The organism is Vibrio glycogenivorans (genome assembly GCF_051660965.1).
Classification (GTDB): domain Bacteria; phylum Pseudomonadota; class Gammaproteobacteria; order Enterobacterales; family Vibrionaceae; genus Vibrio.
Genome location: NZ_JBPVIS010000012.1, coordinates 1 through 57,671 on the forward strand (window position 1 = coordinate 1; position 57,671 = coordinate 57,671).

45 protein-coding genes (1 of these 45 running past the window's edge) are annotated in these 57,671 nt (G+C 47.9%); 18 read left to right on the forward strand and 27 right to left on the reverse strand.

Going from position 1 to position 57,671, the window contains the following annotated elements; all coding sequences use genetic code 11:
* Nucleotides 1-61: 61 nt before the first annotated feature.
* Nucleotides 62-598: an HAD family hydrolase gene (locus ACSTTG_RS19300; RefSeq protein ID WP_438475857.1), complete on the reverse strand. Its 537-nt coding sequence runs from the start codon at nt 596-598 to the stop codon at nt 62-64.
* Nucleotides 599-967: 369 nt separating this feature from the next.
* Here ACSTTG_RS19300 and ACSTTG_RS19305 point away from each other — a divergent pair, with 369 nt between their 5' ends.
* The 5 genes from ACSTTG_RS19305 to ACSTTG_RS19325 all read left to right on the forward strand — a co-directional run bounded on the left by ACSTTG_RS19305 (nt 968) and on the right by ACSTTG_RS19325 (nt 6,411).
* A complete protein-coding gene (locus ACSTTG_RS19305; RefSeq protein WP_438475858.1) occupies nt 968-1,927 on the forward strand; it encodes an ABC transporter substrate-binding protein in 960 nt (319 codons plus the stop codon).
* Between the two features lie 96 nt (nt 1,928-2,023).
* Nucleotides 2,024-3,553, forward strand: coding sequence for a sugar ABC transporter ATP-binding protein (locus ACSTTG_RS19310; RefSeq protein WP_438475859.1), 1,530 nt, complete (start codon nt 2,024-2,026; stop codon nt 3,551-3,553).
* Nucleotides 3,554-3,563: 10 nt separating this feature from the next.
* Nucleotides 3,564-4,559, forward strand: a complete 996-nt coding sequence (locus tag ACSTTG_RS19315; RefSeq protein ID WP_438457300.1) for an ABC transporter permease — start codon at nt 3,564-3,566, stop codon at nt 4,557-4,559.
* Between the two features lie 9 nt (nt 4,560-4,568).
* Nucleotides 4,569-5,561 carry an ABC transporter permease gene (locus ACSTTG_RS19320; protein ID WP_438457299.1) on the forward strand — a complete coding sequence of 331 codons (993 nt, stop codon included), beginning with the start codon at nt 4,569-4,571 and terminating at the stop codon, nt 5,559-5,561.
* 250 nt (nt 5,562-5,811) lie between these two features.
* A complete protein-coding gene (locus ACSTTG_RS19325) occupies nt 5,812-6,411 on the forward strand; it encodes a CAP domain-containing protein (RefSeq protein WP_438457298.1) in 600 nt (199 codons plus the stop codon).
* Nucleotides 6,412-6,513: 102 nt separating this feature from the next.
* Here the strand turns inward: ACSTTG_RS19325 and ACSTTG_RS19330 are convergent, their stop codons facing one another.
* The 7 genes from ACSTTG_RS19330 to ACSTTG_RS19360 form a co-directional block, all read right to left on the reverse strand.
* Entirely contained in the window at nt 6,514-6,780 is a 267-nt protein-coding gene (locus tag ACSTTG_RS19330) for an EF-hand domain-containing protein (RefSeq protein WP_438457297.1), read from the reverse strand.
* Nucleotides 6,781-6,923: 143 nt separating this feature from the next.
* Entirely contained in the window at nt 6,924-7,841 is a 918-nt protein-coding gene (locus tag ACSTTG_RS19335; protein WP_438457296.1) for a phospholipase A, read from the reverse strand.
* 522 nt (nt 7,842-8,363) lie between these two features.
* The gene (locus ACSTTG_RS19340; RefSeq protein WP_438475860.1) at nt 8,364-9,743 is read right to left on the reverse strand and encodes a serine hydrolase domain-containing protein; all 1,380 of its coding nucleotides are present in this window, start codon (nt 9,741-9,743) and stop codon (nt 8,364-8,366) included.
* 191 nt (nt 9,744-9,934) lie between these two features.
* Nucleotides 9,935-10,159 carry a hypothetical protein gene (locus tag ACSTTG_RS19345; protein WP_438475861.1) on the reverse strand — a complete coding sequence of 75 codons (225 nt, stop codon included), beginning with the start codon at nt 10,157-10,159 and terminating at the stop codon, nt 9,935-9,937.
* A gap of 222 nt (nt 10,160-10,381) precedes the next feature.
* A complete protein-coding gene (locus tag ACSTTG_RS19350; protein WP_438457293.1) occupies nt 10,382-10,900 on the reverse strand; it encodes a lactoylglutathione lyase family protein in 519 nt (172 codons plus the stop codon).
* Between the two features lie 125 nt (nt 10,901-11,025).
* The gene (modA, locus tag ACSTTG_RS19355) at nt 11,026-11,799 is read right to left on the reverse strand and encodes a molybdate ABC transporter substrate-binding protein (RefSeq protein ID WP_438475980.1); all 774 of its coding nucleotides are present in this window, start codon (nt 11,797-11,799) and stop codon (nt 11,026-11,028) included.
* Between the two features lie 127 nt (nt 11,800-11,926).
* Nucleotides 11,927-13,861 (reverse strand): PhoX family protein, encoded by a 1,935-nt coding sequence (locus tag ACSTTG_RS19360; protein ID WP_438475862.1) that lies wholly within the window; start codon nt 13,859-13,861, stop codon nt 11,927-11,929.
* 579 nt (nt 13,862-14,440) lie between these two features.
* Here ACSTTG_RS19360 and ACSTTG_RS19365 point away from each other — a divergent pair.
* From ACSTTG_RS19365 to ACSTTG_RS19395, 7 genes are all read left to right on the forward strand, one after another.
* Nucleotides 14,441-14,722 carry a hypothetical protein gene (locus tag ACSTTG_RS19365; RefSeq protein ID WP_438475863.1) on the forward strand — a complete coding sequence of 94 codons (282 nt, stop codon included), beginning with the start codon at nt 14,441-14,443 and terminating at the stop codon, nt 14,720-14,722.
* 8 nt (nt 14,723-14,730) lie between these two features.
* Nucleotides 14,731-15,906 carry a hypothetical protein gene (locus tag ACSTTG_RS19370; protein ID WP_438475864.1) on the forward strand — a complete coding sequence of 392 codons (1,176 nt, stop codon included), beginning with the start codon at nt 14,731-14,733 and terminating at the stop codon, nt 15,904-15,906.
* A gap of 66 nt (nt 15,907-15,972) precedes the next feature.
* Complete coding sequence (locus ACSTTG_RS19375) at nt 15,973-16,161, forward strand: hypothetical protein (RefSeq protein WP_438475865.1); 189 nt, start codon at nt 15,973-15,975, stop codon at nt 16,159-16,161.
* 8 nt (nt 16,162-16,169) lie between these two features.
* Nucleotides 16,170-17,345, forward strand: coding sequence for a TolB-like translocation protein (locus ACSTTG_RS19380; protein ID WP_438475866.1), 1,176 nt, complete (start codon nt 16,170-16,172; stop codon nt 17,343-17,345).
* A 168-nt stretch (nt 17,346-17,513) separates the two neighbouring features.
* A complete protein-coding gene (locus tag ACSTTG_RS19385; RefSeq protein WP_438475867.1) occupies nt 17,514-17,741 on the forward strand; it encodes a hypothetical protein in 228 nt (75 codons plus the stop codon).
* Nucleotides 17,742-17,749: 8 nt separating this feature from the next.
* Nucleotides 17,750-18,925, forward strand: coding sequence for a TolB-like translocation protein (locus tag ACSTTG_RS19390; RefSeq protein ID WP_438475868.1), 1,176 nt, complete (start codon nt 17,750-17,752; stop codon nt 18,923-18,925).
* Nucleotides 18,922-24,204, forward strand: coding sequence for an OmpA family protein (locus ACSTTG_RS19395; protein ID WP_438475869.1), 5,283 nt, complete (start codon nt 18,922-18,924; stop codon nt 24,202-24,204). The genes ACSTTG_RS19390 and ACSTTG_RS19395 overlap by 4 nt, the downstream gene beginning before the upstream one ends.
* Nucleotides 24,205-24,324: 120 nt before the next feature.
* Here the strand turns inward: ACSTTG_RS19395 and ACSTTG_RS19400 are convergent, their stop codons facing one another.
* On the reverse strand, nt 24,325-24,879 hold the full coding sequence (locus ACSTTG_RS19400) for a helix-turn-helix domain-containing protein (protein WP_438475870.1): 555 nt from the start codon (nt 24,877-24,879) through the stop codon (nt 24,325-24,327).
* A 198-nt stretch (nt 24,880-25,077) separates the two neighbouring features.
* On the opposite strand from ACSTTG_RS19400, the gene ACSTTG_RS19405 reads away from it, so the two are divergent.
* A complete protein-coding gene (locus ACSTTG_RS19405; RefSeq protein ID WP_438475871.1) occupies nt 25,078-26,259 on the forward strand; it encodes a benzoate/H(+) symporter BenE family transporter in 1,182 nt (393 codons plus the stop codon).
* Here ACSTTG_RS19405 and arsB read toward each other — a convergent pair.
* From arsB to ACSTTG_RS19420, 3 genes are all read right to left on the reverse strand, one after another.
* Nucleotides 26,256-27,314, reverse strand: a complete 1,059-nt coding sequence (arsB, locus tag ACSTTG_RS19410) for an ACR3 family arsenite efflux transporter (protein WP_438475872.1) — start codon at nt 27,312-27,314, stop codon at nt 26,256-26,258. The two genes, ACSTTG_RS19405 and arsB, sit on opposite strands and share 4 nt — an antisense overlap.
* 209 nt (nt 27,315-27,523) lie before the next feature.
* Complete coding sequence (locus tag ACSTTG_RS19415) at nt 27,524-28,933, reverse strand: family 43 glycosylhydrolase (protein WP_438475873.1); 1,410 nt, start codon at nt 28,931-28,933, stop codon at nt 27,524-27,526.
* Nucleotides 28,934-29,249: 316 nt separating this feature from the next.
* On the reverse strand, nt 29,250-32,000 hold the full coding sequence (locus ACSTTG_RS19420) for a beta propeller repeat protein (protein ID WP_438475874.1): 2,751 nt from the start codon (nt 31,998-32,000) through the stop codon (nt 29,250-29,252).
* Between the two features lie 428 nt (nt 32,001-32,428).
* On the opposite strand from ACSTTG_RS19420, the gene ACSTTG_RS19425 reads away from it, so the two are divergent.
* A complete protein-coding gene (locus ACSTTG_RS19425) occupies nt 32,429-33,892 on the forward strand; it encodes a helix-turn-helix transcriptional regulator (protein WP_438475875.1) in 1,464 nt (487 codons plus the stop codon).
* Between the two features lie 155 nt (nt 33,893-34,047).
* Here ACSTTG_RS19425 and ACSTTG_RS19430 read toward each other — a convergent pair whose 3' ends face one another.
* The gene (locus tag ACSTTG_RS19430) at nt 34,048-36,831 is read right to left on the reverse strand and encodes a sialidase family protein (RefSeq protein ID WP_438475876.1); all 2,784 of its coding nucleotides are present in this window, start codon (nt 36,829-36,831) and stop codon (nt 34,048-34,050) included.
* A 523-nt stretch (nt 36,832-37,354) separates the two neighbouring features.
* Between ACSTTG_RS19430 and ACSTTG_RS19435 the strand changes: the two genes are divergently transcribed.
* Nucleotides 37,355-38,782, forward strand: a complete 1,428-nt coding sequence (locus tag ACSTTG_RS19435) for a sulfatase (protein WP_438475877.1) — start codon at nt 37,355-37,357, stop codon at nt 38,780-38,782.
* Between the two features lie 289 nt (nt 38,783-39,071).
* On the opposite strand, the gene ACSTTG_RS19440 is transcribed toward ACSTTG_RS19435, so the two are convergent.
* Nucleotides 39,072-39,686 (reverse strand): hypothetical protein, encoded by a 615-nt coding sequence (locus ACSTTG_RS19440; RefSeq protein WP_438475878.1) that lies wholly within the window; start codon nt 39,684-39,686, stop codon nt 39,072-39,074.
* Between the two features lie 656 nt (nt 39,687-40,342).
* Between ACSTTG_RS19440 and ACSTTG_RS19445 the strand changes: the two genes are divergently transcribed.
* Nucleotides 40,343-40,942 (forward strand): acyl carrier protein phosphodiesterase, encoded by a 600-nt coding sequence (locus tag ACSTTG_RS19445; protein WP_438457275.1) that lies wholly within the window; start codon nt 40,343-40,345, stop codon nt 40,940-40,942.
* A gap of 107 nt (nt 40,943-41,049) precedes the next feature.
* Nucleotides 41,050-41,307 carry a hypothetical protein gene (locus ACSTTG_RS19450; RefSeq protein ID WP_438457274.1) on the forward strand — a complete coding sequence of 86 codons (258 nt, stop codon included), beginning with the start codon at nt 41,050-41,052 and terminating at the stop codon, nt 41,305-41,307.
* Nucleotides 41,308-41,423: 116 nt separating this feature from the next.
* On the opposite strand, the gene ACSTTG_RS19455 is transcribed toward ACSTTG_RS19450, so the two are convergent.
* The 7 genes from ACSTTG_RS19455 to ACSTTG_RS19485 all read right to left on the reverse strand — a co-directional run bounded on the left by ACSTTG_RS19455 (nt 41,424) and on the right by ACSTTG_RS19485 (nt 49,500).
* Complete coding sequence (locus ACSTTG_RS19455) at nt 41,424-42,236, reverse strand: crotonase/enoyl-CoA hydratase family protein (RefSeq protein ID WP_438475879.1); 813 nt, start codon at nt 42,234-42,236, stop codon at nt 41,424-41,426.
* A gap of 87 nt (nt 42,237-42,323) precedes the next feature.
* The gene (locus ACSTTG_RS19460) at nt 42,324-44,189 is read right to left on the reverse strand and encodes a HAMP domain-containing hybrid sensor histidine kinase/response regulator (protein WP_438475880.1); all 1,866 of its coding nucleotides are present in this window, start codon (nt 44,187-44,189) and stop codon (nt 42,324-42,326) included.
* Between the two features lie 19 nt (nt 44,190-44,208).
* Nucleotides 44,209-45,024 (reverse strand): phosphate/phosphite/phosphonate ABC transporter substrate-binding protein, encoded by an 816-nt coding sequence (locus ACSTTG_RS19465; protein WP_438475881.1) that lies wholly within the window; start codon nt 45,022-45,024, stop codon nt 44,209-44,211.
* Between the two features lie 183 nt (nt 45,025-45,207).
* On the reverse strand, nt 45,208-46,596 hold the full coding sequence (locus tag ACSTTG_RS19470) for an aldehyde dehydrogenase family protein (protein ID WP_438475882.1): 1,389 nt from the start codon (nt 46,594-46,596) through the stop codon (nt 45,208-45,210).
* A complete protein-coding gene (locus tag ACSTTG_RS19475) occupies nt 46,584-48,236 on the reverse strand; it encodes an acetolactate synthase large subunit (RefSeq protein ID WP_438475883.1) in 1,653 nt (550 codons plus the stop codon). Before ACSTTG_RS19475 ends, ACSTTG_RS19470 begins: the two co-directional genes overlap by 13 nt.
* A 211-nt stretch (nt 48,237-48,447) precedes the next feature.
* The gene (locus ACSTTG_RS19480; protein WP_438475884.1) at nt 48,448-48,720 is read right to left on the reverse strand and encodes a hypothetical protein; all 273 of its coding nucleotides are present in this window, start codon (nt 48,718-48,720) and stop codon (nt 48,448-48,450) included.
* Nucleotides 48,721-48,969: 249 nt separating this feature from the next.
* Nucleotides 48,970-49,500: a peptide-methionine (S)-S-oxide reductase gene (locus ACSTTG_RS19485; protein ID WP_438475885.1), complete on the reverse strand. Its 531-nt coding sequence runs from the start codon at nt 49,498-49,500 to the stop codon at nt 48,970-48,972.
* A 205-nt stretch (nt 49,501-49,705) separates the two neighbouring features.
* Here ACSTTG_RS19485 and ACSTTG_RS19490 point away from each other — a divergent pair, with 205 nt between their 5' ends.
* Entirely contained in the window at nt 49,706-50,497 is a 792-nt protein-coding gene (locus tag ACSTTG_RS19490) for an HAD family hydrolase (protein ID WP_438475886.1), read from the forward strand.
* A 43-nt stretch (nt 50,498-50,540) separates the two neighbouring features.
* Here ACSTTG_RS19490 and ACSTTG_RS19495 read toward each other — a convergent pair whose 3' ends face one another.
* The 6 genes from ACSTTG_RS19495 to ACSTTG_RS19520 all read right to left on the reverse strand — a co-directional run.
* Nucleotides 50,541-51,215 carry a GNAT family N-acetyltransferase gene (locus ACSTTG_RS19495; protein WP_438457238.1) on the reverse strand — a complete coding sequence of 225 codons (675 nt, stop codon included), beginning with the start codon at nt 51,213-51,215 and terminating at the stop codon, nt 50,541-50,543.
* A gap of 199 nt (nt 51,216-51,414) precedes the next feature.
* Nucleotides 51,415-51,780 carry an SHOCT domain-containing protein gene (locus ACSTTG_RS19500; RefSeq protein WP_438457237.1) on the reverse strand — a complete coding sequence of 122 codons (366 nt, stop codon included), beginning with the start codon at nt 51,778-51,780 and terminating at the stop codon, nt 51,415-51,417.
* A gap of 46 nt (nt 51,781-51,826) precedes the next feature.
* A complete protein-coding gene (locus tag ACSTTG_RS19505) occupies nt 51,827-52,588 on the reverse strand; it encodes a hypothetical protein (RefSeq protein ID WP_438475887.1) in 762 nt (253 codons plus the stop codon).
* 389 nt (nt 52,589-52,977) lie between these two features.
* Nucleotides 52,978-53,406, reverse strand: coding sequence for a hypothetical protein (locus ACSTTG_RS19510; RefSeq protein ID WP_438457235.1), 429 nt, complete (start codon nt 53,404-53,406; stop codon nt 52,978-52,980).
* Nucleotides 53,407-53,581: 175 nt separating this feature from the next.
* Nucleotides 53,582-56,698 (reverse strand): FG-GAP-like repeat-containing protein, encoded by a 3,117-nt coding sequence (locus ACSTTG_RS19515; RefSeq protein WP_438475888.1) that lies wholly within the window; start codon nt 56,696-56,698, stop codon nt 53,582-53,584.
* A 303-nt stretch (nt 56,699-57,001) separates the two neighbouring features.
* On the reverse strand, nt 57,002-57,671 hold the 3' portion of the coding sequence (locus tag ACSTTG_RS19520; protein ID WP_438475889.1) for an FG-GAP-like repeat-containing protein. It continues 2,441 nt past the right edge of the window; the window shows 670 of its 3,111 coding nt (coding positions 2,442-3,111); the start codon falls outside the window, past its right edge — the gene reads right to left on this strand; the stop codon is at nt 57,002-57,004.

Here is a 57,671-nt window from a genome sequence, read left to right on the forward strand (position 1 = left end):
GTTACCAACATCCCAATATCCCTTAAACAGGTTTACACAAGAATGAGGCTAGTTGTAGAACCTAAAAAAGAGACATTTTAACTTTGCTATAAAGTGACATTACAACTTTGGCCCTACACAACCTATGCGTCTCTAATAGACTTTGGTAAATCTCCGGTTCAGGTTTGAGTAACCCTAGCTCTGCAGAGACGGTCGCCCCGTCAAATAACGGCCAAAAATCATAATGTACCTGCAAATAGTCCACGATTTCATGCACGTTATCGGTCAGCGCATACACGCCGTATCCGGCTTGTTTGACCCGTCTGAGTAACTCTTGCGAACCATAAAGCGGAATCAGGCTTTGCTTAACGTAATAAAACAGTTTCTCACTCTCAAGTTGTGACAGGCCATGTTGCTGCTGATACCTGAGCTTAGCCTGCTCTTCGGTCATCAAGCCTCGATTAAGATCGAGCCAAATGTCGCCGTGAAATAACGTCTTAGCGAGCGCGTCGGCTTGCTTTGAATCAGCAAACGTCAAGCGGACAATTTCTTCAGGTGCCCAGCGTACCAACACATTACCGATATCAAACACGACATTTTTGATTTTTTCTGGCTGCATCAACTTCAGTTCCTTTGAGGTTATTTAGGTTTAATTTATATCATGAATATTAATATTTAATTTAAATATATCATTAACCAGTCCAGATTAACGCTGGTTAAGTTGTGCTATTTATTTCACCGTTTGGTTTAATATATTTTGGTGATATGTATAACAGTTAATGGTAGTGGTCAACCTATGACCAATTCTTGAGACGATACTCACAAACCAATCGATACACACCTGTTACTAATATACCCAAGCAACCTCCCTGCCAATTGAATGTTGTGACCCATTGTTAAGTTAGAAAGTGAACCGTTTATCAAGACCAAAAGCTGATTGGCTTAAAAACACTAAGACACCTATCAAACGAACAAAAGGAGAAGCAATATGAAGATAAAACTCACCAGTTTGTGTGTAGCCTACCTGCTCTCTACCGCCGCTATTGCTGCGCCACCACCGCTTGCCGAAAAAGAGGTCTACAAAGTCGGCTTTGCCCAGTCAGAAAACAATAATCCATGGCGAATTGCCGAAACCAATAGCTTTAAGGACGTTGCGGAAGAGTGTGGTTGGCAGTTAGTCATCTCTGACGCTGCTAGCTCTGCATCAAAACAGGTATCGGACGTCGATTCGATGATAGCGCAAGGGGTGGATGTTATCTTCCTCCCACCACGTGAAGAAAAACCACTGGTCCCTGCCGTGATGAAAGCCAAAGCGCGCGGCATCCCGGTCTTCTTGGTCGACCGAAAGGTCGATGAGACCGTGGTTAAACCGGGCAAAGACTACGTCACTTTCCTTGGTTCTGACTTTATCAAGCAAGGCGAACGAGCTGCTGAGCAGCTAGCGAAGATTTCTGGTGGTAAAGGTAAGGTGATTCAACTTGAGGGCACAACTGGAGCGACCTCATCACGTGACCATATTATTGGCTTTAACCGAGTGATCGCTAAATACCCTGACATGGAAATCGTTGCCTCGCAAACCGGTGACTACGCCCGCGACAAGGGCCGCCGCGTGATGGAGACCCTGCTTCAAGCGCACCCTGACGTCGACCTAGTCTGGGCGCATAACGATGAAATGGCGCTTGGCGCAATCCGCGCGATTGAAGCGGCAGGCCTCGAGCCCGGCAAAGATATCATTATCGGGGGTAAAGATGGTACCCGCGATGGTTTCCAAGCGATCATGGATGGCAAGTTGGCGTTTATTGTTGAGTCGACACCAAAGTTTGGCCCATTGGCGTGTAAAACCATGCAGCGTTATGCACGTGGTGAGCAAGTCGAGACCTGGGTCAAGACAGAGGATCGCTTATTTGATGCCAGCAATGCGGCAGAGTTCTTCGATGAAGCCTTCTAATTGATGGTACCTCCCTGGGTCACTGTGATATCGGTGGCCCAGAACGTGGTTCCCAGAACGTGGTTGCCAAAATCTAGGTTGTTTAAGGAGCGAACTATGAACGCTGAGTCTCCGATTTTGAAAGTTGTCGGCATTTCCAAATCATTTAATCACATTCCCGCCCTCAAAAACGTCGCTTTATCGCTTGAGCGCGGTGAAGTCAGAGCGTTGATTGGTCAAAATGGCGCCGGTAAATCGACTCTGATCAAGATATTGAATGGCGCATACTCGCTCGAGCAAGGCAGCATTTATTTCGCTGGTCGCCAAGTAGAATACAAGTCGCCCAATCAAGCCCAGCTTGACGGTATGAGTACCATTTTTCAGGAAGTGAATCTGCTTGGCTACCGCACGGTCACCGAAAACATCATGCTCGGCAGAGAGATCCGCAAATTTGGCATGATTGATTGGCCCGCCTGCCATCAATTTGCCACCCAGGCGGTGGAGGTGCTGGGCTTGAATATTGACGTGACCAAGCCGCTTGATACCTATAATGTCGCGGTGCAGCAGTTGATCGCTATTGCGCGCTCCATCGCGTTTAATGCCAAGCTGCTGATCATGGATGAGCCCACGGCCTCGCTCGATGAAGCGGAGAAGAAGACCCTGTTTAAGGTGGTCAATGAGCTTAAAGCTAAGGGTGTCGCCATCCTGTATGTCAGCCACCACCTTGAAGAGTTGTTTGAGATCTGTGATTCAGTCTCTGTGATGCGCGACGGTTGTCTGGTGGAGACCTGCCCTATTGCTGACATGCCCAAAATGCATATGGTGGCGAAGATGCTGGGTAAACGCATCGAGGACGTCGAGGCCGATGAAAGCGCTCGCCCACCTGAGTGCCCTAGCACGGAGGCCGTGATTACCGCCCAGGCGATCTCTGGTTCAGGCTCGCTTAAAAACGTCAGCCTCAGCGTCAATCAAGGTGAGATCTTGGGCCTAGCTGGACTACTTGGCTCTGGTCGCAGTGAGGTGGCACGGCGAATATTTGGTGCTGACAGCCATGTGCATTTCAAGGGGCAAATCACCATTGACTCCACTCCACTTACTCTACATACCCCAAAACAAGCGATTGCGCATGGCGTCGCCTTTTGCTCTGAGGATCGCAAACGCGAAGGGCTGATCCCTCACCTTTCAGTGCGGGAAAACCTGTCTTTGGTGGTGCTGGGCTCACTCTCAAACAATGGCTTTATTGATAAAGAGCGCGAAAAACAGCTGGTCGAAGATTACATCAAGCGCCTTGGCATCAAGGTGTCTGATATGGAGCAGCCTATTTCAGAACTTTCTGGAGGTAATCAGCAGAAAGTCCTACTCGCACGCTGGATGGCGAATCATCCTCAGTTGCTGATTTTAGACGAGCCGACTCGCGGTATTGATGTGGGGGCGAAATCCGAAATCAAAGATTTGATTCTGTCTCTCGCCGAGCAAGGCGTGGCGGTGCTGTTTATCTCTTCTGAATATGAGGAGATATCGGCAACCTGTCATCGCGTTTTAATGATGCAAGAGGGGGTTTCTGGTAGCGAGTTACTCCACCATCAGATCTCTGAGAGCGCAATCCTCGATGCCCTTGGCAGGGATCAGCAGCCCATGACCCATTAGGATGACGATTATGGAACTTGTCAGTTATCACAAACACTCCCATCTTAAAGTGCTCAATATCTTCAAAAGCAATGGCGCATTGGTCGCGTTGTTTTTACTGTTAACCATTAACGCGATTTTTACCCCCAACTTCTTTGCGATCCAAACGCTATACATCAACCTTAGCCAAGTCGCGCCCATCGCTATAGTGGCTATCGGTATGTGTCTGGTGATCGCCTCTGGGGGCGGTGGAATTGATATCTCAGTAGGCGCGGTCATGGCACTGGCCGGTGCATTGGCACCGCTGATTTTTTTGTCTGATTTTGGGGTTGCCAACCCCTTACTAGGGATCGCTTTAGCGATTATTCTTCCCCTGTGTGTGGCGTTTTGCTGCGGAATGTTCAACGGTTTTTTGATTGGGCACTATAAAATTCAGCCGATGATCGCCACTCTGATCTTGTTCATCTCCGGCCGAGGTATCGCACAAGTCCTGACCAATGGTGATATCCAAACCTTTACCAACCCAGCATTCCAATACCTTGGCTCAGGGAAACTGCTAGGTATTCCGGTGCAAGCCGTGATCCTGATTGTGATTGCTCTGCTGGTGTCATGGATCATAAGAACCACCAAGCTCGGGCGTTATCTACTCGCGGTCGGCGGCAATGATAAGGCCGCACAGCTGTGTGGCCTGCCCGCCTTTCAAGTCAAGTTAGTGGTGTATGGGTTTTGCGGTTTTTGCGCAGGTCTTGCAGGCCTATTTACCACCGCGATCAATGCCGCCTCGGATGCCAATACTGCCGGGCTTTTGATGGAGCTTGATGCCATCGCGGCAGCAGTCGTCGGTGGCACTGTGATGACTGGCGGTCGAGCGCCCGTTATCGGTGCGGTGATTGGCGCTCTGGTAATCCAGCTGATGACCTATACCCTCTTGGCCAATGGTATCTCAGACTCTGCGGCTATGGTGGCCAAGGCAGTGATTATTATCTGCGCCATTTACTTACAACTAAGAAATCAGCGCACAAGCTAGGAGGTGATCATGAAACTCAATAAGTTGTTTAAGCGAAATCAACACCCACTGCTTAGAACCGAGGCGGTTTGGATTGCGTTGGCCGTGATGATCGTGTTTGCCAGTCTGCGCTACGATAATTTCCTGTCTGGTTATAATATCTCGAGCTTTTTCACTTATAACTCGATGTTTATCCTGCTCGCAATAGGTATGTGCTTTGTCATCATGACGGGCGGTATCGACTTGTCTGTGGGTGGCGTTGTAGCACTTTCGAGTGTGTTGGTCGCCTATGTCAGTGCTTATGGTATTTGGGTGGCGCTGCTGGTCGGAACTCTAACTGGCTTAGCGTGCGGCGCGATCAATGCAGCCGTGGTCGTGCGGTTAAGAATCGCGCCTTTCATCGCGACGTTGGCGATGATGTTGGCTTCGCGCGGTGTGGCGCTGATTGCCTCCGATCGCCACTCTGTCCCCATCTCTTGGGAGGGAAATTTCACTGTTTACGGCATGGGCGCCATGTTTGATGTGATCCCTTGGCCTGTGGTGGTGTGTCTGCTTGTCGCAATTGCCGCTTGGATTTTACTTGAGAAAATGCCTTTCGGCCGTTCGGTGCTAGCCGTGGGTGAGGATCAAGAAGCCGCCAAACTGATGGGACTGAATGTCAATCGCACGCTGGTCAGCGTCTATCTAATTTCCGGCGCGATGTCTGGCCTTGCTGGTGTCACCTTGGCCGCCAGCTTTGGCGCGGGGCAACCTTTGGAAGGCATTGGCTGGGAGCTGGTTGCTATCGCCTCTGTCGTGGTCGGTGGCACCCTACTCACCGGAGGGCTTGGTTCGATCAGTGCCTCGGTTGCTGGGGTTATCTTGATGGGGCTGATCTTCAATATCCTTAACTTTGAAAACGGTAAAGGCATCATTACCATCAGCACCTACTGGCAATCTGTTATTCGCGGTGTGTTCCTCCTCGCTGTACTGGTCATTCAAGCGGAAGTACTCAAGAAAATGAAGAGAGGCAAACTAAACTAAGCTCATCCCAGCATAGCTTTTGTCACAGATGGGTAGAAATCACTACCCATCAAATCCACCATTTCTTCCATCATTCCAATCCACACGGCAGTTAATACTGTCAATCTTTTGTCATTTACAGCATCTGCCCATTGGTTGCATATTGAACAACCTTGCTGTGACTTCGTATAGTGACACCGCTTAAGCTATCGGCTTCTCACTTTGATGCCAAGCCTAGCGTTGTTATCACAGTATAAATCTAAGGTGTATGATGAAACTTGTTCCTCTACTGTTATTGCCGACCTTGGTACTCATCGGCTGTGGGTCTGGCGGCTCTGGTACATCGGATTCAGGTCAAATTCCTGACGATGGCAACACACCGGGTGACGGAACTAATCCAGATGACGATACCAATCCTGGCGATGACAATAACCCAGCACCAGACCCTGATGAGGATTTTGCTCAGCAAATGCTGTTTGCGGTCAACCAAGCGCGCCAACAAGCCCGTGACTGCGGGGATAAAAGCATGCCTGCCGCACCTGCACTGACCTGGAGTTACGACCTAGAATCTGCAGCGGTAAGACACTCTAGCGACATGGCAAATGGCAATTTTCTCAGCCATACCGGCTCAGATAACAGCTCAGTAGGTGATAGAATCTCTGATACGGGATATCGAGCGTCGGCGTGGGCAGAAAATGTCGCCGCCGGACAAAAAGATATTGATGCCGTGATGGCCTCGTGGCTTAGCAGCCCTGGTCATTGTGAAAATATCATGCGCACCAGCGTTACGGAGTTAGGTGCGGCGTTTGTTGAAAACCCTGATACGACTTACGGTATTTATTGGACGCAAGTATTTGCTGCGCCTTTATAACGCTTGATTCTATTACCCTTGACTGTCAAAAAGGTTGTTGGCCAGCGGGGAAAGACCACACATCTAGTTAAAGTGGTCACCCTCTCCCCGCAAAGCTATTGCTTAGTATTCTTTTTTCATATCACCTTTGCCCATCCCTCTCGGCTCTGGTAACTCGTCTTGAGATAAAAACCCATCACCATTGGCATCTAGGCTATCAAAATGCTCAGCCAGCGGTCCCTTGACCTCGTCTCGACTCAGTTGCCCGTCACCATTGGCGTCGAGCTCATCGAATGAGGGGGGCTGACGTGGTGGTTGGTTAGCAAGCGCGACCGGACTGAGTACGGCCCCTAGGTAGGCGATAGCCAAAAGGGTAGAAACTTTGTTCATAACGTGATCCTCAATGCTTAATTACAGCTCTATCAGTTAAGCAACGAAAGCTCATTTTAGCGACTCAATAAAGAAAGTTTCCTGTTAAAACTATTCACCCACCAACTGAGTAAAGTCCTCATCTGTTGGATAGAAGTCATCAACTACAACAAGTCAAACAACGAGATACCTAAGCTAAAGCGATTCACTCTGTGGTCGTAATCAATCAAACTCTCGCCATATCCATAGAAGTACTGTGCGTAGATTTTCACTTTATCAAACAATGGATAAGCAACGTTAAGCTCAACCGCTCCCTGGCCATCACTGGTCAAATTATTGCGCAAAAGCAGGCTATATAGCGCCCCATTGTTACGATATCCAAACACAATTTCACCATAGCCCATGTAGTCTTCGATATCGGGGTTGTCATCTCGAAGCTCAGGGTCAGGAATGCGATACCAAGGCTTGAAGGCAATAACGTATTTGTCGCGGGTGAACTCTAGGTTGGTATAGAGCCGGTTCCAACTGCGAGAAAAAGGCCCATCTTCACCATTAGAATGATGGACAAACGCAAAGTCTGCCTGAACTAAATCAAACCCGAGCAGCGAGACATTGGGGTACGTGCTGAGGATCAGCTCAGGGCTGTAATTGGTTTCTCGAATTGGCGCTGAGTTCTCACCATTATAGATTTGCCACCAAGATGTTTGGGTATATGCCAGCCAGAGATCCCAATCGCTGTAGATATCTTTCCATATTTTCAGCTTACCGCTAATTTGAAATTTTGCTTCAAAATCATCCAGCTCAGAGTTACGCCAATAAAGTGACCAATCCTCTTGATTGGGTGATGAGTTATAGGAGAAAGGCAAAATATAATTCGCACGATGCGGAGTGAGTTTAAACACATCCCTGTCGTTGTAATAATCTACAACCTGGTTAAATGACATATCACCGAAACGTGTATCATCCATCGGCTCGGCAGTGCCTTTATTGTGATGAGTTTGGTCATAACACGCTAGTCGCTGTGCATCATCATCAATTAAATGACACTGCGACTGCGCCATCACATGGGGCGAAATAACCATTATTATTAGCAATACCCATTTCACAGCAATACCTCGTATTGTAGTTATTTTCGTGATTCCCTGCGTTCACGTAGGGCGGATTTAGCTTTGTTATGATTTACCTGACGTCAGTTATATTTTTGATAATATTGTATTTAGACCTTATATATTTAGCGTGGTAGTCAATTTGAAAGCTGTCAAGGTAAAATCAGGAACGAGGTTCGGGTTAGAGCAGGGGCGAGGTTCGGGGTCGGGCTTTGCCCTACGAGTAGCGAGGATTTGATCACTTGTGGGGACTGCTTGCTTACAGAAATGAAGTATAAGTTGCTCTCTGCCCTTATTTTTTGGGGTGTGAGGCTTTGGGATAGCCTTCGCCTTACTTGGCGTGGGGGTAGTGCGGGAGGTGGAAGCTCGCTGTGTGTAAGCGAGCTTTGCTCAGTAATTGGATTATGGGGATATTGGCTGACCAAATAGGAATTAATCGGTTGTCAATAAATGGCCTTGTCGTAAGCTGTCCCCGCTCCTAGGTAATATATTCCCTCTTTATTTTTGTTGGGTGATAAATAACTCGCCGTTGAGGTATTGAGCGGCTAAACGCATATATGCTGGTGCTTTGCTCTCTCCATAGCCCGAATGGTAAGGGCTAGTGGCAAATGAAATTGCGGCGAAGTCGCGGTCATAATCCATATAAATCATCTGATTCATGTTACCGCTTTTGGCAATCGCTCCATCGGCAAAAATAAAGTCAAATTGGTAACCATTCCCCAGTGCTGCTTCATTAAACAGCCCAACAGACGATCCTTCTTTGGATGATCCGATGTAACGCGCAGAGTCCACCTCGTGTCGTATCTGCGCAATCACTGACGGTGTTACCACTTGCTCAGACGCGACAGCTTGCCAACTTGGGGTGAACAGTGTGGCAAAGCGGGCCATATCCTCTGGCGTGGTTTGCACTAGGCCAACGGGTAAGGCGTGCCCCTCTGGTGATAAGGCGATAGTCATTGGCTCACGCGCATAGAGCCTTGACCAAACCTTGTCTTCAAAGATCTTTGACCAGGTTTTGCCCTCAACACGCTCGATGACTTCCACCAAGATACTGGTATTAATCGATGCGTAACGAAAGACATCGCCTTGCTGCTCACCCTTGAGCGCTTGCTGATCTGGGGCGACATCCATGAGCCAGTTTTCAAATTCACCGGTTGATGCGCGCGGAGAGCCTGTGATCGAAGCAAAATACCGCACCACGGCCGAATCTGGCTGCAAAATGGATTCGAACTTCTCCTCGTTATCCAGCCCTGTGGTCATATTCGCGACACTGCGCAGCGTGATGCCGTCCCACTTTGAGCCTTTCAGGTGAGGAATATACTCAGGAACCGTTTTATCTAAGTCGATCTTCTCTTGCTGCACCAGCATCGCAAGCACCAAGCCTACGGTGGTCTTGGATGATGAATACCAAACATGGCGGTCGTGTTGATTCATGCCCGGATATGACTCATAAACCACCTGGCCTTTGTGGATCATAATCAGCGCTTGAGTGCGAAACACCGGGTTAACCAAATACTCATCAAGCGAGAGCATCCCCTGCCCAGTCTCGGTTTTTATCGTGCCAATGCTCGGGTTGATATTGCGCACCAATGGCTGAAAGTGCTCGTTGGGCCTTGCCAGCGCTGATGGTAAGATCTCGGTCAGGTGCCCGTTGTAATACACGGCATGATCACCCCCCATCTGTAAATGGAAGTTATCAAATGCTTGCTTGGCTTCGCTGGCAAATTCTGGGCTGAATGGCTTTTTCGCCCTCTCGACATCGAAAGTGACATCGGCGCCGGGTTGTTTTAACTGTTGCTCCATCGCCGCAGGCAAAGTTGCGCTCACCTGTGAGGAAATCATCAAAGTGACGCTGATGGCTAATAGTTTTACTTTCATCTATGTTCCTTTCTTACACTTGAATAAAGGGGTGAAAAATAGGGTGGTCAACCATTCAAGGCTTATTCAGGCTTAACTCTTTGGGCAAAAAACAGAAAAAAGCGGCACAGGTCAATGAGCTATCACTATCGGAAACGCCCATGCCGCTTTAGTTCATGCTATAGGAAAGAAATCATGCACTAGGAAAGAAATCATGCGCGAGGCAAGGAATCGAGAAATGCCACTGGATATAGATTGACGGTTTTGTATCGTGCGCTGAGTTCAGGCGAGTGAGTCTTAACAGTCACACCTTGCTTGAGTGCTGCTCGCTTGATGATCGGCGCTGACATTTGAATGCGCTCCGCACCATAAGCATATAGGGTCTGCCAGAGCTTATTATTGGTATCAACATAAGTGCCAAGTCTGATTTTTTTCATGCTTTGACCTATCTTTACAACTGCCTTTGCAAGGCAAACTCATCGGTAATGCTGTGCATTTTGCCGACTAGGTCCGAGAACATATAGGTCATATCACGACATCAGCACAGACTCTAATCGAGGCTGAGGCATCAAGGTCTGAAATTGAGTGGAAAAAACAAATCAGGGTAGGATAGATAAAAGTCGGAGCGCACAGACTGCTCCGACCCAAATGTAGTTTAGTTAATATGCACCAGCGCTATAAGTCAGCTCATAACTGTGACTATAAATCTCTAAAATGTTGCCAAATGGGTCTTCCATATAGATCATCCGATACGGCTTCTCACCCGGATAGTAATAGCGCGGCGCTTTCATTCGCTTCTTACCACCAGCCGCGACAATTTTCTCCGCCAGACCCTCAACATCCGGGTCTTGAACACAGAAGTGAAACACACCCGTCTTCCAGTATTCAAAATTGTTTTCCGGGTTTTGTGCATTTTCAAACTGGAAAATCTCGACGCCGATACGATCACCCGTTGCCAGATGAGCAATCTTAAAGCTATTCCAGCCAGAGCCAAAAACATCCGTGCACATCTCGCCTATCGGTGAATCATCCTCAACGATTTCGGTCGGTTTCATTATCAAGTACCAACCAAGAACCTCGGTATAGAAAGTGACTGCGGCCTCTAGGTCGGGGACAGATATGCCAATATGACTGAAGGTGCGTGGATAAGTCGGATTAGTATTTGCGGGGTTGCTCATCTAGTTATCCTCTTGTGTTGTGAAACGAGTATTGATACGCACAAAGGATAGTTGATGATTAAAAATGTCGCGGGCGGTGAGTGACGAGATTCGAAGCAAAGATAGCAAAACGCCAAGCACGCCACCTATTGGGCAACTAGAAAACCGAACTCTCTAAAGATTCCCTTTGCGTGCTCACCGGTTAAATAGTTAAAAAATGCATCTCGCTCTGTTTGCTCTGTAGCGTCGCTGCGCGAATGGGTGACTTTAGCGATGGGATAGACAATCGGATCGTGACTTGAAGCGGGAATTTGATGGATTATTTCGACCCGCTTGGAAACCAGAGCATCAGTCTTATACACCACACCCACCCTCGCCTCTTGCCGCTCTACCCACAGCAGTGCGGATCGAACACTATTAGCTCGCGCTAAACGTGGCTTGAGATGGGTCCAAATGCCCAGTGATTGCAGCGCTTGTTGAGTATAGATACCCGCCGGCACATGGCGCGGATCGCCGACCGCTAAGTGTGTGCCTTGCAGCAGGGTCTCAAACGTATTGTCGGCCTTGAGATCAGCAACAGATACCGCCAATTGATTGGGCATGATCACCACCAATTGATTTTGCACTAAGGGGGTCACAGAGTCTTGCTCTATCGCCCCAAGCTCAGAGAGGTAGTCCATCCAGCGTACGTTGGCCGAGATGAACACATCAGCGGGTGCACCTTGCGCAATTTGTCGAGCGAGTACCGATGAGGATGCGTATGAGCGCTTGACCTTAATCTGGGTTTGCTGCTCGAACTGCTTCGCTACCTTATCCAGCGCTTCTGTCATCGAGGCCGCTGCGAATACCGTAATACTTGGCTGGGCAACAACAGGCAACGACACCAAACACAACATCGTGATTAACCAACGCACTAACATACTCACCCAGTTCCGTTATCTGATTACGTTAAGTCTATCACTTGTCACGGTTTTTAGCGCTCTAAAACAGCTAAAACCCTGCTTACACAGGGTTTTAGCTGTTTTATATTGCCCGATAGTATAATCGTCAAGCGCCAATAATTCCGCCATCTTCACGAGTGATTACCAACACCGAAGAGCGAGGAATACTCTGACCACCATCAGGGAAGTGAGATGGCGCGAGATCCTCTCCTGGGTGCTGTACGCCAACAAACATCGCCGAATTATCAGGTGAGAAGGTCAATCCGGTGATCTCGCAAGCAATAGGACCGGTGAGAAAGCGGCGGATCTCTCCGCTCTGGGGATCGCTGCACAGCATTTGGTTGTTACCCATCCCAGCAAAGTCACCTTGATTTGAATACTTGCCATCGGTTTGAATCCACAGACGACCAAAGCGGTCAAAACCAATACCATCAGGGCTGTTAAACATATTATCTGCTGTAATGTTGTCGCTGCCTGCCATCAAACCCGATTCATGGACAGTGGGATTGCCCGCTAATACATAGATATCCCATGCAAAACTCTCAGAGGTATGGTCTCCGCCAGCAGGTCGCCAACGAACAATATGCCCATAGGGGTTTTTCTCGCGTGGGTTTGCGGCATTAAGCGGTTGGTTGTCTCTCACGCCGCGATACTTGTTGTTGGTCAGAGTGACAAAGACTGAGTCGTGTTGCGGGTGCACCGCGACCCACTCTGGACGGTCCATGGTGGTCGCCCCAACTTGTGTTGCCGCTTGACGGGCGAAGATCATCACCGACGCAGCATCTGCAAAACCGTTCTCAGGTGTGAGCCCGTTCTTCCCCCAGGTTAGCTCTATCCACTGCCCCTGACCCTTTAACTCGCCCTCGGTTCCAGTGAATTTGGCAACATAGAGTGTTCCCTCTTCAAGCAGATCACGATTAGTGTCGGCTCCCGGGCGATACTTATTCTTGGAGACAAATTTATACAGATGCTCTCCCCGCTCATCGTCGCCAAGGTACACCACAACATGGCCACTTTTATCAACCATTAACGCCGCGTTCTCATGCTTAAAGCGCCCCAATGCCGTGCGCTTTTTCGGCGTTGAATTTGGATTCATCGGGTCAATTTCCACCACCCAACCATGACGATGCGCCTCGTTGGGCTCTATGCCCATATCAAAGCGGCTATCGTGTTTATACCATTCATAGCCACGGTCTTGCTCATTAAGTCCATAGCGAGCATAAGTGTCTGCAAGTTTTGCCTTACTCGGATTAGCAAAATAGCCGTTGAAGTTCTCTTCACAGGTGAGGTAGGTTCCCCATGGCGTCTCACCATTAGCGCAATTGTTAAAGGTACCCAGCACCTTACGTCCGCTTTTGTCCGCATTGGTTTTGAGCAGATCATGCCCCGCTGCGGGTCCGGTAATGTCCATCTCAGTATTGGCGGTTATGCGGCGATTTAGCCGACCATTTGGATTGACGCGCCAAGTGCCGTCTTGTTTGCTCAACTCAACAATCGATACCCCATGCGCCGCTTGCGCCTTAAAAGCATCATCACGGCTGATTGACTGACCTTGATGAGGATAAAGGTACTCATTGTTGGTGTATTCATTATTGACGGCAAGCACAGCGCGGTCGTCACTAAGTGAGAAGAAGGTCATCCCATCATTGTTATCGCCAAACTGAAGTGCCTGCGCTTGTGCGTCATTACCTTGCTCAAATGCTGGTGCGCCTTTCACTACCGCATCGCCCCAAGAGATAAGCACATCCGCTCGATAGCCAGCTGGAACTTCAACACTATCCTTGGTCGAGATAGCAATCCCCTCAAATCCCATCAGAGTTGATGGACTGGCGACGGCACTTGCCACCGCTTGGCTCAATGGAGTGGCCCCGAAGAACGCAACACTACCGAGCGCACCGGTTGCCATAAGAAACCCGCGGCGCGATAAGGCGGCCTCTACAAATCGATTGAACTCCGGCTCTTGCTCTAATGGGCGTTGGTCGATGCCTTGATCTTTGCAAGGATTAGGGTGTTTACAGCGGCTTTGCTCTCTGGAACTCATATCGCTTCCTCCATGATCTCAATGACCAAAATCAGTTTGATTTATGTTTGGATTTAGTCTGCAGAGAATAGATGACAAGTCAATTACATCTCATTAGCATTTTTATCTCACTATTGGCGCTTGATAACTGATAATGTCATAAAAGCTCCTTACGCGGGCTTCAGTCCTATATCCGCACTGAATGACCGTATTACTCCTCAACCTACCCGCACTGCACACCCGCAAAGAAACCGGATATAGATAGTTAACCTGCTAAAAAACAGTATTTTTCAGGCCAATTGAATGGGAATTGCCGAGCACAATGCACTCATTTTCTGGAGCAGCATCATAATTATAGAATTTAAGTGATTATGCCTATCCATTCCTCTATTTTCACTGGCTACAGAATTGCCATAACATAGCCGGCCTGTGCTAATTTGCTAAGTTTTAAATCGTTTAAAGTAACTATTATTCAGGACGTTATGAACAATTTTCCCTTCGCAGCGGATATACCTTTCGGTCAGATACCTTATACCCCACTGCAAGTACAGCCAGGGTAACCTACGCTGTTTCAGATCATGACTTAGCCAGCGCCCAAACGTGAGAGTCAATATCAACATCGTGTCCTACCGCCCATTTGAAGGCGATCAACCCGACGACTGCTTTGTGCTGCGTGACCAAGAGCACGACTGGCAGCAGCGTATCCCGCTGCGTGAGATGGCGCCATTAGAAGATGGGGGTAAAGCCGCGCACTTTAGTGGCTGGCCTGCCGAAACCACCAAAGTGGATTTGCTGCGCACCTGCCATGGTGATGACGACACGGGTGAAGAGACCCTTATTTTATCGCAGGTCGATATCATCGAGCTGTTAAACGAATCGTGAGAAACAACATGTGTAAAAAGCCCCTTATTTTATTGTTCGCCCTGCTCGCTGGTTGTGAGTATGAAAGCGCGCAGGCGCGAGAAGAGCGTGAGAACCAAGAGTACCTTGCCGAGGTTGAGGCCTACTTTGCGGAAAAGGAGGCAGCCATTGCCGCCAATTTGGATGAGCATGGCCGAAAAATTCTCGATCATAAAGGCAATCGCCTGCGTTGGGTGGATGATCATAACTACTACACCGAGTTTGATGACGGCACGCCGCCTTACGCCCACGTAAACAAGGCCTCGATCTGGCCGCTTGAGGATGTCACTGACCAAAGCTCCTACGACATGCCGCGGATGCAGTTTGTTTGGCAAAATAACCACAATGCCGAGGATATAGACGAGTGGTACGACAAGATATTCAGCATTAAGGCTGATGGCACTGACCTGAGACTGGTGGTCAGTCAAGAGTTTAGCTGGGGCGGGTTTTACTCGCCACGCCGCTCACCAGATAATCGCTATTTAGCCTATGGTCAGTGTGAAAGTGGCCGATGCACTCACTATGTGCTGGATTTATTAAAGCAAGAGCGAGTTGAGCTTGGCGTTGGTGTGTCACCTCGGTTTATTTGGGCTGAGGACAGCAGCTATGTCTACTATCAAACTGAGCGTGACCATGCGGTCAAATATACACTCGCGACGGGTGAGCATGAAAAGCTCGATCGCGTAGTTGGCAGCGGCGTTATCTATGAAGGCAAGCGTTATCAAATCACCAATGTAGCTGTCTCTGTTTTTGATGAGCAAACCAATGAAAAACTACTGCGAATTTATAACTTCCCAGAGGGGGATGAAGATGAACTCCATTATTACATTATGCGCGCCGGTACAACGATAAGTCCTGATGGCAAATTTGCTTGGGGATCCAGTGGTTTTTTCAACTTTTGGTTTGATTTGGAGCAAGGTACGGTGACCCGAGTGCCTGCAGACGATAAGCATTTTGCATATATTTCAATGATTCCCCTCGGTGGCGAGCATGTCATCGGTGCAAACTACAGTGCCGCTGTATTATCTTACACAGAAACAGGAGTACTGACGCGAGTTGGTAGCGCGTTTCAAGGCTTTAGAGGGGGTACCTCACCCTCGAACCATACGCTCTACAATGCGTTTGCCAATAACGGCAATGTGTTGGAACTGGAGGTGGCGCAATGAGTTGCATTTCACTAGACAGTCGTTACTACCTTCTAGGCTTTGAGCAAAAATTAACATCTAGCAGCGATGACGTCAGCTTTGAGGAGTGAGAGGACGCCAGTAGAAGATGGGGTTAAAGCGGCGCACTTTAGTGGCTGGCCTGCCGAGACCACTAAAGTGGATTTGCTGCGCACCTGCCATGGTGATAACGACACGGGTGAAGAGACCCTTATTTTATCGCAGGTCGATATCATCGAGCTGTTAAACGAATCGTGAGAAACAACATGTGTAAAAAGCCCCTTATTTTATTGCTCGCCCTGCTCGCTGGCTGCGGGTATGAAAGCGCGCAAGCGCGAGAAGAGCGTGAGAATCAAGAGTACCTTGCCGAAGTGGAGGCCTACTTTGCCGAAAAAGAGGCAGCTATTGCCGCCAATTTGGATGAACATGGCCGCAAAATTCTCGATCATAAAGGTAATCGCCTGCGCTGGGTGGATGATTATAATTACTACACCGAGTTTGATGACGGCACGCCGCCTTACGCCCACGTAAACAAGGCCTCAATCTGGCCGCTTGAGGATGTCACTGACCCAAGCTCCTACGACATGCCGCGGATGCAGTTTGTTTGGCAAAATAACCACAATGCCGAGGATATAGACGAGTGGTACGACAAGGTATTCAGCATTAAGGCTGATGGCACTGACCTGAGACTGGTGGTCAGTCAAGAGTTTAGCTGGGGCGGATTTTACTCGCCGCGCCGCTCACCAGACAATCGCTATTTAGCATATGGTCAGTGTGAAAGTGGCCGATGCACTCACTATGTGCTGGATTTATTAAAGCAAGAGCGGGTTGAGCTCGGCGTTGGCGTGTCACCTCGGTTTATTTGGGCTGAGGACAGCAGCTATGTCTACTATCAAACTGAGCGCGACCATGCGGTCAAATATACACTCGCGACGGGTGAGCATGAAAAGCTCGATTATACGGTTGGTAATGGTGTCATTTTTGAGGGTAAGCGTTACCAAATCGGCCATATTGGTGTCGCTGTTAATGATGAACATACCAATGAAAAACTGCTGCAAATAAATAATTTTCCAGAGGGGGATGAGGATGAACTCCATTATTACATTATGCGTGCTGGGACAACGTTCAGCCCTGATGGTAAATTTGCTTGGGGATCCAGTGGTTTTTTCAACTTTTGGTTTGATTTGGAGCAAGGTACGGTAACCCGAGTACCTGCAGATAATAAGCATTTCCATAACCTGAAGATGATTACTCTTGGGGGGGAGTATGTTCTAAGCGCTACCTTCAGTGCAAGCGTCTTATCTTACAATAGCGCAGGTGTATTGAAACGGGCTGGTAGCGCGTTTCAAGGCTTTAGAGGGGGCACCTCACCCTCGAACCATACGCTCTACAATGCGTTTGCTAATAACGGTAATGTGTTGGAGCTGGAGGTGGCGCAATGAACTGCATTTCACTGGACAATCGTTATTACCTTTTAGGCTTTGAGCAAAAGTTAACAACTAACAGCGATGACGTCAGCTTTGAGGAAACAGACTCAAGTAGTGCGCACAAACTAAAAGATTTAGTTCCCCTTCCAATGGTACCGCTTGCAGTTAACTTGTCTAACTTAAGTGCAGCGTATCCCACTGCGTGACCAAGAGCACGATTGGCAGCAGCGTATCCCACTGCGTGAGATGGCGCCTTTAGAAGATGGGCTCAAAGCCGCGCACTTTAGTGGCTGGCCTGCCGAGACCACTAAAGTGGATTTGCTGCGCACCTGCCATGGTGATGACGACACGGGTGAAGAGACCCTTATTTTATCTCAGGTCGATATCATCGAGCTGTTAAACGAATCGTGAGAAACAACATGTGTAAAAAGCCCCTTATTTTATTGCTCGCCCTGCTCGCTGGTTGTGAGTATGAAAGCGCGCAGGCGCGAGAAGAGCGTGAGAATCAAGAGTACCTTGCCGAGGTGGAGGCCTACTTTGCGGAAAAAGAGGCCGCCATTGCCGCCAATTTGGATGAGCACGGCCGCAAAATTCTCGATCATAAAGGTAATCGCCTGCGCTGGGTGGATGATTATAATTACTACACCGAGTTTGATGACGGCACGCCGCCTTACGCCCACGTAAACAAGGCCTCGATCTGGCCGCTCGAGGATGTCACTGACCAAAGCTCCTACGACATGCCGCGGATGCAGTTCGTTTGGCGCAATAACCACAATGCTGAGGACATGGACGAGTGGCGCAATAAGGTGTTCAGTATCAAGGCCGACGGGACTGATCTAAGGCTGGTAGTCAGTCAAGAGTTTGGCTGGGGCGGTTTTTACTCGCCGCGCCGCTCACCAGACAATCGCTATTTAGCATATGGTCAGTGTGAAAGTGGCCGTTGCACTCACTATGTGCTGGATTTATTAAAGCAAGAGCGGGTTGAGCTTGGCGTTGGCGTATCACCTCGGTTTATCTGGGCCGAGGACAGCAGTTATGTCTACTATCAAACTGAGCGCGACCATGCGGTCAAATACACACTCGCGACGGGTGAGCATGAAAAGCTCGATCGCGTAGTTGGCAGCGGGGTTATCTACGAAGGCAAGCGTTATCAAATCACCAATGTAGCTGTCTCTGTTTTTGATGAGCAAACCAATGAAAAACTACTGCGAATTTATAACTTCCCAGAGGAAGATAAAGATGAACTCCACGAATATATTATGCGCGCCGGTACAACGATAAGTCCGGATGGCAAATTCGCATGGGGCTCTAGTGGTTTTTACAACTTCTGGTTTGACATTGAGCAAGGTACTGTGACTCGAGTGTCAGCAAATAGTAGACGTTTTCACAACCTTAAAATGATACCTTTGGGGGGAGAGTATGCTATCAGAGCGACTTATAGTGCCGGAGTTTTATCCTATACCGATGAAGGAGTGATGACACGCGTCGGCAGCGCGTTCCAAGGCTTTAGAGGGGGGACCTCACCCTCAAACCATACGCTCTACAATGCGTTTGCCAATAACGGCAATGTATTGGAGTTGGAGGTGGCGCAATGACTTGCATTTCACTAGACAGTCGTTACTACCTTTTGGGCTTTGAGCAAAAAACTGACCTCTTTGATGGCGTAGCCCAATTTGAGGCAATTGACTCAAGCAGTGCGCACAAACTCGGGGACTTGGTACCCCTTCCCATGGTGCCACTTGCGGTTAACTTGCCTGATTTAAGCGACGATGAGAAAAGTCCAGACAAATCGTCTCTGACCTCCAGCTTGTGGGGCAGTAATGCCAGAGGCGAGCTGTGTAACCTAAGTGATGACCCAGTTCTGCCGGACAGTGCCGCCCAAGTCAGCGCGTGTGTTGCCGAGCAGTTTGACGCGGATACGGCAGAAAATTCGGCACTAGATGGACTCATTGGCGGCTCACGTGGCTACTTTAATCACTCCAGTCCGATCCACACCCTAACCAAATCAAACTATCACCTAGTGAGTGTCCCGCTAGAGACCTTGGCAGGATTGGCGCCCGTCTCAGCCACCAGAAAAGAGCTGCTGACCCATCTCAAAGCAATGTGGCAACCCACCGCAGCGGGTGATAGCAATTATACCCACCACGTGGTTGAGGTTGAGCAGAGTCAGCTACGCGCGCGCTTTGAGTCAAGCGACGGTAGCCCACTCAGTGATGAGCAGCGAGACTACAATGCTTGGCGAGACCAACTGCCTCCGGGCCCGCTCAAGGCTATTGTGATGCCCGCTTACACCCTATGTGCAGTGACCTTCTCGCATAGAATGTATGAAGATGCCAAAGTATCACTGCACCGCTATGAGCCTGGCTACTATCCCACCTCGCAAGAGGAAATAGACAAAGGCAGTTTTGCTTTTCATCCCGCGCTTGGCTCAGGGCAGGCTCAAGTTCCACGAAGCAGCACAATGTTACTGCCTGTGGCAATGCTAAAGATGCCTCCACTTAGCATCTCTTCCGGCTTTTATACCCTGCGTGTGCAGTGGGAATTTGACAGCGAGCTCGACGTATCAGCCGAACTCGAAGCAACCAGTTTAACACCACAGATTGCCGATGATGGTAGCGTCGTTTACCAATACGATTTACGCGAATACCTCACCGTTAACCCGCGTACGTCACTGGGACAGCTTTTGGTAGTGCGCGGCGATATGGTCAATTTGGAAGAGTCTTTGGTCACTCAATTCCCAGATTATTTGGGTAATATTCGCCACTATCTGCAAGGGGACCGTTCTAAAAGTCGCGCCGCTGCGACGATTGGCCGAGGCTTTATCACCCAAAAGCATATGGTTGCCGCAACCTTCGCCGCTGGCGATAGCTGGATGACCGATGCATGGAAGACGCGGGAAAAGAAACAGGGAGACGGAGAAACGCCAGAGAAGATTTCAGCGCTCAGTGTCGCACAGCGCGTGCTGGATGCGATAAACGATGTGGAAGATCCGCTGCCACCGAGCGTTCGAACAGGGCTTGATCTTTACTATGGGGGGATCGATAAAGTCAAAAGTGTCGGTGACTACATTGATGAGGTCAAGGCTTACCACAAAAACCCGGCGGGGTTTAAAAAGAAGTTCGGACTGGGGGCGTTAATTAACCAAACCATTTACGATATTCCGACAGGTCTAAAAGACATGCTTGAAGCAGCCAAAACCATGCCAGAAGTCAAGGAGGGTGAGTCGATCGGCTATATTGCTAAATCATGGTATGAGGGCATCACCGAGGCCGCTAAAGATAGCTTCCACCTCGAGGCAACCTTGGGCCATATTGAGGATTTCTTTGCCTTGTTCGACAACGTGCAAAAAGCCCAACTCCAGGATGATCGCCAAAAGCTACGATTTGAGGCCCTGGCAGGCAACTACCTTGAGCACATCCCAGCTTGGCATGAGGATCGAGTGGTCAATGATGAGTCATTCAACAAGGTTTTCGAGAAAGTTAGAGGCATTTTACGTGGCATACACAGCAAAATCTTGACAGATAATTTCTTAACCGCCCCTAGAGATGAGGTGCTTAGCCTAGACAGGCAAGCAACAAGGCGTTCAGAGTTTTTCCAGCCTATTGATGACTCGGGAGAGCTTGGCATTAAATTCCACTTCTTTTTTAACTCTTGGGATGCAGAAGTTGATAAATATAAGGAGTTATTTGATCACCTAAAAAACGAATTTAAATATCGCGATCAGGTAAGGATTGTTATTGAAGGGCACGCCTGCCCAGTGGGCACACCCGAGCAGAACTATACCGTTTCCAAGCGGCGTGCTGAGAAAGTCAAGGCTGCCTTTGGTGAGGCATTGGCCGCCAAAATCACCACCTTTGCCAAGGGCAGCGATGAGCTTATCTACACACCTGAGCCAGAAGAGCTGGACGAAGATAATCCCAAACTCGCGGTAAACCGGCGCGTAGTGATCAAATTCTACATTCCGGAGTTCACCCTATCCTACCCAACAAGCCGTACTGCCGGAAAAGCCTTCGAGATGGCCTTACTCGACTGGACGTCCATGCGCTCCGACCTGCTTGACCAGCAAGCTATCCGTAACTATGGCGTCGCCATGAGTGCTATACAAATGCTTGCATTTACTAAATCTGCAGGCCTCGGGGCAAAGGGGTTGATCTTGCTTGACGAGCTTGTCGACTATGGCAAGAGTGCTGAGCAGTTTATTACCGAGCAGATCAATGATTGGCTCTATCAAGGCTACAGCCAACAAAAGGTCGACAATATCGCGAAGATATCTCGCGTGCATATGTCACTCATTCGTGAGCTGACGTATGTTTCTGCCGACCTTGACAAGCTACACCACAACCACGCTCCCGCGGACGACGAGCTTGCTGCACTAGCTAAAGATGAAATGGCGCGCAAACAGATTGTTAAGCGCTACCTTCAGCGTGCCATGGCGATGACTGGCTTGATGCTGTTATTGGCCAGAAACAAGCTGTCAGGCAATGCGCATACATCGAATGTTATGTATGATTTGCTCCGCTTTAAAGTAGAGGAGTACATTAAGCGCTTCATTATGCGTGATGATTGGTCGGTGCATTTCACCGCTGGTAATAGCCTTGCCACCACCTGGATAGCTTACTTAAACTCTGACTTTGACAGTTTTGCGGAACACCAACAGCATATACAAAACGAACGTAAAGAGTTGCTCGTCAATCCACACAGGCGAATGCGGATGAGGCCGATGAGTGAAGAGGATTTCGAAGCGAAGTACGATGAGACCCACAACATCTTCACTAAAAACTTCCCTATCCACTGTCAGCTATCAGAAATTGATGGTGGTGCGGATCACCCACTGAGAACTGAGTTACTGCTTGATTTTGCGGTTAACTTTAATCCAAGCCGTCAACGCGTGTTAGAAGATGTGGATATCGCGTTTTGCCGCGTGCTGATTGCTGACTCATACTCCAAAGATGAAGCGCAACCTGTGTGGTATCGCTACCAAGATTGGTGCAAGGACAACCATAGCCAGCGTTTAACTCCGTTTCACCGAGTTAAAGTGCAACTGCTGGTTAACGAACCTGGTCAAGATAGGGTGTCGACCAACCATATCTTTAGTCACCTGATCAGTTATCAAGTGGATGATTGTGTTGGGCCGGCGTTCGAAGTGATGTTTTCACCGATGTCCGCCGATGAATTTGTGGTCTCCTCGGCAAGCACCAACGCAGATTGTGATGATGAGATTGCGCAGTTTTATCAACAGGCCCTTCAAGGTGCCTCTGCTGATAACCAGCCCGATGCACCACTGATTACCGGTGCGCAGTTTGAATTCAGCTATTGGTTTGGCGAACAGTTGATCCGAGGCATTCGTCCAGTGGTAAATCGTTCCACCTATACCTCGTATAAGCAACACTTTAATTACTTAAAAGAAAAAAGCTATCCATCGCTGCGTGAGTTTTATGAAGACATTGAGACTGGCGTTCTCGCCAGAGCGTGGATTCGCAAGTGTATCGAATTAAATCCTTCTACACAGCCATTGAAGCATATTTCTGTTTACTTACTCGATCTTTTTGATGACCCAGAAATTGAGTGGCCTGAATTACGTCTACCCACTGACGAGGAGTTCTACGAGTTCTACATCGAGCAAGGACGCCTGAGAACCAGTAACTTGAGAGTGGTACTCTTAGATGCAAAACAGAAGGTCAGTTTTGCAGCCGACGAGAGTATGAAATACGGCGTCCACAGAGAAGACAGTACCTCGCTATCGGTGGTTGAGAACGGTGGCCTGAAAACCGTCACCTTTCCAGAGTCAATCATGCTGGATAATCTTGACTATATGCAGGGTGTGACCAATGAAAAAGCGGAGTTTGCCCTATTCTCAGAACAAGCGGCGCATACCTATTTTGCCTGCCAATTTGATGGAAACACACCGGTTGTGCATTTTGATCGACAGATATTGCGCACACAGCCAGATTTTACTTGGCAAGCAAGCAAGAACCCTGCAAAGCCTGGTCGTGAGTTCAAAATCCAAGTTGGGCTTTTTGTTGAAGACATCAATACCGATCAATTTGATCAACACTTGATGGATTGGAAAACCACCAGTGTTGAACTGCCGACAACGCTGGTGACTTCTCGAATACTCGACGGTATCGACGCGCTGGATAGCCTCGGAGCCCGCAGAGAGCATGGGCCAGTTTGCCGTGGCGACCTTATCTATTGTGGCGAGGTAAGCAAGGATGACAACCAATGGTCACTGGATGACAGCGACGCTAACCCATTAAATGCGAGTTGTTCGCGCATCGCTAAAGAAGCAACCGACGATCTCAACCAAATGCGCAAGGCATTGAGCAAGCCGGTAGACAGGAAGACAACATACTATTCCCACAAGAACGTAGAACTTGAAACAATCCATTCGTCGCACCACGATCTGGATAGCGAGAAAAGCTATCATTTGTTTGTCGTCGAGTTTGATTTAAGCTACGTGGCACCAACTGGGAGAAATATCAAAGGACTAAGACCATTTGGCCGGATTGTGCACAACAACTCGCATAACACCCTCGAGTTCAATGCGCTCAATCAGGTGGGGCAACAGGGTATCAAATATCAGTTCCACCGCAAGATCGGCTTCAACCTGCCTCAGTTGGACCCGAGTGATAGCGACACACCTTGGTGCATCGTCGAAGGGATGCAACCAGGAAAATTCGACCTACTGGCCCTTCAATACTGGCAGCGACACAGTCAGCCGACGGAATGTGGAGTCAGCCATACCGATATCGTTACGGACTGGATCCTGGGCCAACCAAGTACCATAGGTCAGGTAAACTGGCATCCACGCTGCTACAAGCTAGTTCAAAAGGAGAGCATGCTTTGTGCCAGCAGCACAGCTAACACAGACTAAGTCCTGCCGGTAGCTTCACAGCCCCAAAAGGCGATGGACGCTTGCTAGCGATGTGCTTGAGATAATTCTCAAAGCTCAATCGAATTGCAAGGCGTCCATCGCCAACCTGTTAGACCTTAGTCACTGTTCATAGGTCTTACGCGGGTAACTGATAATATCTTGAAAAATCACTTGCGCAGTTTTCGCTCGATAAGCATGGGCTTGGTCGGCATAAAAACGTTGACGGTCGCCTGCACTGAGCTGATACCATTGATTATCGGCATACAGCTCTAACTCACCACTTAGCACTAAGATATGCTCAATCACGCCATGTTCGTGGGCACTTGAGTCCTGCTGATGATGGTTTTCAAGCGTGATCTCAAACACCTCGAACCCTGTCTCAGCCGAGAAGGGAAACAGTGTTTTTACCCGCATGTTAGGGTCATTGGGGAACGCTTCATCATCACTAAATGGCGCGCAATCATGGGCGAAAAATGCAGAATACGATGTCTCAAGCCCACTGGCTATCTTCCATAATGTCGCGATGGTTGGGCTTGATTCACCTCGCTCAATCTGGCCGAGCATGGCTTTGGAGACCCCTGTCAGCTTCGCAGTCGCATCTAGGCTTATGCCCTTTTCTTTGCGTATGGCTTTGAGATGGTTGGCAATACTGGCTTTAAATTGCGTTTCCGACACGGCGGATTCCTTTGGGTCTTGTTCACTCGGCTCTCGCCGAACGATATGCTGCATGGTTGTTAAATGCATAGTTTTTAAATGCATAGTTGTTAAAATCGTGTTCATCTCACCTTGTGCGCTATAACGCACAGTGCTAGGCTATCTTTTGTACGCTATAACGCACACACTCAAGATTAGCAGTTCAACAAGGGATTGAAAATGACTAAACTCGACCATCTTAGCGCAGGGTTTACTGCGGTATTGGTTGGCTATACCAGTGCCATCATTATCGTGATCCAAGCGGCCACCAGTCTGGGTGCCACTGATGGCCAAATCGAAAGTTGGCTCTTGGCGCTGGGTTTAGTGATGGGATTATCCTCGGTCTTTTTGTCTTGGTTTTTTAAGCTGCCAATCCTGATTGCTTGGTCAACACCCGGCGCGGCGCTTTTAATTACCTTTGATGGTGCCTATACCCTTGCCCAAGCGACACCCGCATTTGTCATCACCGGGCTGCTTATCGCTCTTACAGGGCTAATTAAGCCGCTTAACCAAGCATTAAGTGCCATTCCCGCGAACCTTGCCTCAGCAATGTTAGCGGCAATCTTGCTGCCGTTCTGTATGAACGCCTTCATCCCCTCAATGAGCTCGCCTGAGATCTTTTTCTCTATGTTCGCCGCTTTCCTGATCAGTAAAATCTATTTACCCAAATACGCGATGTTGGCAATCCTAATCGTAGGCGTCTCAGTCTCTGCACTGCTGGGTGAGTTCCAGCTGAGCAAGCTTGCCTTTACCCTCGCCTCACCGCAATTTATGGGCTGGGAGTGGGATCTTGGCGCCATCATCAACATCTCGCTGCCGTTATACGTCATCACTATGCTGTCACAGAACTTACCTGGCTTCGCGATGCTTAAAAATTTCCACTATCAACCGCCGACTAAGCCTATCTTGGTTACCACCGGCCTCGCTAATAGCTTGTTTGCCCCCATTGGTGGTTTCAGTGTCAATCTGGCCGCAATTACGGCAGCGATCTGTATGAATGAGAGTGTCGACCCAAGGCCAGAGCGACGCTACTTTGCCAGTATCAGCGCGGGTCTGTTTTACCTCATCGCTGGTCTATGGGGTACCACAGTCGTATCCTTGTTCCTTGCCCTGCCCAATACGGTCACAACCATCCTGGCAGGGTTCGCCCTGCTAGGCACGCTATCCATGTGTCTAAAAAAATCACTGGCAGAGGGCGACAACGATGCGGCAATGCTGACACTTTTGATCACGCTCTCCGGCGTCAATCTGTTTGGCATTGACGCCACCTTGTGGGGGCTCGTCGCCGGTCTGGTATGGATAAAGATAAAGCGATACCAACAGGCATCGCTTGTAAAACACCCCGCCAAACAACCGGGCTAGTAGCGGCGCTTCATCTTGAGCGCAACATTAACCAAAGCAATCAGCACAGGCACTTCCACCAGGGGACCAATCACCCCAGCAAACGCTTGGTCTGAGTTTAAGCCGAACACCGCAATCGAGACGGCAATCGCTAACTCAAAGTTATTGCCAGATGAGGTAAAGGCAATCGAGGCGTTTTGATCGTACGGCAGACCGAGCTTTTTACCAGCGTAAAAGCTGATAAAGAACATCGACAGGAAGTAAATGATTAACGGGACAGACACCAATAGCACATCACCAGGCAGCTCGAAGATCATCTCCCCTTTTAGGCTAAACATCAGCACAATCGTTGCTAGAAGAGCAATGAGCGTGATGGGAGAGATGCGTGGAATAAACACCTGCTGATACCACTCCTCACCTTTTGCTGCGACTAGCCATTTACGGCTAAGGTAACCGGCAAGAAATGGAATGCCGAGATAGATGGCCACGCTTTGGGCAATCTCCAGCACGGTGATGTCGACATCAAATCCCTGCAGCCCAAGCATTGGCGGCAGCACAGTGATAAACAGCCAAGCAAAAAAGCTGTAAGTGACAATCTGAAACGCGCTGTTAAGCGCCACCAACGCCGCGCCATACTCTTTATTGCCGCCACTGATATCATTCCAAACCAAGACCATTGCGATGCAGCGAGCTAAACCGATCAAGATCACGCCCACCATGTAGCCAGGATGGTCGCGCAGAAAGATCACCGCAAGGGCGAACATCAAGATGGGTCCAACAATCCAGTTCATCACCAGAGACAGAGTAATTGCGCGGCGATCCTTAGTCACGCTACCAAGCAGGCTATAGTTCACCTTAGCCAGGGGCGGATACATCATCAAAATCAAACCAATCGCCAGCGGAATATTGGTGCTACCGACGGTCATCGCCTCGTTCCACTCACCGACTTGTGGGAAGATGACCCCAATCCCTACCCCGACGGCCATCGCGAGGAAGATCCATAAGGTTAGATAGCGATCCAAAAAGCTCATTTTTTTCGCTGCGGTGGGTTCCATGTCTGCAAGTTGCTCAGTCATCACTGCCTCTCGATTTATTGTCAACACTTTGAAAGCTCTGTAAATCACGCACAACATGATATGCGCAAATCCATATATACGCCAAGTCATATATTAAAATAACTATTCGTCAACAAGTGTCATAAAACGATCACATCCGCTAATGGCTTTGCAAAAAAAAAGAAGCAGCCAGACAGCTGCTTCTTCGATAAGACAAGTCTTACATTTGGCTATTTAAATGAGAACCAATCTAAGCGAGCAAGCTCACTGTTGTTGCGCTCATCACCCTTAAACACCAAGTAGAGATTCTCGATATCATCGGTCTTGTTAAGCGCACAATCGACGGTTTGATAATCCGTCCATGAGGCTGTTTTTGGAATCTCACATGACCCTAGCAGCCCACCTTGCGTGCTATCTTTGCGCACCTCAACAGTCACATCGCTGCTGTTGTTTGAAGAGATATGCAGTTGGATAGCCGATTTGTCCTGCAAGTTTCTTACGCGTGGGTAGAACAAGTAGGCATTATTTTGCATTCCACGCATCTCAAACCCTGAATCGATATCGCGCTTATCCGGAGTTTCAGAGGCAGCAAAGAACCATTCGGCTTCAACACGCTCCCAGTTGGCATCATAGCGACCAACCCCTAGTGCTGGCTCACCGATCGAGCGTGTTGCCACGATTTCACCGTCGTCTTTGTAGTGAGCATAGGTGATCATGGTTGAGCGGTGGAATGGGCCTTCCCAGATACCGAAGGTGTAGTAAGTTTGGTTATTCCAAGTAAAGAAGGTGCCGTGGTCACCGTGCGCTTCAAGCGCGCCTCTAAATTTATAAGGGCCTTTAAATGAATCGGAAGAGGCGTATCTGCCCTTATGGGTGTTTAGGTAGTAAGTATCGCGGTGTTTATGAAGGTAGCTTGCATCGCCCTGAAGCGTGTCTTCTTCATCCACCATTTCTATCCCCTGAATACCAGAGGCTAGCGAGATCATATCGTCGTTAAGCTCAGCATAACGGTACGAGGTGCCGAAACCTGTGTAGCCAAATATGATATAAGGAGTATTGTCATCATCGATAAAAATCGTCGGATCGTACTGCTTATTCCAACTCATTTCCTTTTTCAGCAGTGGCCCGCCTAATACATCTTTGTATGGACCACCTGGGCCGTCAGTACTCATCGCAACCCCAGTATCAATATTGAAGTTACTAAAGTAGATGTAGTAATTACCGTTGCGCTCTGCCGCATCGATAGCAAACGCTTTGGTGGTTTCGCCGATGTAGGTATCTTTAGGATCGAGGATGAACTCTAAATCCCAGTTCACTAGGTCTTCAGATGAGAAGACATTCCAGTAGTCCATGGTGTATTCCGTGTGCGGTGTTTCACCTGGCTCTTTATCGTGACTGGCAAATAGGTAAGCTTTACCCTCAAAGATATGAATATGGGGATCGTTCACGCCCTGTTTTGGCAGAAGAATGTCGCCTTCGTAGCCGAAATCGAGCTTATCGCCGACATTAATAGAGATATCCGAGGCATCTTCAACCACCAAGTTGGCAGTTGAGGATTGGCTAACGGCGTTGCTTTGAGAGCAGCCGATCAAAAAAATGGGTAATGCTAATGTTCCCACTACAGAAGTACTTATTTTCATATTGGTACGACCCGTCATGATTAGTGATAAATCCGGTTGCTCACTGTTATGGAGCAAAGAGGTGATAACCTATGTAGACAAACAATAGGTTAACCAAAGAGCTATAATAGTAGTCCAATTAATTAAATTGGTCTGTGACCAACTTCACTATGATGTTGATGTGGTTCGTTTTTTACAGGTAATGTTTGCTTGTTTCACTGAATTTATCCCAAATCCAAACCATCCTTACCCTTTCTCTAGCGCTTACCTACCAAAAAGGGCAGCGACTTAGGTCACTGCCCTTTGATATTGACTTAATGATTCTTAGTGTCTGGCTTTATTCTTTGGTCGGTAATAGCGCCGTATAGACACCGGCTGACTCTACCGCAGACCAGACTCGGTTAGGTGTCGCATTGTCAAAGGAGATTTTACCCACCTTCATGCCACCACGACCATCGTTAAACTTAACCCAAGAGCCCGGCTTACCACCCTCGATGCTGTAATAAGTACCTGCATCTTCTTTACCATTGACCAAGGTCTCGCGAGTGATGACCATCATGTAATCCTCGTCGAATGGACTGGTTTCGACGGCAGAGACAAATGGGTGATCGAAGATCTTGCTCCAGTCAGAGGCTTTGTATTTACCGTTGGCCTTGTATTCGGCAACCCATACACCGCCCTCGCCAGAAACATTTAGCTGATGACTGTCGCCTGCCGAGATGTAGATATTGGTCGGCTCGCCATCTTGACCAGCATGCACCCAGACGCCCCATACCGATTTAATCGACTCAGGGATGCCAGCTTGCGTCCAAGAAGATGCGCCATTTTGGGTAATAAACAGGCCACCATCGACTCGACCAGTTTCTCCTGCCGGTGCTAGGTATTGACGTACCGCGGCGTACAACATTTTCTCGTTCTTCGGATCGACGGCGAGTGTTTTCACTGCTGCACTGTCCGTCCCTCTCACTTCACGAGCTGGGCTGTGCCAATCGCGACCACCTGCAGTTTTCGGCATGTTTTGATTGACGTTTTTCCAAGTTTTGCCGTAGTCGCTCGACTTGTAGACACCCTTTTGCGAGTCTGGGTTAAAGATCTGAATCTGTCCCATTGGACGGTTATCACTGTCAATGATCTCAGCGACGGCGTACATGGTTTTGCCACCTTCTAGAACAGTCAGGTCAGTCCAGTAGACGGTCTTCATGTTAGGTACGATGATGGTCTCTGGCACCTCGATTGGCTCGGCTAGCACTTCTAGCTTAGTGCCGTTGTTGCTGACTTTAAACAGGCTACCTTGACGCTGTGATAATGCGTAGAACACATCTGGATCAGTCGGGTGAGCCGCAATCGTGGTCGGTGTAAAGAACGGCTGACCTGGCGCCCAAGTTTTTCCTTCATCAATCAATGCCGGGATTGGTTTTGCACCGACAATACCAGGGAAGTCCGGGTGTAACTCACCAGTAGCGCGCCATGCAGACAACTCATAAGGCAGCAAGAACATCTCACCTGGGCGGTGTGGATCAGGCACAACGTCGAAAGCACCGGTATCAGCGTTACCGTGACCAAAATAGGTATCACCAACCTGGGTATTATCAATACTGGTCCAGAAATCCGTTTGCGGATCGTATTTCACCGTGTAATAGCCTTTATTCGCTGAAGCGTAAAGGGTACCGTCGGACGCGATACTCATTGAACGGACACCACGTCGGCCATAAGTTTGGAAATCTGGGAACTTGCGGTCGTGGATCTGCAGGTCAACGTTGCGGTTGGTTCGACCTGGCTGCACTTGCTCCCAATATTTGTCTTTTTGGAAACCGGTACCGAAGCGCAGCGCTGCTTCCCAACTATCACCGCCGTCTGAGGTTGACCAGATTGAACCCGCCATTGGCTTGTTGATATGACGGCCCCACGTCGACATGTAAACTCTATCAGCATCGGTTGGGTCGATTTGAATATCGATATAGTCTTGGAAATACGCCTTCGGCATAGTCACCGAGCTGACTTCGTCCCTGCTGAGCTTAAACCACCACTGAGCCATGTTATTAATCATGTAGCTTGTGATGCTCAACTCTGTTAAGTCAATATAAAGGTTACTGGTTTTATCTTCCCAGCCAGAGGTTGCGCTTGCGGTGTCTGCTTGAGTGGTTTTAAACACACCACCAGAGGAAACCACTTGGTTGCCATCAAGTTCATAAGTGGCTTGTTGTAGCACATACACGGTCAGCTTGCTGCCATCCCAGTGATAATCCGCTTTTGTTGGACCAGTAACCAGCTTAACCCAGTTTTTGTCACCGTCTTTACGATAAAAACCGGTTGAAGTGGCGGCAAACACCATCTCTGAATGCGTAGCCACATCCGGGTGGATAAAGACATTGAAGACCGCTGTATCTGCATCCATGCCCTCGCCATCAATCGCGGTAATTGTGCGGCTATCACTGGTAATGTCAGTCACTTTCCACACTTTCGGACTGTTGATATCAACACCTCTTAGCGGGTTGGTGTTAACGCCGCTGCGCAGCTCTTTCGTATCGAGGCCGTTTGCCACATACCAAGTTCCTGCCTCAGTTGGGTGTGGGTGAGCGGTATACCACGCAGAGTTTGGCTCTGAGCCTGACTCATACTCACTGATAGGGTCAAACACGATACCGCCGTCGGTACTGACCTGAATCGTCTTGCCTTTCAGGCCGACCACAACATCGGTGTCTTTGGGATCACTAGCAATAAAGGTGTGACTTAGTCTATTACGCTCACTCCAGATCCCATCATCCGGCATAGTTTGACGCCAGTGTTTACCGCCATCTTTGGAGAGATAGTCCATCCCCATATCTGGCGATACCCAAACTTTATTTGGATCAACACTGTCTGCTGAGATATAGCGGTTACTACCCGCCATACCTGGTGCAACTTGACGCCACAGGCTCTCATCCGCTTTTGTTGGCACAACCTTGCCAATCTCGGGTGCCGTAGGACTGCGCTCAGCGACAGGGATCTCAACCGTCTGTTGAGCATTTGAGCAACCGAGTTGAACTGCGATGGCTAGCGCGAGAACTGTGCATTGACCGAGCACTTTGGTTTTTTTTACTAAAGACATAAAACGTCACTCTCTTTGTCGGTAACAACATGTACAGGTAGCAACATGTGCAACCACTGCCAGAAATAAAATTGAAGAGAAAACTGCGCTCACTCTCCCGGAGTCGACGCAATCTTGGAGTTTGATAAGTCATCCACGTCACCGAGGTTACACTTACCTCATCATCATGCAGCACTTAATGATGTGGTTGACCAATCTCAACAACTTTAGAAGTTATTAATGAGTCTGGTTTTAAACAAGTCGCGTGCACTCTGCTTTAAAAATTCTCTTAAACTGAGTTAAAAATAAAACTAACCCTTAAATATCATTAACTTAAACTGGTTGCCAGATTCAATAAATGAGAGCTTCGTCAATCCATTTTAGATGCCTAACTTGTTAATCACCTGTAAGATAACGACTCACAACAAGGAAGTTAAGCGTTAGCGTTTATGTATGACAGTCAAATAGAATGGAGCTTGCTCCTACGTGCGATCATCCCGTTTGCGGTTGCCCATATTTTTGTCTTGGTATTGGTTTACCTGACGCTGGTTAGGCAGTGTATTGGTCAAGCTTATCCTTACTTCGCCACCTTTATAGCGAGCTTTAGCCTGTTTCTATGTGGCCCACTTATCAATATGATGCCTTATGAACCAATTAAGGTGAGCTATGTCTTGTTTCGCAATGCACTCTTGTTCAGTGTTGGTCTCCCTGCGCTGTTAAATGGGTTGTTTGTCCTGGCTAAAGTACCCCTGGCGAGAGTGTTTCAAGTATTACCCTATATACTCGGTGCACTGTGGACGGTCCTTTTCGCGCTCTTTTTACCCATTGACCATAGCATCAACTTTTCACCATCCAGTCGCTTGATCCATTTATCCCAGGTGAGCTTAGTGACATCCTGCTTATTGATCCCCTGCCTTTACCTTTTGCTTCAAAGGCCATCGCGCTTTGTCGCGATTTTTATCCTCGGCGCGGTGAATCTTGGGCTATTTATGCTGATTGGTAGTTTATTAAAGGCATGGTCGCTCTATTATGCTGGCTCAAGCTTAACCGTAATTATTTGGGCGGCAGCGGTGTTTAAAGACATTCAGCAGACCAACCGTAAGCTTGAACAACACCATAAACATGAGAAGGCACTAGCGAAGGCACAGTATGCCTCATCTGGCGCGTTGTCATGCAGTGATTATTACCCTGCTGAACGCGATCTTGCCTATCCTGTCAAACAGCGAGAAGAGTTAATTGAAGTGGTCAAGACGGCGAGCTTGGGGCTGATCGAAACCAAAGCAACTGCGCTGTTTACCAAACTAAAGCAATTTACCCATGACAACATCAATACCTTGAGGGTCAGAATTAAAGAAGTTCTGTTTATGCTTTATGACACCGCGATTTTTACCGGAGCTGATGGGCAGCCTCTGATCCAACGCCTTGAAAGCCTGAGTAACCAAATTGATGACTGTGAAAGCAGCGAGACGATCTTCAAAATACTCATCGATGAGTGTCAATTTCTTGCTCAAACCATCACCGCGACGCCAAGTCAAAACTCGGAAGATAAATTGGTTGAGGACATCAAGACCTATCTGCACACTTATTACTACAAAGATGTGACAATCAATGACGTTGCCAGCGAGGTGAGAGTCAGCCGCTCACATATCATGCGCGTGTTTAAAGCCGCGACAGGGCAGACCATCACGCAATTCCTTGCCAATGTGCGAGTGAACCGGGCTAAGATACTCTTACTCTCTCATACCGTGACGGAAGTCGCCTTTGAGGTTGGGTTTAATAACTCAACATACTTTTCAACTGTATTTAAAAAGCTTACTGGTGTCACTCCGAGCCGATATCAACAAGATGCCAAGCAGCAGTCTCCAGAGCAGGCCAGTACTCTCGACGAAGAGCTGGTTTCCAACCCTACCTGAGCGACTAGTTAACCATTTATCAATAGCGGCAGGCTGAGTTCAGCCACTCTTAATGACGTGATAAACTGGGTCATCAAGCGTATCTTGAACGCTGAGACAATCGAACAAAAAAAGTGGCTACCATGGTCGCCACTTTTGATTGAATTGCTAATTAATTACTGTTTTTCAGCTAGTTTTTTAGGTAACAATGCCGTATAGATACCTGATGCTTCAGCCGCACTCCAGACACGATTTGGCGTGCCATTGTCGAAGGCGACCTTGCCCACCATCATACCGCCGCGTCCAGTATTGAACTTAACCCAAGAGTCCGGCTTTCCACCATCAACAGTGTAGAAGGTGCCCGCATCCTGTTTGCCATTGCTGGCTGTTTCTCTAGTCACCACCAAGATACTGTCTTCATCAAACGGACTAGTACGAACCGCAGAAACAAACGGATGGTCAAAGACCTTTTTCCAGTCAGAAGCCTCATAGTTACCATCTGCCTTGTACTGTGCAACCCAAAGGCCACCTTCACCTGACACCTCAATCGCGTTGCGATCGCCTGCGGCTAGGTAGATATTGGTTGCCTCTCCATTTTGGTCGGCATGCACCCACATATCCCACACCGACTTAATCGTCGCTGGAATACCTGCTTTTTTCCATGATGAGGCGCCATTAGTGGTGATATACAAGCCACCGTCAACACGACCGGTTTGTCCTTCAGGAGCATAATATTGACGAACGGCAGCATAGAGCATCTCATCATTGTTAGGATCAACCACCAGAGATTTGACTGGTGCACTGTCCTTGCCTCGCGTTGGCGGGCTATATTCACCATCGACTTTGACGTACGTTGGGTCGATTTTTAGATCTCTACCACCCGCTGTTTTGGGTATATTCTGGTTCACATTCACCCAGGTTTTGCCGTAGTCAGAAGACTTATATACACCCTTTTGTGAATCAGGGTTGAATATCTGTGCCTGTCCCATTGGGCGGTTATTGAGGTCAATGGTTTCCGCCACTGCATACATGGTTTTACCCCCTTCAACAACGCGTAAGTCACTCCAATAAACCACCTTCATATCTGGAATAAAGTTCGTTTCAGGAACGAAAATCGGTACGGAGATCACCTCCAGCTTGGTGCCATTTTCACTCACTTTATACAGCTCACCGGTTCGCTGGGAGAGCGCATAAATTACATCAGGATCAGTTGGGTGTGGGGCGATGGTTGTTGGAGTGTAAAACGGCTGACCATGGGCTGGGCTTCTTTCTGCGTCAATCAAGGCAGGAATAGGTGTTACGCCAACGATACCTGGAAAATCCGGGTGGGTTTGTGTGGTCGCACGCCATGCCGACAGCTCATAAGCAAGCAGTAACATCTCTCCCGGACGATGTGGATCAGGCACGACTGAGAAGGCACCGGTATCGGCATTGCCATGACCATAATAGATATCATCTTCAACTCGAGTATTATCAACGCTGGTCCAAAAGTCTGTTTGCGGGTCATATTTGACGGTGAAATAACCTTTAACCGCCGATGCGTAGAGCGTGCCATCTGGGGCGATGCTCATCGTGCGCACACCACGCTTGCCGTATTTTTCGCTATCAGGGAACTTCCGGCCGTGGACTTGTAAATCTACGTTGCGGTTGGTTCTTCCCGGTTGTGCTGTCTGCCAGAACTTATCTTCCTGGAAGCCTACCCCAAGACGCAGTGTCGCCTCCCAGCTCTCACCACCATTCGATGTTGACCAAATAGCACTCGGTACAGGCTTATTGATACGTCCACCCCACGTTGACAGATAGGCTCTATCAGGGTCGGTTGGGTCGACTAGGATATCAATAAAGTTCTGGAAGTAAGCGTTTGGTACCGTTAGTGAGTTAATCTCATCTTTGCTCTTTTTGAACCATCGCTGCGCCATCAAATTAACCAGCGTGTTATCGTAGCTGAGCTGAGTTAAGTCAACATATAGGTTAGCTGTTTTATCTTCCCAACCATTCATCGCAACAGTTTCTGGTTGAGAGGTTTTAAACACCGCCCCGTGAGAAATCAGATTATCACCTTCAATCTCATACGTTGCTTGCTGAAGAACGTACACGGTTAGCTCGCTACCACTCCAGTGATGAGTCGCCTTGGTTGGCCCATCAATGAGTTTAACCCATTCACTGTCAGCACTTTTGCGATAGAAACCCGTTGAAGTTGCAGCAAACACCATCTCAGCATGAGTCTTAACATCCGGGTGAACAAACACGTCAAACACAGCACTCTCAGCATCCATGCCCGCCCCATCGATGGGGCTAATCGCACGCTTGTCACTGGTAATATTGGTCACCTTCCACACTTTCGGGCTGTCCACATCGATACGACCCATAGGATTGAGCTCAACCCCGTTACGTGCATCCTTATTGTCCAAACCATTGGCTACGTACCAGGTACCCGTCTCTGTAGGGTGAGGGTGAGCGGTATACCATGTGGAACGAGGCTGTTTGCCCGATGCAAAGTCGCGGATCGGCTCAAACACAATACCGCCGTCTGTGCTTAACTGAATGGTATTACCCTTAAGACCCACCACCACATCAGTATTTTTCGGGTCACTGGCAATGTAGACATCACTCAATCGATTACGCTGACTCCAAACCCCATCCTCAGGCATCATCGTGCGCCAGTGCTGACCACCATTAAGCGATAGATAGTCATTTCCCATATCAGGTGAAACCCAGACTTTATTCGGATCTACGCTATCTACTGAAATGTACTTGTTACTTCCTGCCATGCCTGGCGCAACTTGGCGCCAAATACCTTCTTCTTGGGTTGGAATAAAATTCTCAAGTATTGATGCGGTTTGTGTGGACTCAACGATTTGAGCATTCGACTGACCAATCGCACACGGGATCTGTAGTGCGACCGCCAGGGCTACAAGACTGCCCGGATACAACACTTTAGGTCGATTAATTAATGACATATAGGTTACTCTTTGATTTGTCTTAGCTACAACACGTGCCAACCTGACACCGACATTGGTGGCGAATTACTGATAGGTACGCAATCGAGGCGAACCCTCCAATCTGTACTGAAATAATTTTTGTACATTGATTGGTAGACAACCTCACCAACCAGCGTATTTCATCTCACACCTATCAGTATTTTTGGCTTCTCGAAGTCTGTTGTATCCGATTGGAAAAAAAGTGCTTTAAAAATTGTCCAAGACCGAGTTAAAAATCCAATCAATCATTATATTTCATACACTTAAACTCATATTAGTATTCTATAAATGAGAACTTGGTCAACGGCTTTTACTCACTGCTCCGTCAATAACACGTGCTACACATAGTGCTATTATAGTCTTTTGATCACAAAGAAAAGCCTGCTCGGTTGACAAATTTTTGCATTGGTATTGTATATGTAGAAAGCGAGTTATCGGGACGTTCGAGAACATCACGAACCACTTTTACTCAACCAAAAATTCAATGGAAGGATTAGGTTTAATGAAACACAAAGCACTATGTCTTGCTCTATTAAGCTGTATAGGAGTCAGTGCGACCGTAAACGCTGCCCAACCAACTATGACCCTCGAGGAATTCAATCAATCGGACGTCCAACCGAATATCCTCATGATCATGGTTGACGACCTCGGTTGGCAAGACCTTAATATCTACGGTAATCATGATATCGATACACCTAATCTCGACCGACTTGCTGAGCAAGGCATGCTGTTTCGTAACGCCTATGCCAGCGCGCCAGTGTGTTCCCCTTCTCGCGCCGGAGCTATAACAGGACAGCACCCAGCAAGAATTGGCATGACTAATCACATCGCGTATCGAGAATACGCGCCTGATAACGCGGTGGTGTTTGATGCGCCCACTCTAAGAAATTTACCTACGGACATTCCAACCTTTGCCGAAGCACTGCAGCAAAACGGTTATCGCACCGGTTTCTTCGGTAAGTGGCATCTATCTGAACTCAAAAAAGGCACTCGAGAAGTCACCGATCCCAACACGCTACCTGACCGACGTGGCTTTGATATCAATGTTGCAGGCGGTCCTTTTGGTGGACCGAGTTCATGGTACTCACCCTACAATAACCCTTATATCGAGGATGGCGAACCTGGTGAGTATTTGCCGACGCGCTTGGCGCAAGAGGTGATCGGTTTTATGGGCAATGAGAGTGAAAAGCCCTTCCTAGCGGTAATGTGGAACTACCTCGTTCACTCTCCGTTGTACGCCCCTGACGAACTGCTTGCCAAATACAAACAAAAGAAACAACAAGGCAAAAAAATCGGTAACCCGACCTTTGCTGGCATGATTGAAGCAATGGATACCTCTGTGGGTAAGGTTCTCCAAGCCGTCGATGAGATGAACCTGGCCAATGATACTTTGATTGTTTTCACCTCTGATAACGGCGGTGTATGGAAGCTGAGCAACAACGGCGGTCTAAAATTTGGTAAAGGATGGCCCTATGAAGGAGGAGTCAGGGTGCCTATGATTGTTCGCTGGCCAGGAAAAGTGCCAAGTAATAGCGTTAACGAACAGCGGGTGATTAATCTGGATTTCTTCCCGACATTTTTAGCCGCTGCCAAAGTAGACAGCTCTTCATATAACGATCTAGATGGTGAGAATTTATTGCCTACCTTCTTTGATCAGAAATCTCTTGAAAGAGACACACTGTATTTTCACTATCCAAATTATGCTTGGCATGGTAGAAATCGCTTGAGCAGTGCTATTATTGAGGGCGATTACAAGCTTATCCGTTGGTATGACGACCATTCCGTAGAGCTTTATAACCTTGAACATGACCCACTTGAAAATAACGACATATCTAAGGTTAAAGAAGACATTACTGGCTCTATGACATCGAAACTTGAGCAGTGGTTAAAAGAAACTGACGCAAAAATGCCGACTAAACAAAGTCAATAATATTCCCTATCTGTCTACCAGCCCAATCGTTGGTAGACAGATCTCATTGATACAGCCATTAGTTAATAATTTTCTCCAATCAATTAATCAGTCGTTCCAGTCATATTAAATACCTCAACATAACCACGCACATCAGCATCTAAAAAACAACTCCAAATATACACTAAAACTAGTCCTCACTAAATTTATTTATAGAATAGACTCCACAGAGGGGTTATTGATTATATTTCCAGTATAAAAAAACCTTAGGAATACCTAAGGCTTTTTAGCTAATTTGATTTGTTGTAAATCAGTTCACCTCAAAGTTATCAATAATAATTGATTGTGGGTTTGTGTTATCTCGTGCGTTAACTGCGAAAATTGAAATTTCTTTCAAGTTCATTTGCTCCCCACCCCAGTGACCTGGTACTTTGTTTTTACCACCTTTTAGATTCAGATTAATGGTATTCGTCTTGCCAGCTGGTACCATAAAGGCACGCACAACCCTATGACCACCGGCTCCAGGTTGGTTTCCTTTTGAGTCGAAAACTGCAAGTGTCATTTTAAAATCTTTGTCTGAGGTATTGGTAATATCGACCGTCACATTTTCTTTGTCTGACCAATCCCATGTCCCACCTTTTGCCATAAACTTCGCGCTTGGATACTTGCTTGTCTTCTCCGCTGGAGAGATACCATCATATTCTACTTTGACACCATTACCTGAGTGCGGCAAAACTTTGGCGTGTTCAAATTTATCTGCAGATGGAAGCATGCCATTCACTGTATAGCTTGCTTTAGCCTCAGCAACTACCGGGGTATTTTTAGCTTTAGTATTTGTCGCAGAGGTCGACGTCGATTGGCAGCCGTAAGTAGCAACTAAAAGAGTTGAAAGTAAAATAGCAACTTTTGTATTCACAGTTTTCATGCGCTTTTCCCTATTTATAATATTGATTCATCGGTTATAAACAACCAACAAGATGTTGATAAAATTCACAGAGGTTACCTCTGTGTGATTGTTGTAAGCCTTGCGCTATAAACACTCCAATTTACAGCATCTTGATTATGCATGAGGTACAAACAAATTAGATAGCTACATCAAACCCTCACCAAATAATCACCTGGCGTTGACAATTTTAAGATTCCTATGAAATTTTTATCGTGATTCAAGTAACATTTAGTTTATTGCATCACTTATCAAACATAATATGTGAAATACACCTAACTTTTAATATTTACCCATTAAATTATGGCCTCAGACATATTTCATAGCAAATATTAAAATCAGCCACCACACGTTAAAAAACGCCCACAAAATAACATTTAAAATTACTAATAAAATCATTCATAACATATGTTAAGTTGCCAAAAATCATATCCAATAGAGCAATTGAGCTTAAAGACAGTAACAATGCATCAAGTATGATAATGTAAGGTGATTGGTACAAGTGACTGTTTGATTCTTTAGTATGAAAATGAGACAACGTAACCAAGCAAAAAGCAACGCAGAATACTTGCGTTTTTTGTTGCTACACTTTAGATAGATTTAATCCAAATAATCAGACTGCCTTCGATTGTAACTGAATGAACTTTCTCGCCCACCTTCACATCGCGCATCATTGCAACAGTAGTTTGCTCGGCAACCTACTGGGCGACTTTGTCAAAGGTGATCCTCACAAGCAGTTTGCAAAGGATATTGCCGACGGGATTTTGCTGCATCGATTTGTCGATTCTTATACCGACTATCACGACACAGTGTTGCTGTGTAAGTCGAAATTTGACCAAAAGCAGCGTCGTTTTTCTCCAATTGCCCTCGATATGTTTTGGGATCATTGCCTAGCTAAGCATTGGCAGCGCTATCATTCTAAGCCACTCGCCTGCTTTGTCGAGTTTGCTAAAACACAGACTGATATCATCCACCCAGATTTGCCGGCGCGCTTTCTCTCAGTCTCTCAGCACATGTGGCAAGAGCGCTGGCTTGAGTCCTACCAAGAGTTCGACAATATTCTCTATGCCTTGAATCGAATCGCTCAACGCAGGCCCAGGCTGGCTGCTCTGTCTGACTGTCAGCACAGCTTAGTGAGGCATTATGACTGTTTTGAGTCACGTTTTGATACCCTGTACCAAGAGGTCTTGACCAGTGCGATGCGCAGACAGTATCAGCTGAATAGCACTAAAAAGTAGGCAGGCTAGATACAAGCGGTGAGTGTAAATTATTGACTGTTAACTTTATCAATGCAGTGGCATGTTCTACGGTTTAATAGCAACCCATTTAAATTGGAGTAGTGATCATGAGAACATTCACGATATCACTCATAGCGTTAGTATCATTTAGTACTTTCTCGATGACCGAAGCGGAGATGTGTGAACAGTATGGACGCGATCTCGCGAGCAACTCCGAGGATCAGCAAATGCAATTCTTGAATCAATTTGCAGCAAAAACCTCAGCAGGGGAGTGGAGATTGAGTATCGAGGAGTGCAACATGCACATCCAAGAAGGCAAGAATGAGTACAACTTCGAGATCGAAGCTATTTTCAGTGACGATTAACTTGCCATGAGGTTGGACACTTCGGCCACCATCACTCAAGTGGCCATTTTGCTAGCGCTATGAACTGCAATTCATGTTTGCATACAGCACTTTTCCCGATGTTCAGCATTGATGATTTACTTGAAACCTCTGGGTAAGAATTTGGTTTTATCTTTCTTTTCTCGCTCCCGCTTAGCTGCAATCGATCTATTTACGCCAAATAGGACCCTGAGTTGATACCAAGTCTCTAAGCACAGCGCCTTGCCCTGGCTCACCCACCAGGTCTGTTGATATAGTCGCTTATTGGCCGCAATCGCATCGGGTGACCGCTCAGCGCATTCGAGGGCAAGTTGATAGGCCGCTTCATACGGATTTTCGGCAATCTTAGTGACCAACCCATACTCTTTGGCCAACTGACTATCAATCACCTTCGCGGTCATTGCCAACTCTAGTGCATGGTCTTGTCGCATCAATTCGCGAAAAGCAATTGAGCCGCCCATATCAGGGATCAGCCCCCACTTTCCTTCCATAATGGAAAAGCTCGCATCTTTGCTTGCAATTCGAAAATCACCACCACACGCGAGCTGCAGCCCCCCACCCCAGCATCGTCCGTGGATAGCAAAGATCACGGGGCAAGGGATCTGACGCCACGCCAGGCTAAAACGCTGGGCGGCATTAGGGGACGTTGGCCACCATTTATACAGTAAGCGCATCGCATCAACCTTGCTGGTTAACAGCGACTTAATATCTAGCCCAGAGCAAAAATCCGTCCCGTTTGCTTTTACAATCACGGCGCGTATGGTTTGATCTTTTTTTAATTGCTTAGTCAGCGCAAAGATTGCCTCGAACATGGCCATATCGAGTGCATTTAATTTATCTGGGCGATTAAGACTCACTGTCGCAATGAAATGCTCGTCAATATCACAAGTGATACGTGGCGGGTTTGTCATCCTACTCTTACCTTGTCAATTTTCTGATATCAATAGGATAGGAAGTGATTGGGTAAACAAACAGTAAGCACTTATAACTCAAGTATTTCACTGTTCCGGTTCGGTGGATTCAGAGCTCTCCATCACAGCGTTTTGACGGCTCACAAGACGGTCCCTTTTTTTGAGGGCGCTTACTACCACTTGCTCAAACTTCTGCATATTAATTGGCTTTGGTAACACGCCGCTTGTGCCAACACGGGCAAATTCATCGAATGACTTATCCGATAAATCCGCAGTCCAACCAAAAATCATCAGGTTAGAGTTCAGGTCTTTCACAATAGGGATCAATTCTGGCCCGGTCATACCTGGCATATGATTGTCCACCAGCAGAAAGTAGTAATCATTTTGCTCGACTAACTCAATCGCTTGCTCATGACCGATGGCGACATCCACCTGTAGCCCAAGCTTTTCGCACCACTTCTTGCCAACGATAAGATTGACTCGATTATCATCGACAATCAGTACCCGAGCACCTTCCGGTGCTTTCCAACTCTCAGCCAGCCCAACAGCAAGTGATGGCTGTTCCTTGTGCTCAGCCTCCTTGTAACAGTCTAGAGGCAAGCTCACCCGAAAGACACTGCCAAGCTCAAGTGCGCTGTCTATTTCGAGTGTCCCCTTCATCAGCTCAATGAGTTTAACCACTATCGATAGTCCAAGTCCTGCGCCTTCGTAATCACGTGAGGTAGAGTTATCTACCTGATTGAAAGGCTGTACTATCGCTTTAACTTTGTCCTGCGCAATCCCTATTCCAGTATCACGAACTTCCATAATTAAGGTTGTCTGACCCGCTTGCCATGGGAATGTACAGGTGACACCACCATAAGACGTAAATTTAACGGCATTGCTCAAGAGATTAAACAATACTTGCTTCACACGTGCCTCATCACCCTGCCAAATGATATCAGCCGGTATTTGATCGACAATATTGAGAACAATGTTTTTCTTCTCACATGCCTCACCGAATAAGTATTTAACCAAGAAGGTCATATTCGGAACTTTGAAATCATGTCGTTGTAAGGCAAGCTGCTGTTTCTCTAATTTGGAAAAATCAAGCACGTCATTCAAGATCAGCATCAGATGCTCACCCGACTTGTTGATCACTTTACAGTTTTGCTTTTGCTGCCCGCTCAGCTCTTCTTCCATCACCTTAGCCATACCAAGAATTCCATTCAGGGGCGTACGGATCTCATGGCTCACTACTGCAAGAAAATCATCTTTGGCTCGATTCGCGGCCAAAGCTTGCTCTTTGACCACTTGCAGCTCTTGATATTGGCTGTGCATCTCTTTGGACATGTCATTAAACGCTTGGATGACCTGACCCACTTCATCGCTGCGATGGTGTGGGATCTGAACACCGGGTCCACTGCGACCAATTTGATTGATTGCGAGAATGATCTTGTCTAAATCGCGGGTGAGCAACCAACCAAGCAACAACGAAACTATGGATACACAGAGAATTTCAAAACCCGCAATACCCAGCAGGTAACTGGTTGAATCGGCGACCACATTTTGGATATGACGACCATCAAACAGCACCTCAATATGGCCAATATGCGTGCCTTCAAAATCTATATCAGCAGTTTTGCTATAGTAACCTTCTGGTATTAATACGCTTTGTTCCGTAAGGAAATCACCAACACTCACGACAGTTTGGTCACCAATGTACATCTTCACGTTAGAAATATTGGCATCACTTAGTGCACTCAAGGCTATCCGCTCTAGAACCGCCAAATCATAGGTCAGCAGTGCGTCGGCTGAGCTGATTTTAATCAGACTCATAGCTATCGTCATTTTATTTTCGAACTGCTCGATGTTTGAGTTACCGATAAATTTAACGGCAAAAAACACCAGAACCACCAGAAAGATCAACTCAATGAGGGCAATACCTAGAACCGTTTTGGTGCGAAATTTCATTCCTGTTCATACCCCTTGATCACTGCGATTCCGGCTCATAGTCAGCCATAAGAAGTCGCACATCATCCCACTCGTCATTGTGTGCCACTGTAAAGCCTTTCAACCTCAAAGGTATCAGCAGTTCGGGTGCATGCTCCTCAAGAGCTAAAAATGCTTGTTGGATACTCAGTGCTTTCTCCTGGGATATAGAAGGGTGAACTGCAATCGCGTGAGGTGTATACCCATCACTTTCCCACACAACGGTGAGTTGATCCGTGATGGATTTATCCATCGCATTAAAGGTTCGCATAACACCCCCTCCAGCGATAAAAACCCCCTTAGCCACATTGTGATAAACCGAGTCATGTGAGCGGACATAAATCGGTGTGTAATCGACTTGATGTCGTTTTAGGTAGCCCTGACTCAAGATACTGGCAGCAAACGCGACAGGGGATGGGAACGCCAACCGCTGACCTGATATATCGGATAAGGAGTCAAGCCCACTCCCCTTACGCGATACCACAATGCCACGAATTTGCTTATCACGCGCCTTTGCAATTGCCTCATAGCCTTGTTGATCATGGCCCTGAATATATTGGTACGGGTTCATGTAAGCTAGGTCGTACCGACCTTGGGCAAGCTCTTGTTCAAATTGGGATATTGAAGGCTTGGTAGCAAAACGAATATCAAAACCCGTTTGTCGACTTAGAAAGTTCGATACCGGTATCCAGTGTTCGGCCACACGCGTTGCCGATTGCTGAGGCACAATACCAAAACGAATTACCGTCGATGCCGATAACGGAAGACAGACCAGCAACAAAGCCGCACTGGCACTCTTTACCCAACCTTTTCCCATAGCCAACCACTTGTTTTTATGTCACACAATGCAGTTAGGAAGATAAAAACGAAATCTCAACTTTTTGTCACTGCAAAATTCAACCCAACAAACCCGATCAAGGCTAAAGCTGGTTGCAATACAGTAAACAGCAAAAGGGCTCGCCTCACCGCGCGCCCTTTTTGTCATGCTACAACTCATCAACTAGTTAAAATTGAACACCGCCATCTTGGTCTGAGTCATGTCGTGCATGGTATAACCAATTCCACCAACACCATAGCCAGATGCTCGTCGCCCGGCGAAAGGCATCCAGTCAACGCGAAAGGCGGTGTGGTCATTAACCATCACCGCCGAGGCATCCAACCGCTCGATACAATTCTGGGCTGTTGCGATATCTTGGGTATAAACTGACGCCTGGAAAGCAACATCCAAACTATTAGCCCGCGCTATTGCTTCATCAATCGATTGATAGCCATAAACATTCACCACTGGTCCAAAAATTTCCAATTGCGAGACCTTGCTCTGTGGTGCTGGATTGAGTAACACGGTCGGTTGATAGAGAGTTTGCGATAGCTTGTCTCCTCCTGAAACAACCATTGCCCCTTGCTGCTTGGCCTCGTCTACCCAGGTCGCAACTCGATCAACCTCTTTGGGACGGATTAGTGGGCCACAATCGGTTTCTTCCTGTCGCGCATCCCCCACGACCAGCTGCTCTGCCTGCTCCGCGAGCCGCTGCGCAATCTCATCGGCTAAACTATCAGGCGCAAAGATACGCTGAACAGAAACACACACTTGGCCAGAGTGATAAAATCCACCTTTCAGCAGTTGAGGGATTGCTTTATCCAAGTCCGCGTCTGAGGCAATGATCACCGGCGCAGCGCCGCCATGCTCAAGTGCGCATCGGACTCCCGGAGCGAGCTTCGAGCGTAGCATCCAACCCACTCGCGCTGAGCCAATAAACGAAAAAAACGCCACCCGAGGGTCCGTTACTAGGCGTTCAGAGGCTGCTCTATCGGTATACACCATACGACACCATGGTTTGTCCAAACCCGCTGCATAGACAATATCAACAAACGCCTGACAGCACAGTGGAGTATCCGCTGCAGGTTTGACAATCACCGGGCACCCGACAGCAATTGCCGGCGCGACTTGATGGACGATCAGATTTAACGGATGATTAAACGCTGATACGGCCACCACCACACCTATCGGCTCTCGGTGCACCGAGGCACTGCGTCCCGCTCCCGCTTGCGTCAAGTCCATTGGGATTTGTACCCCACGCTCACTCTCAAGCTCGGTGATACATAAGTTAACCCCAGCAATCGCGCGCGCAACCTCGACACGCGCATCCACTAGGGGTTTGCCTCCCTCGCTGGCAATCAGCATCGCCAACTCTTGATTGCGCGCCTCCATCAATGCGGCGATCTTGCGCAGAATCTCTACTCTTCGATAAGTGGGTAGCCAAAGGTCACGCTGTTTATACAACTGCAAGCCCTGCGCTAGGTAGCTATCAACTATGTCCCAGTTATCCTGCGCGATTTGACCTATCTCACTTAAATCATACGGGTTATAAACCTTGGCTAAAGTTTGCATAGTAAACAGGCCCTTTTTGACAGTTCATCAATCAGTACTTTTTGATTTTCCGAATAATCGACGGGAATATCGATCAGGTGCACACCACCGGCTTGAAACGCACTCTCTAGCGCCTGGGTCAGATCCTTTGCTGAACTCACTCGATGTGCACTCGCACCATAGGCCTTGGCGTATTGCACAAAGTCCGGGTTATTAAACTCCAGCCCCCAGTCTTTGAACCCTGCGGCCGCTTGTTTCCAGCGGATCATCCCATAGGAGCCATCGTTAAGTACCGCCACCACCAGGTTGAGTTTGAGCCTGACTGCCGTTTCGAGCTCTTGGCTGTTCATCATAAAGCCGCCATCGCCGCATATCGCCATTACACGCTTGGTCGGATGCAGCATGGCAACCATCATTGCTGAAGGCAAGCCTGCCCCCATGGTCGCCAATGCGTTATCGAGCAGAACGGTATTGGGCTGATAAGCCTTGTAGTTGCGTGCAAACCAAATCTTGTAGATACCATTATCCAGCGCAATCACATCGCTATCACCCATCACCTTACGGATATCGGCAACCAGCCTCTGCGGGACAATCGGAAATCGGTCATCATCACCGCCTTCCACTAGGTGTTTTTCAACCTCTTTTTTCACCAAGTCGAAATAGGTAGTATCAAACGAGAGCGGGGCATCAAACTCTTGCTGGATCAGTGCAAGCGTAGCCGGTATATCTCCGACAACCTCGAGCTGAGGGAAGTAGACTTGGTCCACCTGCGCGGACTTGTAATTAAGGTGGATCACCTGCCGCTGGTCATCCTCATGCATAAAGAACGGCGGTTTTTCCACCACATCATGACCGACATTGATGATCAGATCCGCAGCAGCAATCGCTTCGTGTAAGTAATCTCCCGAAGAAAGTGCTGCCGTGCCCAAACACAGTTTAGAGCGCCCATCGACTACCCCTTTACCCATTTGGGTGTTAAAAAACGGCAGTTGTAGATGATCAACAAAATCGTGCAGTGCAGAACAGGTCGCCTTGCGGTTGGCGCCAGCACCGATCAAAAGCAAAGGAAACTTGGCATTACGGATCAGCTCACACGCCTTGGTGATCACCGCTTGATTAGGCTGAGCGTAATAACGCGGATGTGGCGTCACTAGCGGGCTGTGACACTCTTCTGCAGCGATATCCTCGGGAAGCTCAAGTAGTACCGCGCCTGGACGCTCTTCCTGCGCTAGGCGAAACCCTTCCCTGACCAATGAGGGTATCGTATTGCCGTGAACAATCTGTTTCGACAGCTTGCAGATAGGGTCAAACAAGGCCACGACATCAATGATCTGAAATTGTCCCTGCTTGGACTGCTTAATCGGTTTTTGCCCTGTGATCATAATTAAAGGAAAGCCACCCAACTGAGCATAGGCGGCTGCCGTTGCAAAATTGGTCGCGCCGGGTCCTAGGGTTGCCATGCACACGCCCGCTTTACCAGTTAACCGCCCATAGGTCGCCGCCATAAATGCGGCCCCCTGCTCATGGCGAGTTAATATCAACTTGATCGAAGAGCCATGCAATGAGTCGAGCATATCGAGGTTTTCTTCACCCGGTACGGCAAAGATGTACTCAACGCCTTCATTTTCCAATGCTTTAACAAACAAATCTGACGCTTTCATCAGCAACTTGCTCCCTATCTGTTAATGATGATCCACTTAGTAGTTAGCTTGAAGTTAGACGATGAATGGCTTAAGCACCAAATAATCAACGGTGCTAAACAAGTAAGAGGCACCTGCAGCGCAGGTGCCTCTTACTTGTTTATTACTACAAACTGAATCAGTTTTTCAGATATTCACTGCTGACGATGAGCAACGACGTATTTGTAGCAGTTCATTGGCGAGTCGCCTTGGGTGTGTTTACAGCGCACTGATTGGCATCCGTCTCTGTGCCATTGAGTGTCCCACAAACATCAGCGCGCCAATTGGCAACAATCCCCATAATGCGCGTGGATTGCTTGCCAGCTTTTCCGTCCCACTGCGCTTCTAATTGGGCCTTGCTGAGAGAAGGAATTCCTCCAATACCGCCACTTCCGCCTGCGCTTTGTGCAGCAACCGCAAATGATGAGATTAATAAGATTACTGTGAGTCCAATTCTTCCTAGCATATTTTCACCATTGATCCCTTGATTCTAAACTTACTGCTCGATACGTAGAGAAGTACTCCATCAAGCAACATTTGATCATCTAGAACGCCTTTCCCTTCCTCTTTTTTAGTCGCTATTAATAGAAATCATAGTTGAAAATCGATGGCTTGCTGTTAGTTGGCTAGGTCAATGGCACCCTCTGGGTAGTAGGTGGCCTCATCACTTGTTCAGTGACAAAAGTTGCTTCTATCTCAGTAATCCTTTGAAATGTCACTCAAGACTTAAGATAGATAGCAGTATATTTTTCTTTTCTGGATCAACATATTGTTCAAAATGCTCTATCAAATAAGCCAACTTAGGCGCGATCTTGCACTGGGAAAATGGTCGACTGGGGTGTGAGTAATAGTAATTCTGTTGATGTTGTGGACAGGGGGTAAAGTTATCAAACATCAACACTTGAGTGATAATCTCGTTTTGAAAATTCGTTTGATTAACCTCTATCGCCCGACAGGCCCTTTGGTAATCTTTATCATTAGTGGCATAAACAGCGGAAGGATAACGCCGGCGAAAGCGGTGTGAACTGCAGCAGTGGTGGGTATGAAGGTGAACCGTCACCAAGGCGTTAATATCGATAACGTTCGGCTTAAAAATCACCGCCACCGCTTCATAAGTACTTGATTGACCCAATGCTTGCACCCAACCCTGAGTAGCGCTTACAACCCCGTTAAGTGATTGAAATACGGCTTCCATGCACCAGTAACAGGTTCCTGACAAATAGATTTCTTGTACACCTTTTGGCAAACCATACCACCTCTTAGTTGCTCAACGCTGCAGTGAGAGCCGGTGATTACACATTTTCCTAGTATAGAGGTTCGATCCTTCGCAGGTTAAGCCTCTTAGATTTAATGCTCAAGAATGAAAACATCTAGTCTGTTCATATGCGTTTCACAAACCCTGACTAGGCTTACCAGCTATTCAAATCCTGTTGTTGTATTCAAGAGAAACAATGAAAAAGCTAAGCCAAAACTGGGACTCAATTGAGTGGGTTCTTACTGATGTCGATGATACGCTGACCTGTCATGGTCACCTCCCCTCGCAAACCTTGCAAGCGTTGCAGGCGCTGCGTGATGCGGGTAAGAAAGTGGTTGCGGTCACGGGGGCCTGCGCTGGCTGGGGCGATCATATCGCTCAGTTGTGGCCAGTTGACGCCGTTCTGGCCGAAAATGGCGCGGTGATTATGGAAAAAAAGGATGGCTATCTTGTTCGACATGGCTTAACCGACATGGCCGAGCTTGCGCGAAAGCAAGGACAATTAAAGGCGCAGATTGGCGAAATCCTCAAATCTTATCCAGGCCTTGAGTTCACCCTAGATCAAGCCTACCGAGTGTGTGAGGTGGCTATTGATATCGGCCAAAACCGCCCTGCGGTTGATCCCAATATTGTTGAGCAGGTCGTGGACGATATCCACCAGCTGGGTGCCAATGCGACCGCAAGCTCGATTCATATTAATGCTTGGTATGGTGAGCATTCTAAACGCATTACTGCTGAGTATTTTCTCAAGCAGCAGGGGCTAAGCGATGAACAAATCCTTACCCAATGTTGTTATGTCGGAGACTCACCCAATGATGTCGCCATGTTCGCCTGGCTGCCAAACAGTATTGGTGTTGCTAACATAGAGAAGTACTGGGATAAGCTAACCCATAAGCCTGCGATTGTGATGAGCAAGCCTGGCGGCTACGGCTTCGCTGAATTTGCTGAGCTATTGCTCGCGCATCAAAACGCAGCTCGTCAGAGATGAGCTCAACAAAGTCATTGTATTGGGGGAAATACTCTTCCCCCACTCACTCTGGGCTTGGCTCAGATAGCACCGGCTCATCAAGACGAAAAAGGTAGCGCCCTGCCCTATCGCAACTCGAACACGCGGCATGTAACGGAGACTCAAACTCATCGATGTAACGAAACCCAACCCGCTCATAGAAGCGCCCTGCTTCAACAACGTTGGCTTCAACACTGACTCGGTCAACTCCACGCTGAGCACAACTATTGAGAAACGCCTTCACCATATGCGACCCAATTCCTTGGCCTTGAAACTCGGGGGCAATCACAAACAGCAGCACCTCACTCCCCCAATCTTTGCATAAAGACCTGCGGTTCAGGCTGTGTTGCGAAATCCGTTTAAAAACATCTTTTTTCCGCTGCCGAGCTTCACCAGGTAAACACCATAGTTTTACCAGCTTCCCCAAGCTTTGCATCGAGTAACCAAAGGATGGTTTTTTCTGCCTTGCACGACGATTATTGCCAAAGATAAAGCCAACAACTTGGCCATTGGCCTCTGCCACCAAACTGAAATTACTCATCTGCGGAGCGCCAGACGTGTAAAAATAGGCCATTAACTTAGCTAATGAGTCAGGTGCAAAGTGCTGCTCAAATTGCCACGCTTGGCTGACTAGTCGCTCACAATCTGAGTAATCCCTGGGTTGGTATTGTCGATAGCGTACCTTGTTCCTTGTAGTCATAACACTTCCCCACTACAGATTAGACTACCGACAATTTAATCAACTGCGTTACAAAAAGTAAATAACTGATATTACTTTATTTAATCCGGTTAACGCACTGGATGTTCAAGTTGTGAGGTGGGAACAAATCGACCCGATATTGAATAGGGCATCGACAAATACAACAGCGTAAGGCCCCTTCCCACCTGACAGATTTCAGCTAAACATTGATCAACTTAGCTTTCTCAATCTCAAACTCTTCTTGGGTAAGAGCGCCTTTTTCTAGTAATTCATGTAACTGAGTGATCTGATCAATATTCGACTGAGTCCGGCTTTGCTCTGCGTTAATTTGCCGCTCAGCCTCGGCCTCTAGCGCGTACATGCTCTCACTCTGATCAGAGGAGAGTTTTGTGGGCGAAATATGTGCCCAAATCACAGCAGCCAAGGTCAAGAATGGAACAAACAGACCCGCAACAGCTAAGATCAGTATCGCAGATTTGTAAGGGTGATTGTTCACCGTAGCAACGTGCTTTGCCCATAGGATCATTAAGATATTTATTATCAGTACAAATACAAATGCGATCATAATAAAGTCCTTTTGTTAACGATGAAATTTGACAGCGCGTTACGGGCTACTGCCATAGGGGTAAGATAAATTGCGCCTGTTTTTGGCACTGTTCAAACGCCTGTTTCTCGGTTTTTAAACTGCCCAATTCACCAATACTCATAGGAATATATATTGGGCTGATTAGGGCAATATCGCGCTCGATTAGGGTGCCATCACTAACAATGTCCCCATCTTTGACTGCCAAAAAATAGGTTTGCATCGAGAAGACCAAGTGACGCCCTCTCCCTCGACCATAACCAAAGAACGCCCCGGTCTGATGAATGGCAAATCCAAGCTGATCGGGCTCAAACTGCTTCCCTGGTGGCAAAAAGTGCAGATACGCATTTTGTCGACCCGCATAGGTGACCGCGTAACGCTTTGAGTACCAAGGACTATTACGATCATAGAAGGGCGTTGTTTCAAGTTGCGTCTTGTTTAAATCAACTTTAATCTCCGCCCCACCGGCGCGCACTTTGTGCGGTTTGTGATTATCATAGCGCCAAAGCATCGCGCAGACCTCGCCACTGAATGACTTAACCGAAGAATAAAAAAGAGAGTCATTGAGGATCCGACTTTTGTCTTCCCACGGATTTTTCAGCTTCATGTCCTTATAGTAAGCGTGGAGTTGATTAAAGCTTTGGCGGCTGACCGGATAGAGACGATCGGATTCGATCGCATTAACATAAAACTGCCCCGGACCGGTTGCAGACAGTTTGGCATAATCATGTGCATGGGCTGCGAGACTAAAAGACACAACCAGAATAGCTAGCAAGGAACGTTTGTGCATCACTCACCTCATGGGCAATATCCATTTGTAGGGCGGCTCGTACAACCTTGAGCAGGGTTCACCGACTAGATTAGCAGCTATTGTTCGGTAAAATTGCTACGGCTTTCAAAAAAGCAGAGTCGGGAGGCGAGATCGGGCTTTGCCCTGCGAGAGGCGAGGGGTTTCTCTGTCGCTGTAGGTTCTTTAGACCAAGTATATTCCACACTATCCTTTCAAAACAAAATACAGTGCAGATGAGTGCGGCTTCTAAACGCTTTGGGTGACTTTCCGCGTTCACATCTCGCTTCTCGCAGCAAAGCGATCTCGCCTCTCGCCTCTTTACCTCAAGGGAAAAGAAAGCGCCGACCAAAAGGTCAGCGCTAAAATAAACCTATACCAAATAAGGTAAATTACATGGTGCATTGATCCGGGTCGCTGCCCTGCTCGACGCCTTCTTCAATCACGTCTACCGCTTCTTGGTCTGTCACTGAAGAGAGTAGTTTGCCGATCACTTCTTGTGCTGTTGTTTCTGAAGAGGCTCCAACCAAGCAGCTATAAGCATTAGCTACTTTATCTTTCACAGCCGCCAAGGCCGAGAGGTCAGTGAAATCCGTTGCCAGCACTTCTTGGACGGCCTCGCCTAGCGCCTTGACCTGCTCTCCTGCATCGCCAAACTGTGTCAAATCCAAGCTTTCTAAATCAAAGCCCTCAACGGTTTCTTTCACTGTTTCAACCATTTGAGTCGCCGATTCTTTTGCCTCTTCCATGGTATTTGATGAGTCCTCACAGCCGACTAAGGCTAGTGTGACGACACCCACTGCTAAGATATAGTTTTTCATTGTTTCACCCTTTAAATCATTTAATGAGTGATATAACCATAGCAGTATTCACGCAACTCCCGCGATAAAGTCAACATGATTGGGGTAGCACAGCAGCCTTTGCTGCCTTGTCGCGATTTCGAGACGCAGGTGCAAAGCATCTAGCCTTGCACCTACTTGCTGTCTTCCTATCGCTTTATTGCGTCACAAAGTTGAGCGGGTAGATCTCTTTGCTGTGCATTTTTCCATCACTTGCAGTGAAGGTAGCTCTGAGTAAGTAGAAATGCCCCTCCGGCAGTTCACTGGTTGGCACTACCCCATCGAGTGGTACAGTAAATTTGAGTTTGCCAGATTCAGTGTCGATCGCCTCAGGCTCAACTAAGACAATGTCCCGTGCCGGCATCCACTTACTCTCAAAATGGCGCAGCCATACTCTCAATCCGCCCTCATCAGCCGAGATCACGGTATTTTCACTACCCGCATGATACTCAACCTCAAGCTCTAAGCTTTCGCCAATTTCTAGCGGTTGGTTGGCGAAAATGTCGCTATTGATTATGTTGGCAAAGCCCTGAACGTCCGGCTCAATGTTCAGTACTAACTCACTGCTAATATCGCTATTAGCTTTTGAGCTCGCACTGATGATCACCTTGCCCGCTTTCAGCGCAGTCACCTCACCTGCCTGGGAAACCTCAGCAATACCATTATCACTGCTGCGCCAAACAATATTGGCGTCATCGGGTTGGCTTGGCGAGACAGCCAAAGAAAGCTCTTGGCTACGCCCTGCAATCATGCTGTCTTGCTCTGCCGTTAACGTTATCGCCTCAAGCGGACGCGGTGTCCACTCTACGAGCTTGAGCTCAACCGCAGCTTGTTGCGAGTTGACCTGACTTAGCGCGATGATGATCGCAGATTCGCCGACCTGTCCCGTCGCGGTTACCACGCCTTTTTCATCGACCTTAAGCACGTCAGGATTACTACTCACCCATTGCACGCTGCTGTCTGCATTGAGTGGCGATAGTTGTACATCGAGCGCCATCTCAGTGCCAACGCGAATATCATCACTGATTGCGACGATGCGCAGCGACTCGGGATCTGGCACGTTAGTATCTACTAAACGATTGACCTGCTTATCACTAAACTGCATCGTTTCACCATTACGCCAAGTCACTGTGATTGACTCAATGCTTTCAGCGCGATCCAGACCGAAGTGGACAATATTGAGTAAGCTTTGTGAGAACACCTCCCCTGCCGAGCCAACACGTTTACGCCACACATTATCGGCTGTTTTAACCTCAACGGTGGCCGCTAACGGATCGATATTGTCACGAGGGGAGTACCCTACTCGCACCAGACTAAAGTTGCCCACATCCTCAGACTGATTACTGTAGAGGTACCACTCGCCAAACTCACTGCCGCTCAGGATGTCCACTTGACCGCTGAGATCGAAGTCAAAGGCTTGTCCCATGTCACCATAGCCCGGGCCACCTACATCATTTGCGCCATGCATGGTCACGGTCTCAAGGCGATCGCCATTGTTGAGCAACATCAAATCAGAGATGCGATGGTTAACATTACCCCAGCGGTAAACCAACAGATCTTGACGGCCATTGTTGTTGAAATCGCCTGTCGTTACCCCCTGAGCATTGCCCCCAGTTGGTACATGCCACTCCTTGGACACATCGACAAACTTATCGCCGTCGTTACGCAATAAATAATCGCGCAAGTTACGATTTTCTGGTTCAAAGTCAAGTTCGTAGGAGGTCACGCCAGTCAGATTGAATTTGTAGGCCCAAAAGATATCGCCTTTTCTCACCAAGGCAGCACGCCACTGGCCATCACCTAAATGACCAAAGTATACCCCATTGGCATTAATATCATCTGGCCAGCCCTCAGCATCGGCCGCACTGAACTCAAACTCACCGCCAGAAGGTACTGCGGTGGCATTTTTGTCAGCGCCTAGGTAGATAGGGTAATCCTTGCCGCGGAAGCCAAACTGACCAAGGAAATAGTAATTATCCAGTTTAAGTGGACCATCGGCAGTAAACTGCCATTGCTCGCCGCCCATGTAAGGACGCGGCTTAATAGAGAACTGTTTTAGCTCGGGATCAAAGTCCACCGAAGGTGCTTCCCCACGGCCATGCTCAAACTCTTTACCACGAGCAAAATAGAGGTCTTTACGCCCATTGTTATTGATATCGACATCCACTACCGCAGAGATCTGTTTGGCCTCGATCAACTCTCGAGGAAACTGATCCGTGATCTCAGTAAAGGTGAAATCGCCGTTGCCTTGCCATACCGACATTGGGTGAGAGTGACCATAAAGGATCAAATCATCAATGCCATCGTTATTGAGGTCAGTGATCAACGCGCGCTCAGGACGCTGCGCCTCAACGCCTTCTACTGACACTAACTCAAATCGACCGTCACCTAGATTCTTATAGAAGTGGTGCTGTGGCTTTTCGTTGTATAAGCCCCGCTCGTTGATCAATACGAAATCGAGCAAGCCATTGCCATTAAAATCGCCCCACTTTGAACCACGCCCACGTGCACCACGCTCAATACCCACATCACCAGTGTACATAACAAACTCGCCACCATTGTTGTAGTAGAAGTTGGTACGTGATGGATTGCGACCGTTACCGCCACCTTGCGATAAGATCAAATCAAGCTCACCGGTATTGTTGTAATCAGCAAATGAGGTACCGTGCAGATCATGCATATACCAACGTGACAAATCTTTGTGGTGCTTGGTCACCGTGCCATCGCCATTGTTCCAGTACAGTTTACTGGTCTCGTCATTGTGGTTGTTGACAACAAAATCGTAATAGCCGTTATTGTTGATATCGGCGATTGACGGCCCACCGTATTTTAGCGAGCTGACCTTGTCGATCCCTGCTTGGACAGAGATATCCTTATATTTAGGGATAACGACGTTGTTGACATCCACCACGGTTATCGAGCTCACTTTAACGTCTGATGTAAGCGATTTAACCTCAAATATCACCTCGCCCAACTGCTCAAAACGCACCAGGGCCGACAAAGATTGCTTCCCTTTGCGAGGAACATTCAGGTTATCGATAAGTAAACGACCATTGGCATAGACACTGAGCGTTGCGTACTCACCTATATTGTCTAAGTCAATGTCTATACGCTTGGTTTGTAAACCAGAAAGTTCTTGTTGGAACTGAGCGGGAACGCCTGGGCTCACCAGGATATCGCTCGCTAACCGCTGCTCAGAAGCCGCTAAGACTTGGGATGCGCTCGCAAAATAAGCGAGAGCAAATAACACACTCTTAAATCGAGCCCCGTACATAATCACTCCTTGTTTGGCTTCGCTCGCGCCTAGAGGCAGACCCTAGGTTCCACCTCATCTTTGCATTACCACGCTAGCGAAGAGTCTGTTACTTGAATGAGTACAGTAAAACCCATCCATTATGTTGGGATAGATGCTGTACCTAAGTCTTGGTGACCCCCACCAAGACTTAGGTACAAAAAGGAGAGTACGGTGGCGAATACCACTGCTTATAGGTATCGATTCGCCCCGTACTCATATTTTTATCTTTTCACACTCAGTCAGCCCAACGACTCCAATTCGAGGGGCTGACATTAGGGCTACCTATTTAGCAATAAAGTTGATCGCATTGATATCATCGCTGTAGGCAGTACCATCACTTGCGGTAAAGGTGGCACGTAGTGAGTAGAAGTCCCCTTCTGGCAGCTCGCTGGTTGGCACCACCTCTTCAAGTGGAATGCTCACGACTAGCTTGCCAGATTCGGTATTGATCGCTTCAGCTTGAGGCAAGACAACATCTTTGCGCGGCACCGTGCGGTTACCCAATTTTCTAAAGCGACGTAACCACACTCGAACACCGCCTTCGTCGGCTGAGATCACCTTGTTACCAGTACCGGCATGGTATTCAAACTCCAGTTCGATGCTGTCGGCAATTTCAAGCGGCTGTTTCAAGGCCTCGCGGTTAACAATGTTGGCAAAGCCCTGAATATTCGGCTCAACCTTAAGTTTAACCTGGCTAACAATTTGGTCGTTGGCTTTTGATGTCGCACTGATTGCCACCTCACCGGCTTTAATCGCGGTCACCTGACCGTCAGCATCGACCTTCGCGATAGAGCTATCACTGCTGCTCCATACTACACGCTCATCATCAGACTGAACCGGCTGTAAATCCAGCGTCAAGGCTTGGCTATCACCCTCTATCATCACGGTCTGCTCAGCATTGACTTGGATAGTTTCAAGCTCACGTGGCGTCCAGTCGACGACCGTTAGAGTG

What these genes read in the sequence shown, in the direction of transcription:
- ACSTTG_RS19300 (WP_438475857.1), bottom strand. Translation starts at nt 598, where the DNA reads ATGCAGCCAGAAAAAATCAAAAATGTCGTGTTTGATATCGGTAATGTG.
- ACSTTG_RS19305 (WP_438475858.1), top strand. Translation starts at nt 968, where the DNA reads ATGAAGATAAAACTCACCAGTTTGTGTGTAGCCTACCTGCTCTCTACC.
- ACSTTG_RS19310 (WP_438475859.1), top strand. Translation starts at nt 2,024, where the DNA reads ATGAACGCTGAGTCTCCGATTTTGAAAGTTGTCGGCATTTCCAAATCA.
- ACSTTG_RS19315 (WP_438457300.1), top strand. Translation starts at nt 3,564, where the DNA reads ATGGAACTTGTCAGTTATCACAAACACTCCCATCTTAAAGTGCTCAAT.
- ACSTTG_RS19320 (WP_438457299.1), top strand. Translation starts at nt 4,569, where the DNA reads ATGAAACTCAATAAGTTGTTTAAGCGAAATCAACACCCACTGCTTAGA.
- ACSTTG_RS19325 (WP_438457298.1), top strand. Translation starts at nt 5,812, where the DNA reads ATGAAACTTGTTCCTCTACTGTTATTGCCGACCTTGGTACTCATCGGC.
- ACSTTG_RS19330 (WP_438457297.1), bottom strand. Translation starts at nt 6,780, where the DNA reads ATGAACAAAGTTTCTACCCTTTTGGCTATCGCCTACCTAGGGGCCGTA.
- ACSTTG_RS19335 (WP_438457296.1), bottom strand. Translation starts at nt 7,841, where the DNA reads ATGGTTATTTCGCCCCATGTGATGGCGCAGTCGCAGTGTCATTTAATT.
- ACSTTG_RS19340 (WP_438475860.1), bottom strand. Translation starts at nt 9,743, where the DNA reads ATGAAAGTAAAACTATTAGCCATCAGCGTCACTTTGATGATTTCCTCA.
- ACSTTG_RS19345 (WP_438475861.1), bottom strand. Translation starts at nt 10,159, where the DNA reads ATGAAAAAAATCAGACTTGGCACTTATGTTGATACCAATAATAAGCTC.
- ACSTTG_RS19350 (WP_438457293.1), bottom strand. Translation starts at nt 10,900, where the DNA reads ATGAGCAACCCCGCAAATACTAATCCGACTTATCCACGCACCTTCAGT.
- modA (WP_438475980.1), bottom strand. Translation starts at nt 11,799, where the DNA reads ATGTTAGTGCGTTGGTTAATCACGATGTTGTGTTTGGTGTCGTTGCCT.
- ACSTTG_RS19360 (WP_438475862.1), bottom strand. Translation starts at nt 13,861, where the DNA reads ATGAGTTCCAGAGAGCAAAGCCGCTGTAAACACCCTAATCCTTGCAAA.
- ACSTTG_RS19370 (WP_438475864.1), top strand. Translation starts at nt 14,731, where the DNA reads ATGTGTAAAAAGCCCCTTATTTTATTGTTCGCCCTGCTCGCTGGTTGT.
- ACSTTG_RS19375 (WP_438475865.1), top strand. Translation starts at nt 15,973, where the DNA reads ATGACGTCAGCTTTGAGGAGTGAGAGGACGCCAGTAGAAGATGGGGTT.
- ACSTTG_RS19380 (WP_438475866.1), top strand. Translation starts at nt 16,170, where the DNA reads ATGTGTAAAAAGCCCCTTATTTTATTGCTCGCCCTGCTCGCTGGCTGC.
- ACSTTG_RS19390 (WP_438475868.1), top strand. Translation starts at nt 17,750, where the DNA reads ATGTGTAAAAAGCCCCTTATTTTATTGCTCGCCCTGCTCGCTGGTTGT.
- ACSTTG_RS19395 (WP_438475869.1), top strand. Translation starts at nt 18,922, where the DNA reads ATGACTTGCATTTCACTAGACAGTCGTTACTACCTTTTGGGCTTTGAG.
- ACSTTG_RS19405 (WP_438475871.1), top strand. Translation starts at nt 25,078, where the DNA reads ATGACTAAACTCGACCATCTTAGCGCAGGGTTTACTGCGGTATTGGTT.
- arsB (WP_438475872.1), bottom strand. Translation starts at nt 27,314, where the DNA reads ATGACTGAGCAACTTGCAGACATGGAACCCACCGCAGCGAAAAAAATG.
- ACSTTG_RS19415 (WP_438475873.1), bottom strand. Translation starts at nt 28,933, where the DNA reads ATGAAAATAAGTACTTCTGTAGTGGGAACATTAGCATTACCCATTTTT.
- ACSTTG_RS19420 (WP_438475874.1), bottom strand. Translation starts at nt 32,000, where the DNA reads ATGTCTTTAGTAAAAAAAACCAAAGTGCTCGGTCAATGCACAGTTCTC.
- ACSTTG_RS19425 (WP_438475875.1), top strand. Translation starts at nt 32,429, where the DNA reads ATGTATGACAGTCAAATAGAATGGAGCTTGCTCCTACGTGCGATCATC.
- ACSTTG_RS19430 (WP_438475876.1), bottom strand. Translation starts at nt 36,831, where the DNA reads ATGTCATTAATTAATCGACCTAAAGTGTTGTATCCGGGCAGTCTTGTA.
- ACSTTG_RS19435 (WP_438475877.1), top strand. Translation starts at nt 37,355, where the DNA reads ATGAAACACAAAGCACTATGTCTTGCTCTATTAAGCTGTATAGGAGTC.
- ACSTTG_RS19440 (WP_438475878.1), bottom strand. Translation starts at nt 39,686, where the DNA reads ATGAAAACTGTGAATACAAAAGTTGCTATTTTACTTTCAACTCTTTTA.
- ACSTTG_RS19445 (WP_438457275.1), top strand. Translation starts at nt 40,343, where the DNA reads ATGAACTTTCTCGCCCACCTTCACATCGCGCATCATTGCAACAGTAGT.
- ACSTTG_RS19450 (WP_438457274.1), top strand. Translation starts at nt 41,050, where the DNA reads ATGAGAACATTCACGATATCACTCATAGCGTTAGTATCATTTAGTACT.
- ACSTTG_RS19455 (WP_438475879.1), bottom strand. Translation starts at nt 42,236, where the DNA reads ATGACAAACCCGCCACGTATCACTTGTGATATTGACGAGCATTTCATT.
- ACSTTG_RS19460 (WP_438475880.1), bottom strand. Translation starts at nt 44,189, where the DNA reads ATGAAATTTCGCACCAAAACGGTTCTAGGTATTGCCCTCATTGAGTTG.
- ACSTTG_RS19465 (WP_438475881.1), bottom strand. Translation starts at nt 45,024, where the DNA reads ATGGGAAAAGGTTGGGTAAAGAGTGCCAGTGCGGCTTTGTTGCTGGTC.
- ACSTTG_RS19470 (WP_438475882.1), bottom strand. Translation starts at nt 46,596, where the DNA reads ATGCAAACTTTAGCCAAGGTTTATAACCCGTATGATTTAAGTGAGATA.
- ACSTTG_RS19475 (WP_438475883.1), bottom strand. Translation starts at nt 48,236, where the DNA reads ATGAAAGCGTCAGATTTGTTTGTTAAAGCATTGGAAAATGAAGGCGTT.
- ACSTTG_RS19480 (WP_438475884.1), bottom strand. Translation starts at nt 48,720, where the DNA reads ATGCTAGGAAGAATTGGACTCACAGTAATCTTATTAATCTCATCATTT.
- ACSTTG_RS19490 (WP_438475886.1), top strand. Translation starts at nt 49,706, where the DNA reads ATGAAAAAGCTAAGCCAAAACTGGGACTCAATTGAGTGGGTTCTTACT.
- ACSTTG_RS19495 (WP_438457238.1), bottom strand. Translation starts at nt 51,215, where the DNA reads ATGACTACAAGGAACAAGGTACGCTATCGACAATACCAACCCAGGGAT.
- ACSTTG_RS19500 (WP_438457237.1), bottom strand. Translation starts at nt 51,780, where the DNA reads ATGATCGCATTTGTATTTGTACTGATAATAAATATCTTAATGATCCTA.
- ACSTTG_RS19505 (WP_438475887.1), bottom strand. Translation starts at nt 52,588, where the DNA reads ATGCACAAACGTTCCTTGCTAGCTATTCTGGTTGTGTCTTTTAGTCTC.
- ACSTTG_RS19510 (WP_438457235.1), bottom strand. Translation starts at nt 53,406, where the DNA reads ATGAAAAACTATATCTTAGCAGTGGGTGTCGTCACACTAGCCTTAGTC.
- ACSTTG_RS19515 (WP_438475888.1), bottom strand. Translation starts at nt 56,698, where the DNA reads ATGTACGGGGCTCGATTTAAGAGTGTGTTATTTGCTCTCGCTTATTTT.